Below are 57671 nucleotides of genomic sequence, written 5' to 3'. Positions count from 1 at the left end.
CATACCGATTATTCCGCCAATAAATTCATAAAGTCCTAAAAATTTAAATATCATTCCAAATACTAAAATAGATATACCACCAAATACAATTTCTAACAAAATGAATATATTGCGGTTCATTATAATACCTCTAGTTTTTATAATAATTATGATTCACTATTCATTGGATAACCACCTGGAAATCTACAACTATCGCATGCGTTAGTTTAAGTGTAATTCTTCACAATTTTTATTTTCTTTATTTCACTTTTTTTGTTTAGCACTAAAAATACTAATACCAGATACTACACACAGCAATAACAGTAATAATAATCTTAACCAATCCATTGTAAGCCAAAAGTCACCGCCATTAACAATATTAGGGCTTAAACCGGACTCATCAACAAAAATACCTAAATTCCAAAATAACTTAAGAGAAATAAGTAATGAAAAAAAGCTTAATAAAAATACTGTAATCGATAATTTCCGTTTTCCCATTGTAAAACCCCCTATGTGAAAAAAAATTTTTACTAAAACCCCTCTAATTTTACCATAAAATACCATAATCCTTATGCAACTAAACTGCCATTTAGTGCCATAAAAAAATCGACTAAACAGCCGATCTTGTTATTCAACTAAAGCACTGCGTTAGTGAGATAACAATTCTTCACAAACTCACAAATTGCATTTCTTAATCGTTGAAGCATTTACCAGACTCAATTGTAGTAAATATTTGTGTGTATAGAGCCTTAATGTTATTTTCGTTTACCTTGTCATTATAAAGATAATATCCGCAATATTGATATTTTCCGTTACCCAAAATACCTGTTGCATAACTTTGGTCAACTCTATCAGGCGCATCTTCAAAGGAGAGTTGTCCATTTATAATTGCTTCGAATGATTTTGTTGAATCAATAAAGAAGAAAGGAATACCAGAACTTTTATAAACAGCTTCGTATTTACTATTGGCAGCTTCGGAATGATTTTCCTTCATAATAAAAACGGCATCAAGTTCTGACGAAAGTTTTTTGTTTTCTTCTATTTTATTAAAATTGATTTTTTTGAATTTCACATTCTCTTCTCTTACTTTCGGATAATTACCTATAACACCAATGATTAAATTTTTGCCATTATATAGAGGTGTGTAAACGGTATCGGAATTACAGCCAGTTAACATAATTGATATTAGTAGTAAAACAGGAAAAATCTTCTTCATTAAAATAGACTCCTTTTATGTATATAATTGGTTAGTTTATATTCAGAAACTTCCAGTAACTCCCGCAAACTTATTATACATTGTATATCCACTACTTTGATTTGGGGGAATTTCGCTTTTTTTACAAAAATCAAATTATTCTTTTTCAACTAATCTGCCAGTTTGAACAATAAAAAACGAGCCACTATGTGACTCGTGTTGTTCAACAATCGCATTAGAATATTCATTATTTTTTCTCTAAATTACTAATTATTTAACTTTTTTATTTGAATTGAACGAATTATTTGTTAGAAATAGGATTAATTTTTATTTTTTGAACTAGGAAAAATATCACTAGTAGCAGATGGTAATGAATCTGATATATTAATTAGCTCATTTTTATTTAAATTACCAGTAACTACAAAAATATAATCATTATCAAAAAAATACAAAAATCTTCGTTGTCCATTGGTTACTATAAATAATTTATGTCCACTACTATCTACTATTGATATATTTTTATTTTCATTTGAATTTAACTTAAATGAAAAACGTTTATATCTAGCAATTACAGCAATTTTCTTTTTATTTGCAAACGCCAAAATAACTGGATCGTCATCTGGTTCTGTAGATTTAGCAACGACAAATTGATTTAAAGGAAGTTTTATTCCCCCTTTATCAGTGAAGTATTGGCCATCTTTAACATTTAGATCCATAAAACTTAATAGGTTATACATATTAGTATATTTATAATTCATTACAACAAACCTATTGTCAATTTTCTGTGTATTTAAAATTACAATACTTCTATTACCAATAGAAACATCATTTACAATTGATGACTTAAGTGGTTTTGTCGTAGTTTTATCTTTGAAATGCCATTCATATTCAGAAATTGCAGATTCAGATGCACTTTTTGCATCAGGTGGTGCTTCTAATAATGCAACAAAATCTATTTTTTTAACTTTTGACGCATTTTTATGTTGAAGTGTTTTTTCATTTTGTTTACAACTAGATAAAACTAAACACGCGATTATCAATAATAACAAACATCTATATTTAGGTCCCTGTGGGGTTACTGTTATTTTAGTATTTATTATCAATTTATCCACGTTCCTTAAAAAATCTTTTTTTTATTTACTTTACACAATTCGACATAAATTATTGAATTCCTTGTTCAACTAATCTGCCAGTTAGTTGAATAAGAAATTCAACAATCTTCTTTAACAGAGCCTTCTTTTAAAATCAGAATTTAATGATCGGGTTTTAGCTTTAACTATCGATATAAAGTCATACGGAGCCTATTTTAATCCTTTTGTTCCAATTATAAATTCAAGAAACTCCTTGTGCAGAGATTTTAATCATTATTATACTAGTTATACTATAGCATTTCATGACGCGGTTTAAGGAGATAAATATGAAGGAAATAATAGTGGAAAAACTAAAACAAATAGAAACCGAACATGAGGTAAAAATACTATTTGCAGTTGAGTCTGGTAGTAGAGCGTGGGGATTTCCATCTAAAGACAGTGATTATGATGTACGTTTTGTCTATGTTCACCGCAAAGATTGGTATTTAAGTATTGACCAAAAACGTGATGTAATTGAATATCCAATAAATGATTTACTCGATTTTAGTGGGTGGGACTTAAAAAAGGCACTTAATCTCTTCGCGAAGTCAAACCCAGCCTTTTTAGAATGGTTAAGGTCTCCAATTGTTTATCATGATGATTTAACGATTTCAGAAGAATTAAGAAAAATCGGAAATGAAATTCTTTCTAAAAAGGCGTGTATCTACCATTATCTCCATATGGCCAGGGGGAATTACCGTGATTATTTGCAAGGTGAAGAAGTTAAGATTAAAAAGTATTTTTATATATTAAGACCAATTTTAGCTTGTATATGGATTCAAAAATATAATGAAATTCCTCCAATTTTATTTGATGAACTTTTAGAGATGGAGGGTTTAGAACAGGAATTTTTAGAAGAAGTAGGCAAGTTATTAATCCGAAAAAAACAAGGTGAAGAATTAGATCTTGAGCCTAGAAAAAAAGTATTAAACGATTTTATTGAAAATAACATTCAGTTTTTTGAAGAGTATGTTAAGGGAATTACTGAATCAAACAAGGTGAATACTGAGAACTTGAACGAACTATTTCGAACTACAATTGAACATTCATGGGAAAAATAGAATAGATTACACACTTTTTGGGAAAAATTTCTTTGTATGTTAACAAAGAAATTGGAGTGTGAATGAAGTTGGCAAATTTAGAAAGTCTATTGAATCAACAACTGGCGAATTGGAATGTATTATATGTAAAATTACATAACTATCATTGGTATGTAAAAGGACCAAATTTCTTTACTCTACATGAAAAATTTGAGTTGTATTATGACGATGCAAAAGTAATGGTAGACGATTTAGGAGAACGTATTTTAACAATTGGCGCAAAACCAATTGCAACACTTCGTGAATACTTAGAAACGGCTACGATTAAAGAAGGTAATCATACGTTTTCTGCAGAAGAAATGGTATCTGATCTGATTAAAGACTATGAAAAAGTTGTACAAGAATCGCGTGATGTAATCTCAATTGCAGAAGAAAGTGATGATCAAGAAACAGCTGATTTATTCCTAGGTAAGATTGCTGAAATTGAAAAGATGCTTTGGATGTTAAAATCATTTCTTGGAAAATGAATAAATATTTAAAAAGATGGATTAACCTATCATTACAGATGATTGGTTAGTTCATCTTTTTTTATTTTCCCCCTTTTTTTCATCTTGTTTTCTAGTATAAAACGAGTGTTTATAAGGGTTTTTGTGATGTGTTAAAATTTTTCGTAAAAAATTACCAAAAAAAACTAAAAAACCGATTGTATAATTATTTATATTTGTGTATAATCATTCATTATATAAGAATCTTAACTTCTAAAAAAAGGGGATGGATTTATGAGTAAAGTATTGAAAGAAAATCATGTAAAGAAAAATGGTTATATTCAAAAGACAAAAGGGAATGTTACAAAAGGAAATTTTAGCTCTGTAAAATGGTCGGATTTTAAAGGGAAAAATTTTCTTTCAATAAGTGAGTTTTCATCAAGCGAATTATTATTCTTACTTGAAAAATCTTTAGAGATGAAAAATATGCAAAAGGCGAAAGAGGCACATCCTTATTTAAAAGACAAAGTACTAGGGATGATTTTTGAAAAGAATTCTACTAGAACGAGACTTTCATTTGAAATTGCGATGATGCAATTAGGTGGTCATGCAATCTTTATGAGTAGTAAAGATTTACAGCTTGGTAGAGGCGAAACTGTTCATGATACATCAAAAGTATTTTCTCGTTATGTAGATGGGGTCATGATTCGAGCAAATACTCATGAGATGTTGACCGAGTTCGCTGAACACTCGTCAATTCCAGTTATTAATGGTTTAACAAATCTGCACCATCCAGCTCAAATCATGGCTGATTTCTTAACTATTCTTGAGCATAAAGGTAGATTAAAAGGTTTGAAGATTGCTTATGTAGGAGATGGAAATAATAACATCTGTCATTCTTTAATTGAGGGTGCTGCTAAGCTTGGTGTTTATTTAACAATTGCATGTCCCGTTGGGTATGAACCTAATAAAGTTGTACTTCAATCGATGAAGCATGTTGCAAAAACAACTGGAAGTGTTATTGAAGTTGTTAATAATCCTGTAGATGGTGTAAGTAGAGCTGATGTTGTGATAACGGATGTTTGGACCAGTATGGGGCAAGAGGAAGAGACTGAAATTCGCTTAAAAGATTTTAGCCCGTATCAAGTAAATGATCATTTATTAGAAAACGCAAAAGATGATTATTTATTCATGCACTGCTTACCTGCACATAGAGGGGAAGAAGTAACAGCTTCGGTAATTGATGGTAAGCATTCGGTCGTATTTGATGAAGCTGAAAATCGACTTCACGCTCAAAAAGCGATCTTAGTTGCCTTAATGGGTAATTTATAATTCTAAAAATCTATTAATAATCTAATCGGGGGTAATAACATGGGAAATGAGAAAATTGTTTTAGCATATTCAGGTGGTTTAGATACGTCAGTTTGTATTAAATGGTTACAAGAGAAATATAACTATGATGTGATTGCACTTTGTCTTGATTTAGGTGAAGGAAAAGATGTTGAAGCTGTTCGTCAAAAGGCGTTAAATTTAGGAGCAATTAAGTCATATATGATCAATGTAAAGGACTTATTTGCAAATGAATATATTGTCCCCGCTCTAAAAGCGAATGCATTATATGAAGGAAAGTATCCACTTTCATCTGCTCTATCAAGACCTTTAATCGCAAAATTATTAGTCGATGTAGCAAAGCAAGAAGGTGCAGTTGCAGTAGCGCATGGTTGTACAGGTAAAGGAAACGATCAAGTTCGTTTTGAAGTTTCAGTAATGGCTTTGAATCCGAATCTTAAAGTAGTGGCGCCCGTTCGTGAATGGGGTATGACTCGTGATGAGGAAATACAATACGCACATGAAAATGGTGTACCAATTCCTGTTGATTTAGATAATCCATTTTCAATTGATGCAAATATATGGGGAAGAGCTTGTGAAGCAGGTGTATTAGAGAATCCATGGAATGAAGCACCAGAAGAAGCTTTTGATTGGACGAATGCAATTGAAAATACTCCAGATGTTCCTGAATATATTGAAATTGAATTTTCAAAAGGTGTACCTGTTAGCTTGAACGGTCAGCCTATAGATCTTGTTCAACTTATCGAACAATTAAATGTACTTGGTGGAAAACACGGTGTAGGAAGAATCGACCATATTGAAAATAGATTAGTAGGTATAAAATCACGTGAAGTTTATGAAAATCCAGCAGCGCTAATCTTAATCAATGCTCATAAAGAATTAGAGTTCCTTACATTGCCTCGTGAAGTGACAAATTTTAAAGTAAGCATTGAACAACAATTTTCAAAAATGCTATACGATGGCTTGTGGTATTCACCTTTAATGGGTGCTTTAGATGCGTTTGTAAATACAACACAAGAAACAGTAAGTGGTATTGTTCGTGTGAAATTATTTAAAGGCACTCATACAGTAGTAGGTAGAAAATCAGAAACTAGTCTATACAATGAAGAGCTTGCAACCTATTCAAAGGGTGATTTATTTGATCATAATGCAGCAGTAGGCTTTATTAAACTATGGGGATTACCAACAAAGGTATATAGCGAAGTTACACAGAAAAATACAGTACTAAGTAAATAAAATATAGGGTTGATGAAGGAGGCAGTTATGTCAAAACTTTGGGGCGGACGTTTTACGAAGGAGACAAATCAATTAGTCGAAGAATTTACAGCATCGATTGAATTTGATCAAATAATGGCTAAGGAAGATATAGCTGGTAGTATCGCACATGCAACGATGCTTGGAGAATGTGGCATTATTGAAATCAACGAAGCTGAACTAATAATAGAAGGTTTAAATAAAATATTAAAAAAAGTTGAGAAAAATGAGGTTCAATTTAGTATAGAAAATGAAGATATTCATATGAATATCGAAAGCTTGTTAATTGAAGAAATTGGTCCTGTAGGAGGAAAACTACATACAGGGCGTAGTCGAAATGATCAAGTAGCAACGGATATGCACCTTTTTTTAAAAAATAATACGTCTTCCATTATTGATTTAATTGAAGAAGTTCAAAATAAAATCGTGACGCAAGCAAAAAAGCATGTAAATACAATTATGCCTGGATATACGCACTTACAAAGAGCACAGCCTGTTTCATTTGCACATCATTTACTTGCGTATTTTTGGATGCTAGAGCGTGACAAAAGCCGATTCAAAGATAGTTTAAAACGAGTGGATATTTCACCATTAGGTGCAGGTGCATTAGCTGGAACTACATTTCCAATTAACCGTCAACGTACTGCTGAATTACTTGGTTTTAGTGATATCTATCATAATAGTTTAGATGCAGTAAGCGATCGTGATTTTATCGTAGAGTTCCTTTCTGATTCGTCTTTACTAATGACACATATTTCTAGACTATCAGAGGAATTTGTCATTTGGTCTAGTCAAGAATTTCAGTTTATTGAATTAGACGATGCTTTTTGTACCGGCTCTAGTATTATGCCGCAGAAAAAAAATCCAGATGTTCCAGAATTACTTCGAGGTAAAACAGGGAGAGTTTATGGCAGCTTAATCGGGTTATTAACTGTTTTAAAAGGACTACCTTTAGCTTATAACAAAGACATGCAAGAAGATAAAGAAGGTATGTTTGATACCATCTATACTGTTGTAGGAACACTGCAATTACTTTCGGGAATTATCGATACAATGAAAGTAAATGAAAACCGTATGTATGAAGCTGTTAAAAATGATTATTCAAACGCTACTGACCTTGCTGATTACTTAGTTCGAAAAAATATCCCATTCCGACAAGCTCATGAAATCGTTGGAAAAACGGTTCTATATGCTATAGAGAATCATAAATTTCTTGGGGAATTAAAGCTTGAGGAATTTAAGGTGATTAATGAAGTGTTCGAAGAAGATATTTATCATACTTTAAATCCAAAAACAGTAATGGAAGCAAGAATTAGTGAAGGTGGAACTTCAACGAATGAAGTTTGGAAACAAATTACAAAAGCAGAAGAGTGTTTAAGCTTTTCAATAAATATGGTATAATTTTCTAATTGAAAACGTCCAATTATTTGGACGTTTTTTTGTGCTTCTAATTTATTAATAATTTTCTATTCATTATGCAAATACTAGAAGTAGTTACTAAAAAAAGGTAGGTATCATATGAGCACGCAACAAAAAAGTAGGGTATTTAGAGCATCAGAAGGTATAGCACATGCTGTTTTCGTCATGATCGGTATCGGGTCTTTACTTGAGAGTATTGGAAAGATTTTTCATTTTGAATCTTTAATGACGATTGGATTTTCGACTAAATTATTAATGGCACCTGCTATTGGTGCAGGTATAGCTGTTTTATTAGGTTCAAGTACGTTAATCATTTTTTCTGCAATGGCCGCTGCAATAATTGGATCCGGGGCATTATTGATGGTAGATACGGCGATGACCATTAAAATGGGTGAACCAGTAGGAGCGTTATTATCAGCTTTAGTTGCAATTCTTATTGGAAAAGCTGTTCAAGGTAAAACGAAATTAGATTTAATGGTTGTGCCTTTATTTGCCATCTTAATTTCAGGATTAGTTGGATTATATTTATCAAAATGGATTTCTCCAATCTTAATAGCGGTTGGGAATTTTATTAAAGGTTCAACTGAAGGTTCGCCAATTATTGCTTCGATTGTATTAGCGGTAGTGTGGGGGATATTAATTGTTTCGCCTGCTTCTTCTGCTGCATTAGCCATTGCATTGAATTTAGATGGATTAGCCGGCGGGGCCGCATTGGCGGGATGTGCAGCGCAATTTGTGGGATTAGCAGTTATCTCTGCACGAGAGAATGATCCAGGAAGTATCCTTGGTTTATTAATTATCACTCCTAAGTTACAACTACCCAATGTAACCAGGAATATTAGGATACTTATACCAACCATAGTTGCAAGTGCCGTGGCTGGACCGATTTCTGCATTCTTATTTCATATTGAAGCACCAAAAGAAATTGCCGGTTTAGGATTATGTGCACTTGTTGCACCAATGAATTTATTAGCTACCTATGGAAGTGCAGTTATGATACCGATGATTGTTACATACATATTAGTACCTGGGATTGTTTCATATATTGTGTACATATTCTTAAAACAAGCAAATATGATTAAAACTGGAGAGTTGAAAATATTATAAATAGAAAAATGAGTACTAAATAAAGTACTCATTTTTCATTGTATTGTCATTTTAATAGGTTACACTTTTATCGAACCATAATAGTTTTAGTAAACCTAATCCTATAAAAATAGTGCCTTGTGCTAGATTGATAATTGTAGAAGATTTCTCATTTTGTAACAATTTTTCACCAAAGCTGTCTGCAAAAATCGCTATAATTGAAAATACAATGAGAGTGAATACCATAAAAGTTACACCTAAAATGTTGGTGGAAGAGCGATTATAAATCCAGGAATAAAGATTGGACATAATGTTGTGATCGCTTTTGGTTCTGTTGTAACAAAAGATGTTCCTGACAATGTAGTTGTTGAAGGAGAAGGAAAAGTCCTTTTTAGGAAAGCTCAGCGAGTAGGTATTTCTTTTAAGGCGGGAAATGGAGGGCTATATGATTTATTTTTTCATTTGTATATTACTAGGTTTTCTGCTGTTAGTTTATATGTTCATAGAGGCACATCAAAATATAGTAAGAAAACATGAATTTTCTTTTTCGAATGCTCCTCTTGAAAAGCCAATTAGACTATTTTTTATTTCAGATATTCATAGAAGAAAAATACATTCTTCTATTATAAAGAGAATGTCTAATCAAGTTGATCTTGTCATAATTGGTGGTGATCTTTTAGAAAAAGGAGTACCTCTAAAAAGAATTGAACAAAATATTCAAAAACTAAGTAGTCTTGGGAAAGTCTACTTTGTTTGGGGAAATAATGATATCGAAATCGAAAAGACAGATTTAGAGAATATATTTACTAAATGGAAAGTAGTTGTATTGAAAAATTCATCTGTTACGGTTAATCATTTACAAAAAGAATGGTCACTGATTGGAGTAGATGATTTGAAAACTGGGAAGGTGGATCTTGATCTTGCTTTTCAAGATGTTAAACAAAATGTATTTAAGATTTTAGTTAGTCATAATCCAAGAGTCTTAAAGTTACTAAAGAAAGAACAAGGAGTTTCTCTTGTTTTAAGTGGTCATACACATGGAGGACAAATAAGGATTTTTGGATATGGTCCTTATGAAAAAGGAAAAACGCATGTGTATGAGGGGATAACTCAAATAATAAGTAATGGATATGGTACTACGACTATACCACTTAGATTAAGTGCTAGGCCGGAAACACATTATATTGTTATTAAGAGTATATAAAGTCATTAGGAGGAGATACATTCGTATCTTCTTTTTTTATTAGAACTTTTTTCATATTTTTCTTTGTAAAAAAATATGAACGACAAATAAATAATATGAAAATTTAGTCGAATTAGAGGATTGTAATAATTATTAGTAATTATTTCTAATCTTTCTTTTTTTTTATTAAAAAACTCAAAATTCACCCAAATTAAAATTGTCTGAAAATGACGTTTTATAAAGCTTTTTAATAAATAGTTCTATAAATAGGATCAATTTTCTTCTTTTTTTGATAGTTTATTTGATGAATTACCCCAATTTACGATGTCGATTACTAGCGATAAAATAAAAAAAAGAAAGAGAATTGTCAAAAGTCAAAAAAATAAAAAAATGGGGGAGAACAGGTGAGTAAAAGAAACTTTAAAATGAGTTTAGCTAAAACAACGATCAGTGCGCTGGTTGTGGGCTCGATGATTCCATTTAACGTACTAGCAGCTACACAAAATGCGAGCACAGAAAAAACGGTCATGGGTTCACTAGCTCAAAACACAAGCACACCAGACTTAACAGCTGAGCAAATCGCCGCGTTAAAGAACGTGTCACCAGAAAGTGATGTAAAGATTTCGCCAAAAATTGATACGACAAGCTCAAAACCAGTTAAGGTTATTGTCGAATTTACACAAGCGCCAGCAAAAATAAGTGTACTGCAAAAAGCAGTGGAGGGCGAAAAAACGACATTAAGCGCAGAAACTAGCGCAGTTAACTCGTCACACGCTACATTCAAGTCATTTATAAAAGGGTTAAATAATAGTGCAAGTAAAACGAATGCAGTAAATGCAGTATCTGCATTATCTGTTTCACCAAACGAAGTATCTAACGAAACATCCGACCAAACCGGGGACGCTACCGCTCAAATTACGCGTGAATACACACATGCATTAAACGGGGTGGCAATGACACTACCAGGTAACTTAGTTGAAAAATTATTTGATTCTGGTGTAGTAAATCGTGTATTAAACGATGACTTAGTAAAGCTTGACCCAAGTGAACTGAAAGCTGCTGCTGAAAGTGAACAAGGTGGGAATAATTTAGCAGAAAATTATATTCCATTACCAGGAATTGAAGATTTGCATAAAGAGGGCACTACTGGAAAAGGAATCAATGTAGGAGTTATCGATACAGGAGTTGACTACAATCACCCAGATTTAACAGACGTATATAAAGGCTACCGTGCAAAAAGTGGTGAAGATGCAAGCAAAATCGATCCAACGACAGTTAAAGGTTGGGATTTTGTTGATAATGATGCCGATCCTATGGAAACTACAATCGATGATTGGGTAAAAGCCGGCAAACCTGAAAGTGATGAACCGTATTACACGTACCACGGTACACACGTATCAGGTACGATTGCTGCTCAAGCGAAAAATAATGTAGAATTCCCAGCTCAAGGGGTTGCACCAGGCGTGAACTTGTATGACTATCGTGTACTTGGTCCTTACGGTACAGGGTATACAGATGGGATTGTAGGTGGAATTGATAAAGCAATACAAGATGGTATGAAAGTTATCAACTTATCTCTTGGAGCACCAGTTAATAATCCATTATCAGCTGAAGCTGTGGCAATTAATAACGCAACCCTTGCAGGTGTAACATGTGTTATTTCAGCAGGAAACTCTGGTCCAGGTGAAGGGACACTAGGTACACCAGGTGCATCAGCACTTGCCATTACAGTTGGAGCAAGTGATTTCCCAGTTAGTGTTCCAATTGCGTCAGCAAAAGTTGGAAATGAAACATTTACTGACTTCAAGTTACTTGGAAAAGGATACAATGATCATGTGTCAGATTTAGAGAACAAAACGTATCAAATCGTGGATGTTGGTTTAGCACAAGCAACTGATTTTAAAGATGCGAACGGCAATCCAATCGATTTAACTGGAAAAGTTGCACTTATTACACGTGGTACAATCCCGTTAGCTGATAAAATTACGAACGCAGCGAAAGCAGGCGCGGTTGCAGCAATTATGAGTAATAATATTGATGGGGACATTGATGCTTACTTAGCAAGTAATGATGGCTTTATACCAACATTCCGTATGACAAAAGCTGACGGTGAACGTTTACGTAATGTAGCAAGCACAAATACAATCACCTTTACGAATGTAAGTACAACAAATACAGAAGGGAACCACTTGGCAAGTTTTAGTTCAAGAGGACCAGTCGCTGCAACATATGACATTAAACCAGATGTTGTTGCACCAGGTGTATCGGTGTACTCAACTTATCCATATTTCGTTCATAGCCCAGATAAAGTAGATTATAGTAACGCGTATTCTCGTATTTCAGGTACATCGATGGCGTCGCCACATGTGACAGGCATTGCTGCACTAATCTTACAAGCCCATCCCGATTATACACCAGCCGATGTGAAAGCAGCGTTAACAAACACTGCTGGAAATCTAGACGGCAATTATTCTGTATATGAGCAAGGTGCTGGTTTAGTCAATGTCGTGAAAGCAGTAAAACGTGATGTAAGTTTTAAAGCACAGGACACAACTGCAAACATTGATAGTAGCGGTAATAGTGTGAACTTGAATTACGAAAAAGGTTCATTAACGTTTGGCGCAGTGTATAAAAAAGATGGTGCGGTCAATACGAGTAATCGAACAGTGAAAGTAAAAAATCGAGGAAACTCTGACAAAACATTTGATATTTCTACAACTTTCATTAAACCAAATGCATCGGTTAGTGATGCAACTAAAAACGGCATTACTGTGACAACAAGTTCACCATCATTAACAGTAAAAGCAGGTGAAACAACGAACTTTACAGTAACTTTGAATCTACCAGATACGGCGGAATATGGCCGATACGAAGGTTATTTGAACATTGTTAATCATGACGACCCAAGTGAGACTTATCGCATGCCATTGGCTGTTCGCTCGGTAGAAAAAGGACTTGGCAATTTACTAATGGATGTTCCGGCAGCTCCGACTCGTAAACCGGTAATCTATTCGGACTTCAACGGAAACCCAGGTCGTCAAATAAAGTTCCGATTCAATAGTCCAATGAAGTATTTCTGGATCGTGATTTATGACAAAGACGGAAATCCAGTCGGTGCAACAACGGATTCCCCATTAAATGTGAGCAGTGTTCAAACCGATATTGATTATGTTGTAGGCTTTGACCCAAGCACATATTATCCGTTTATTGGAGATCCAAAACTCGAAAAAACAAATATGTTCACAAAAGCAGCATTACCGGAAGGACAATATACGTTAAAAATGCGTACAACTGATACGACTAACATGTATGCAAAAACGTATGAAAAATCACAACTGTTCGTTGTGGACAACACGCTACCGAAGTTAACCTATAAAGACCATACACCTGGCGTGTACGAGTTAGAAGACAAAGATTTTACCGATGAAAAACAAAATGGCAACATGTACAACGCATTCTGGGTGCACACAAACCTATCGGATGAAGGGACAGCGAAACTTGCTCCACTTGGGTTAACGCAGTCAGCGAATATTTTATGGTACTATCACAATAGTATCGGTTACCCGGAAGGCGATTTCCCAGTTGATGCAAATGGCGATGCAAAATTCGGAATTGAAAAATCCGATATCGAAAATGGACCAGCTACAATTACGTTAATGCCAATGGATGCAGCACATAACGTTGAGCTTATCAATGATTTCCATGAGTACGCGTTTATCAAAAAAGGATCACCATATATGGTGCCGACGTATGACAAACAAAAAGTTACCTTAAATGATACAATCACGATGACGTTAAACTTAAACAACGTGAAAGATATGATGTCAGGTACTTTTAAATCAATGTACTACAATAAGTATCTTGAGCTACAAGGCGTAACAGTCAACCCAGCATTCCAAAAGTGGGCAGACCAAAACGGCGTGAAGGTTAATGTGGATACACCAGTGAAAACACCAGATGCGGTTTACGGACAAAACGCTACAGATATCAATGTTGGGGCACAATTAACAGGTGGATCAGACTTTAAAGGATTCAATGGCGATAGTCCATTTTTAGATGTGACATTCAAAGTGACAGATGACATGTGGGATATTATGGCATCGAAATTGACACCAGATGATGACACAACAAAATTTAGCATGACACAATACGGAACAAATGAAACAAAAGAGATTACAGCATTTAGCCGATTAAATCAATTCCAAATCGTTCCGACGCATTCACAAGTGCAAACGTACGTGAAACTTGAAGGGCTTAAAAATAACTTCACAGCGAAGTTGGATAGCATTGGCGCTAAAGGGTACGCACAACTACCCGACGGAACGAAAATACCAGGTACAATTGATAGTTATGGCTACATCGATATCAAAGGCATTCCACTTTCAAAAGATCCAATCAAGTTCATTGTGGAAGGACCAGGACACTTAAAGAGCATACAATCTATTACACTTGGTAAAAAATCACCATGGGGTGATGATATTGGAGAGTATAAATACATCGGAGGAACTCAAACATACGGTTCAGCTGGAGATGTAACTGGCGATGGCGTAATTGACGTTCTTGATGCGAAGCAAGTATCTGATAAAATGGGTCAACAAAATAGTGAAAACTACCCAATAGAAGATTTAAATAAAGACGGTATTGTTGATAGTAAGGACATGCAGTTTGTCGCGACTAACTTCGGTAAAACAAATCCAGATGCAACGATTTCACCAAAAGAAGTTATGAAAGTTGACGGTAAAGACTTGTATGCAACAGAAATCTTCAATAAGGCTAAGGTTTATAGTAATGTAAATACGTTCAAAGTTGATTCGAAACATGCTAACTCAGTTACACTTAATTGGTTAGCTGTAGATCCTGCCGGCAATTGGGGTGGATTGAAAATTCAACAGCAATCAAGCACGGATGGTATCACGTGGCCAACTACTTGGACAGATGCAAAACTGGATACACCAATCACAGTTAGCTCAACTAGTGCGAAAGTGACAGGATTAAGTGATAGTACGTACTACCGTTTTAGATTGGTTGTAATGGGTGGATTGAATGGAACACTTAACAGTGGATATTCAAACGTTATTCAGATGACAACATTACTATTAACACCAACTATTGACGTAATTGATGATAATGATACAACGATTACTGGTAAAGCAAATACGAATGTCAATATTGTTGTGAAAAATAATAGTACTGTAGTAGGTACAGGAAAAACGGATGCAAGTGGGAACTATAGTATTCAAATTAAACCACAAAAAGCAGACAGTGTATTAACAGTTAGTGCAAGTGATGCATCTGGAAATCAAAGTGAACAAGCATCGATTGTTGTATTAGATCGTACAGCACCAGACGCACCAATTATTAATACAGTTACGAAAAAAGATCAAAAAATTACAGGTAAAACAGAAGCAAATGCGACGGTTGCTATAAAATTCAACAATGTAGTGACAGAAGTACAAGCTGATCAAAATGGGAACTTCAGTTTAGACATACCTCATAAAAACTATGGCGATTACATTGGATTGGTAATCTCTGTAACTGCAAAAGATGCTGCAGGAAATGTGAGTGCTGCAACTGAAACAGTCATTTTAAACAAATAATAAAAACGGGGAGCCTCTGTGAATGAGGCTCTCTTTTTTCGTCCAAATCCCATAAATAGACTACTAGAAAAATAAACTTGATAAAAGAAGATTCGTATATAAAAAAGGTATTTTGCAGTTTTATGGCGAATTATTAATATTGGGTATTTTTTTGTTTGGAGGTTAAAAAATGAAAAAGGTTTTAGTATTAGGTGGTACAAGATTTTTCGGAAAACGACTTGTTCATAAATTAATCGATAAAGGCTATAATGTTTCAATCGCAACGAGAGGACTGACAGAAGATGACTTTGGAGATCGAGTTAATAGATTTATAATCGATCGACGAAATCCTGAAACATTAACTAGTTTAAGTGCTCATAAATGGGACCTTGTTTATGATAATATTTGTTATACTCCAAATGAAGCGAAGGAAATTATTAAACTATTAACTAATCATGTTGGAAGATATATTTTTACTTCATCTTTAGCGGTTTATGATACGGGATTAAATCATGTGGAAACTGACTTTGATCCTTACAACTATCGTATTGAGTATAATAAAGATAACGAATATTCATACGCTGAAGGGAAGCGTCTTTGTGAGGCTGTTTTATATCAAGAAGCAAATTTTCCAGTGTTTGCGGCTAGATTCCCAATCGTATTAGGACCGGATGATTATACGAAGAGATTACTTTTCCATGTTGATAAAGTTTCAAGAAATGAAGAAATCATTATATCTGATTTAAACAAAGAGATGACCTTTATCGATTCTGATGAAACCGCTGAGTTTTTATTTTGGTTAGGGGAAAATGAATCGATTAAAAGTGGTCCTTTTAATGCGTGTTCTAATGGTGAAATTACATTTCAAGAAATTATAAACATTTGTGAAATGGAAACTGGAAAAAAGGCCATTATTAACTCTTTTGGTGCAGTCGAACATCAATCGCCATTTGATGCTTATAGCGATCAATCATTGAGTAATGAGAAAGCTAAAAAAGAAGGTTTTCAATTTTTAGAAGTTCATGAATGGATGGCGAAATTAATTCATCATTATTGTTCACTATAAAAAGTTCATAAAATGTACAAAAATAAAATTCCGAATTTCTGGAATTTCCAGGTTTTCGGAATTTTATTGAAGATAAATTCCGAAATTTCGGAAAAAAATACATTAAAAATATTGAAAATTATAAATTAACTTAATATTATTAGAATTATAAAAAAAGATTTTACCGTGTAGATTCTGTCCTAAATATATTTAATTCAGTCCACATAAAATCCGTTAGTAACTCTTGGCACACTATTTGCTTGTATTAAAAGCAGAAGAACATTCTGTTGAAAGGAGCAAAATACAGTAAATAGTGGAATTTGAACTAGTTAAACAGTTCGAATGAAAGCGTTATCAAAAAAGTGGCCAATACGTAAAGATAACAAGGAGGTTATTATGGAAATCTTAATTATTTTATTAGCATTAGGACTTTTAATGTTTGTTGCTTATCGTGGGTTTTCTGTCATTTTATTTGCACCAATTTGTGCTTTATTTGCAGTACTTTTAACTGAACCAAGTTATATTCTTCCGTTTTTTAGTAATATTTTTATGGAAAAAATGGTTGGTTTCATAAAGCTATATTTTCCTGTATTTTTACTTGGTGCAATTTTTGGTAAAGTCGTTGAAATGTCTGGGATTGCTGAATCAATCGCAAAAACGATTATTCAATTAGTTGGAGCAAAAAGAGCTATTTTAGCGATTGTATTAATGGGAGCCATTTTAACATATAGTGGGGTAAGCTTGTTTGTTGTTGTATTTGCTATTTATCCATTTGCTGCAAACTTATTCCGTGAAGGTAATATTCCAAAACGACTAATTCCTGGAACAATTGCACTTGGTGCGTTTACATTTACGATGGATGCATTGCCAGGTACACCGCAAATTCAAAACGTTATTCCAACTACATTTTTCAAAACAGATATTTATGCTGCACCATTTCTAGGTATTTTAGCAGCTGTTTTTGTACTTGCAGTTGGTCTTTGGTACTTAGAATCAAGACGTAAAAAAGCAGAAAAAGCAGGTGAAGGTTATTTAGGATTTAATGGAGAACTAGCTGCTGCAAATGAAACTCAAACAGAAGTTCCTACATTAACGACCAATACTCCTACACCAGTTTTAAAACAGATTCTAGCATTTGTTCCACTATTATTTGTTGGATTTTCAAATAAATTTTTTGTTGTTTCATTCCCAAAATGGTATCCAAAGGAATTTGACTTTAAATCAATTGGACTAGAAGCTTTTGGGGTTGTTCAAATTCCTGCAGTTGTTGGTATTTGGTCAGTTGAATGTGCTTTAGTTATTGGGATCCTTTCAGCGATGATTTATGGCTATAAAAATATGCGTACAAATCTAAAGACAGGTATGAATGCAAGCATTGGTGGAGCACTTCTTGCTTCTATGAATACTGGTGCTGAATATGGTTTTGGTGGAGTAATCTCTGCTTTACCTGGATTTGGAATGGTCAGTAAAGGAATCTCTCATACATTTACGGATCCATTAGTAAATGGAGCTGTGACGACTACAACTTTAGCAGGTATTACAGGTTCTGCATCAGGTGGTATGGGTATTGCACTCAGTGCCATGTCTGATAAATACATCGAGGCAATTAATAAATACAATATTCCGCCTGAAGTAATGCATCGTGTTATTTCGATGGCATCAGGTGGTATGGATACTTTGCCTCATAATGGTGCAGTCATCACATTATTAGCTGTAACTGGTTTAACACATCGCCAGTCATATAAAGATATTTTTGCAATAACAATCATTAAAACAGTTGCAGTATTCTTAATCATTGCAGTATTTAAACTTACAGGACTTGTTTAAGAATGTTAAACTACTAATCTTACTTTTGAAGGGAGCAAAATAATGGGCAAGAATAAGGTAATTACTTCAGTTGAAGAGGTTGTTTCACAAATTCATGATGGAGCTACGATTATTGTCGGTGGCTTTGGTCTTTGCGGTATTCCTGAAAAAATGATTTTAGCATTACGAGATAAAGGGACAAAGGATTTAACAATCGTAAGTAATAACTGTGGAGTAGACGATTGGGGTCTTGGTCTTTTATTAGCAAATAAACAAATTAAAAAAATGGTTTCTTCATATGTTGGAGAAAATAAAATTTTTGAAAAGCAGTTCTTAAGTGGAGAACTTGAAGTAGAGCTTGTTCCTCAGGGGACTCTAGCTGAACGTATTCGTGCAGGCGGTGCTGGAATCCCAGGATTCTACACAGCAACTGGTGTAGGTACACCAATCGCAGAAGGAAAAGAACATAAAGTATTTAATGGAAGAACTTATTTATTAGAAGAAGGGATCGTAGGGGACTTTGCATTTGTTAAAGCTTGGAAAGCTGATAAGCAAGGGAATCTAATTTTTAGAAAAACTGCTCGTAACTTTAATCCACTTGCAGCAATGGCTGGAAAAATCACAATTGCAGAAGTTGAAGAAGTAGTAGAAGTTGGCCAACTTGATGCTGATGCAATTCATACGTCAAGCATTTATGTACAACACGTGGTCCACGGTGAAACATACGAAAAACGAATTGAACGTAGAATGACTACAGGAGTATAGGAGGCTAATAACATGAAAGATATTCGTCAATTAATTATTCAAACTGCGGTTAAAGAAATTCAAGATGGTATGTATGTAAACCTTGGAATTGGACTACCTACTTTATTAGCAAACTATCTTCCAGAAGGAATTGAAGTAATGCTACAATCCGAAAATGGTTTACTAGGTATTGGACCATACCCTAAAGAAGCTGAACTAGATGCTGACTTAATCAACGCAGGTAAAGAAACAGTAACTGCGGCTAAAGGAGCTTCTTATTTTGATAGCGCTGAGTCTTTTGCGATGATTAGAGGAGGCCATATTGATTTAGCTATTTTAGGTGGTATGGAAGTCTCAGAAACTGGTGATTTAGCTAACTGGATGATCCCTGGAAAAATGGTAAAAGGTATGGGCGGTGCGATGGACTTAGTAAATGGTGCTAAGAAAATCGTTGTAGTGATGGAACATGCAAATAAATACGGAGAAAGTAAAGTTAAAAAAGCATGTACTTTACCATTAACTGGAAAAAGCGTAGTTCATAGACTGATTACTGAATTAGCCGTTTTTGATTTTACAGAAAATGGAATGGTTTTAGTAGAATGCGTTGGTGGAGCAACGATTCAAGAAATTACTGAAAAAACAGAGGCTACATTTACAATTAGTCCGAAGTTATTAAATAACGTGAACTAATCTTTAAAAGGAGGCAAACCAATGCAGCAAATGCTTTCTGAGAAGGTTGCACTGATAACTGGTGCTGGTAGTGGAATTGGTTTTGAAATTGCTAAAACCTTTGCAGAGCAAGGAGCAACAGTTGTCTTAACCGACCTAAATGAGGAAAATGTTCAAAAGTCAGCTACTTCATTACAAGAGCTAGGGTTTAATGCGATTGGTTATGCTTGTGATGTAACAAATGAAGAACAAGTAGTTGACACGTTTCGTAAAGTAATCGATCAATTTGGTGAATTACATATTTTAATAAACAATGCTGGTTTACAATACGTTTCATCAATTGAAGATTTCCCAACTGAAAAATTTGAATTACTTATTAAGGTCATGTTAACTGCACCTTTTATTAGTATTAAACATGTATTTCCAATTATGAAAAAGCAAAAATATGGTCGCATTATTAATATGGCTTCTATCAATGGATTAATAGGATTCGCTGGTAAAGCTGCTTATAATTCTGCGAAGCATGGCGTTATTGGTTTAACAAAGGTTGCTGCATTAGAAGGTGCAAGTGACGGTATTACAGTCAATGCAATCTGCCCAGGCTATGTTGATACACCTTTAGTTCAAAACCAATTGGCTGATTTAGCAAAATCAAGAAATGTACCAATTGAAAGTGTAATTGAAGAAGTAATTTATCCATTAGTACCTCAAAAAAGATTACTTACAGTAAAAGAAATAGCAAATTATACAGTATTTCTTGCTAGCGAATTTACTAGTGGGGTTACAGGTCAAGCGAATGTAATAGATGCAGGATATACAGTTCAGTAGGAAAAGAGGAAATGTTGTTTGAGCAGGGGGAGATTCCTGCTCTTATCCTTTCTAGAACCCTACTACTTTAAGTGAGGTATCGTATGAATGAATAGTATGTTAGAGAGTCTTCCTTTTGATTGGATTTCCGAAATTATTAATCTTGCAACTGAGTGGATTGTTGTCGTTAATCGTGAAGGAAAAGTTTTGTATATGAATGAATCGTATTGTGAGTTTGTTGGGCGTTCTGCTGATGAAGTGATTGGTATGCCTGTAGTAGATGTTATTGAAAACTCTAGAATGCATATAGTCGCTAAAACCGGTCAGGCAGAGGTAGCGGAGATCCATCCAATAAAAAATACAGAAATGGTAGCAAATCGTTATCCACTCTATGTGGGTGATGAATTAGTAGGTGCTGTCGGAACGGTAATGTTCCGAAATGCGCAAGATTGGATTGAGTATTCTAAGAAAGTAGAACCTTTAGTAGAAGAATTAAACTATTATAAAAGAAAATTTGAGAAAGAATTAAATAGTAAATATAGCTTCAATCAAATAATTGGTGATACGCCAGTCTTTAACGCTACAAAAAATTTAGCAGAGCAAGTATCTGCAAGTTCATCTGCAATCTTACTTTTTGGTGAATCTGGTACAGGTAAGGAATTGTTTGCACATGCAATTCACGATGCTAGTCCAAGAAGAAATTTTCCATTTGTACGAGTAAATTGTGCTTCCATTCCAGAGCATTTACTAGAATCAGAGCTTTTTGGTTATGAAGAAGGTGCTTTTACAGGTGCAAAAAGAGGTGGGAAGAAAGGAAAATTTGAGCTTGCGAACCGAGGAACGATATTCCTAGACGAGATTGGTGATATGTCCTTGCATATGCAAAGTAAATTACTAAGAGTACTTCAAGAAAGAGAGATTGAAAGAGTTGGTGGAAGTTCTCCTATTTCCATTGATGTAAGAGTCATTGCAGCTACGCATCGAAATCTTGAGAAGATGGTAGTATTAAAAGAATTCCGTCAGGATCTGTATTACCGCTTAAATGTAATTAAAATAGACATTCCTCCACTTAGATCAAGGATAAATGATTTACCTCTCATAGCAGATTCGTTAATAAAAAAACTCGAAAGGAAATTTCATCGAAACGGAATTCAAATTTCAAATGAAGTTTTACAAATTCTTAAGTCACATCATTGGCCAGGAAATATTCGAGAACTAGAAAACGTACTTGAGAGATGCATAAATGTCCTAAATGGCAAAGTGATTACACCAAAGCAATTACCTCTTTATTTGTATGAAAATCCAACCAGTCAAAAAAATACAGTCGAATTCGAAAAAAATGTATCTCAATTAAACAATCAAAATACCATAAAATCATTAAAAGAAATGGTTGAAGAGACCGAAAAGGAAGCAATTAAGAGAGCTCTAATTGAATCTCAAGGTAATAAAATTGAAGCTGCAAAATTATTAGAAATAAGCAAGTCAACTTTTTATGAAAAATGTAAAGCTTATAACATAAAAAGTTAAAAGATTTCATGTGATTTGGTTATTTAGGATGAAATAAAAAGGGGGAAATAAAATGGGTGAGAACGTTGTAATTGTTAGTGCTGTTAGAACTGCAATCGGAAGTTTCAGTGGTACATTGAAAGATGTAAGTGCAGTAGAATTAGGCGCTAAAGTTATTAAAGAAGCGATTAATAGAGCCGGTATTCAAGAAAACCAGGTTGATGAAGTCATAATGGGGAATGTACTTCAAGCTGGTTTAGGTCAGAATCCAGCAAGACAATCAGCATTAAAAGCAGGACTCCCAAATACTGTCTCAGCAATGACAATAAATAAGGTTTGTGGTTCTGGATTAAAATCAGTCCATTTGGCAACTCAAGCAATTATAGCAGGAGATGCTGAAATTATCGTTGCTGGCGGTATGGAAAATATGAGTCAATCACCTTATTTACTTAAAGGTGCAAGAGATGGTTATAGAATGGGAGATCAAAAGATTGTTGATAGTATGATTGCAGACGGACTATGGTGTGCGTTTAATGATTATCACATGGGAAACACAGCTGAAAACTTGGCTGTTCGTTATGAGGTTTCGAGAGAAAAACAAGATGAGTTTGCGGTAAATAGCCAACAAAAAGCTGAGAATGCAATTAAGGCCGGTAAATTTGAAGATGAAATTGTTGCGATTGAAATTCCACAAAGGAAGAAGGACCCAATCATCTTTAAAGATGATGAATATCCAAAATTTGGTGCTACTGTAGAGAAAATTTCAGCACTAAGACCAGCCTTCGAAAAGAATGGAACGGTTACAGCAGCAAATGCCTCTGGTATAAATGATGGCGCAGCAGCAGTTGTAATTATGAGTGAAAGTAAGGCAAGAGAACTAGGTATTAAACCATTAGTAAAAATAAATGCAAATAGTAGTGCAGGCGTTGATCCGAGCATAATGGGAATTGGAGCAGCATTTGCAGCAAAAAAAGCACTTGAAAAATCATCGATTGAATTAAGTGAAATAGGCTTGATTGAAGCAAACGAAGCATTTGCTGTGCAATCGATTTCTGTCATGAAGGAATGCGGATTTGATGAAAATATTGTCAATGTAAATGGAGGTTCGATTGCACTCGGACATCCAATTGGTGCAAGTGGAACTCGAATACTAGTTACATTGATACATGAAATGAAGAGAAGCGAGACACAGTACGGACTTGCAACCCTATGTATTGGTGGAGGAGAAGGCGTTGCGACAATTATTGAAAATTGTTTTGAATAAAAAATAAGTAAAAGGCGGTAGGACTCTTGTAATGAGACCTACCGCTTCATTGTGTAGACAAAAAACACAAAAACACAAAAAATCTGAGTTTCAGACTGATTGCAAGCGCTTGTCTTTCGAGGCGCGAAGCCTGGTGAGGAGCGGAGTTACCCTAGATGGTAATGAGCACCGCTCAACAGGCAAAGTAACGAAGAAAGCGAGCGTATGTCAACAGTCTGAGGTTAGATGATTCTTACTGAAATAACACCCTCAATATCTTTTAACAGCTGTTCAACTGGACCATTGATCGTTTCATCAAGGTCAATCATTGTATAAGCAAAAGCACCTTTACTTCGGTTAAGCATATCAGCAATATTTACTTGATAGTTTGCTAGTAATCCTGTAATTTGACCGACCATATTTGGAATGTTTTTATGCGCAATCGTAATACGTTTTTTGCCTGTATAAGGTAATTCTACATTTGGAAAATTAACAGAGTTCTTAATATTACCTGTTTCCAAATAATTTTTTAATTGTTTTGCAGCCATTCGAGCACAGTTTTCTTCTGATTCAGCTGTTGATGCTCCTAAATGAGGAATTGGAATGACATTCTTCATGCCAATCACTTTTTCATTTGGAAAATCTGTCACATAAACTCCTACAGTCCCATTATTCAGCGCATATTCAAGCGCAGCATCATCTACTAATTCAGAGCGTGAGAAATTAAGTAATCTTGATCCCTTTTTCATGCCTGATAAAAGTTTTTCATTCACAAATGCTTTTGTTTCAGGTGTTAAAGGCACATGGATTGTTATATAGTCGCATGTTGAAAAAATCTGCTCTAAATTATCGATTCTCTGCACATTCCTAGATAATCGCCATGCAGTTTCGACTGAAATATAAGGATCGTAACCATATACTTCCATATCTAATGCAAGAGCGTCATTTGCTACAAGTGCACCAATTGCACCTAAACCAATAATACCTAATTTCTTTCCTGCAATCTCTGCTCCTGCAAATTCTTTTTTACCAGCTTCTACAATTTTGGAAACATTTTCTTCACCAAATAAAGAACGTGTCCATTCTATTCCTTCAATAATTCGTCGTGAAGAAAGAAATAAACTTGTCAAAACTAGTTCTTTAACTGCATTTGCATTTGCACCAGGCGTATTAAATACAACAATTCCTCGTGAAGTACATTCATCAATTGGAATATTATTTACACCAGCGCCAGCTCTTGCGATTGCTTTAACACTGTTTGGTATGTTCATTTCATGCATACTATGGCTTCTTAAAAGAATTCCATCTGGTTCATTTAATTGATTGTTAATTGAATAGTTTTCCAAAGGAAATTCTTTTATTCCGTGCTCAGAAATATTATTCAATGTTTGAATTTTTATCATCTTACAATCTCCTCTACTATTTTCTTTTCAAATTGACTCATAAAATGAACTAATTTCTCAACGCCTTCTAATGGCATCGCATTATAAATACTAGCTCGCATTCCCCCAACTGATCGATGACCCTCAAGGTTCACCAAGCCAGCTGAATTTGCCTGAGCAAGAAATTGCTTATTTAATTCATCAGAAGTTGATGTAAATGGAATATTCATAAGTGATCTGTTCTCTTTCTTAACTGGTGAAGAGAACAAGTCAGATTGATCGATAAAATCATATAACAATTGAGCTTTTAAAAGATTAGTTTGATAAATAGAATTTAATCCACCTGATTCTTTAATCCATTCTAAAACTAGCTTCGCTACATAAATGCTGAATGTAGGAGGTGTATTATAAAGTGAAGAAGCTTCTACATGTGTTTTGTAGTCAAGCATTGTTGGACAATTTTTATCTGCACTTCCAATGAGATCTTCTCTAATAATGACAATTGTTAATCCTGCTGGACCGATGTTTTTTTGAGCACCAGCATAAATTAAACCAAATTGAGACACATCAATTGGTTCAGAAAGAATATTTGAAGAAAAGTCTGCAACTAATGGAGAATTTGTTTTAGGGTAAGTTGAGTATTTTGTCCCCTCAATCGTGTTATTCGTTGTAATATGTAAATAATCGTATTGTTCAAAAAGGGCTAAATCTTCTAAATTAGGAATATATGAAAAATTTTCATCCTCAGACGAAGCGATCACATCAACATCTCCATATTTTTTTGCCTCAGAGATTGCTTTCTTTGACCAAGTTCCTGTATTAATATAAGCAGCTTTTTTATACTTACTTAATAAGTTCAATGGAATCATTGAAAACTGAGTTGATGCTCCACCTTGTAAAAATAACACTTTATAATTTGATGGAATTTCTAAAAGTTCACGTAATAAGCTTTCACATTTCTTAATAATTCCTTCAAACTCAGCCGAACGATGACTCATTTCCATAACTGACATACCAGAAGTACCATAAGAAACTAGTTCTTTTTGTACTTTTTCCAATACTGGAACAGGCAAGACAGATGGACCAGCGGAGAAATTAAAGACGCGTTCCATAATAATCATCCTCACTTGTTATTTTTATAATATTCTTACTTTAAACCACCGATATACGTTGGTCAATAAAAGATGAAATAAAATAATAAAAATTTCACAAAAAATTTTAATATTCTAATTAGTGAAAAGGCAATGGTATTGATCGAAATGAATAAAAATAAAAAATTAAGTTGGTTAATACTTTGATTGATAAATAAATATGCATAGTTCTAGAAGATAATGGAAAAATTAATAGTTATATTGTATTTAAGGGAGTTTAAATGATTTCTAAATGGTTTAACAATCCAGTTTATTTTCGTTATGCTTTTTACATTTCTTTTGTGGTTAGTGTTTTATTCAATCTAATTTCTTCTGTAAAAAATGATAGTTTTTACTTTCTGTACATGCTTAATACTGTAATATTTGGTCTCGGTTTTTATAACCGTCCTCATTGGTTTATCATTTTAGTTTCTACAATAATAGTGCTTGCTAGATACTATTTAATTCCCCAGGCAGGGCACATTATTAGCTATCTAATTACATACTACTTGATCGCGTACATATCAGTCGGTTTAATGAAACAATATCAGAAAGTCAAAACAGGATCGATTGAGTTAATATTAGCTCTTTCAAAGGCGTTAGATTCCAGAGACAACTACACTGCACATCACTCAGAATGTGTTGCCAATATTGCTTATAAAATTGCAAAGAAAATGAAGTTATCTCAAAGTCTATGTGCAGTCATCCATCAAGGGGGGCTATTACATGATATTGGTAAAATTGGAATTCCGGAGCATATTTTACTGAAGGACCAGAAATTAACTGAGGATGAATATAATACAATTAAAAAACATCCTGTGATTGGATATGACATTATTAAGCATATTGATATTTTTAATGAAAATGGCATTTTTGATATCGTTTTATATCATCATGAACGATACGATGGAAAAGGATATCCGGAAGGGTTAAAAGGTAATCAAATTCCTTTAACTGCTAGAATTGTAGCAATAGCCGATAGCTATGATGCAATGATCTCAAATCGATTATATCGTAAGGGGATGTCTTTAGACGACTGCTTAAAGGGAATTGAAAAGAATAAAGGAATCCAATTTGATCCTGAAATTACGGATGTTTTCCTTAGCTTATTTGATTTAAGAGAATGAAATAATACATAAAAATGGAGGGTGTCCCAAAAGATGGGGACACTCGTTTTTTGGTATATCAATATAGATTTGAAAAAATTTATAGAAGGAATCATACGAATTAAAGGCTGAGTTGAAAATAAGGAGAATATTTGTGCAAATAAAAGATGAAAAGGTACAAAAAAAGAAGGGACTGCAATTAAAATCTGAGAATCGCAATTAAATTTAGGAAAACTGCAATTAAAATTAGAAAACCGCAAATAAAATTAGCAAAACAGCAATTAAATTTCAATGAATCGCAAATAAAATAAAAAATTACCCATACCAGTTAAGGTATTATGTGTTGGGAAATGTTCATTAGTAGATACTTTCAAATGGAATTAGCAAATATACCTCTTATTCGAATAATAATCTGATAAAAATCTGCTTAATATCAATAAAAAAGATTAATCATAACGACTGCAAATGACAAGATACCCCGATAAAAGAGAGTAGTCTAATTAAATTAGACTACTCTTTAATTATTTTTACCACTTGTATTATTAATGTTGTTTTTCATTGGTATTATCAATCAACAAAAAAGGTTAAAAAGATTGGAGTGTAAGGTGCTCGACTCCTATGGGAAAAGCGGGAAGCTTGAGACCCCACAGGCTTGCAGAGGAGGCTCAAGTCTCGCCCTATGGAAAGCGAGCATCCTGAAGCGGAAATCAACGTACAAACTTCTTTAAAACAACAATGATTATTCAAAAATCTATAATAATATGTATTTCAATACCATATTTATGACTTTATTTGTAGAACTGTAACGTTTGACTGTATACTTTCTAAATTATATAATAGAAATATTATTTAAAATGGGGAGGGTTGTCACTTGGGATCGAGTATCGCATTGGTGAGTTAGCTGAAATAGCTCAAGTTTCAAAAAGAACAATTGATTATTATACAAAATTAGGGTTACTAGAAGCAAAACGATCAGAATCAAACTATCGATATTATTCCAAAGAGGCAATTGAGACTCTCAGATTTATTGAACATTGTAAAAAAATGAGAATATCCTTAGAAGAGATAAAAGATTTACTGCAAACTAATTATAATCAAAAAAATTGTGTTTTTGAACAAATTCAACAAATATCAAATCAAATTATTGAGCTTGAAGCTAAATTAGCTCAATTAGTACCAGTGATATCAGATATGAATGATTGTGAAAAAAATGCTTTAGTCGATTCATTATCACATCATACATTTCCGTTATTTGAAACATTGAAACATTTTGTAAAATAATGACTAAATTAATTTTAAAACTTAACAATTTATTAAACCTATAAAATATGTATGTTTTACTAAATTATGGTAATCTATTAAGTAAGTAAAATAATAATTTTATATTTTTGTAGATTGAAATTCTCAGGAGGTGAATACTCGAGTAATATACTCGAGTTCGTCATTGGACATAGTTAACTTGTTTATGATTGCAGTTTTAATCGCACTTACAGCTTTTTTCGTAGCAGCAGAATTTGCGATAGTGAAAGTTAGATCAAGTAGAATTGATCAACTAGTAGCCGAAAAAAAGCGAGGTGCAGTAGCTGCTAAAAAGGTTACGACGAGTTTGGATGAATATTTATCAGCTTGTCAATTAGGTATTACGGTTACAGCTTTAGGATTAGGTTATTTAGGTGAGCCAACGTTTGAGCATCTTATACACCCAGTCGTAGAATTTCTTGGATTAAACGGAACAATCGCTACAACTATTTCGTTTATTTTAGCTTTCTCATTTATGACATTTATTCACGTTGTAATTGGTGAGCTAGCACCTAAAACGGTTGCTATTCAAAAAGCTGAATCGATCACACTAATACTTTCTACCCCACTTATTGTTTTCTATAAAATAGCTTATCCATTTATTTGGGCATTAAATAGTTCTGCAAGATTTTTTACAGGATTATTTGGAGTTAAGCCAGCATCTGAATCAGAAGAAGTTCATACTGAGGAAGAATTGAGAATTATTTTATCAGAAAGCTTTGAAAGCGGAGAAATTAATCAAGCTGAATATAAATATTTAAATAATATTTTTGAATTCGATAACCGTCTTGCAAAAGAAATTATGGTCCCTCGTACTGAAATTATCGGTTTATATGCAGAAGACCCAATTGAAGAACAAATTGAAATAATTAAAAACGAAAAATATACACGTTACCCAGTTTTTGGTGAAGATAAAGATGATATATTAGGTATGGTTAATGTAAAAGACTTTTTTATTCGCTATCTTGATGGAAAAGTTGAAAAAACATACGATTTCGCAAACTATACTCGCCCAGTTATTCAAGTAATTGAAACAATCGCTATCCATGATTTATTATTGCTAATGCAAAAGAAACGTATTCCACTTGCAATACTGTATGATGAATATGGTGGAACAGCTGGATTATTAACAATGGAAGATATTCTTGAAGAGATTGTTGGGGAAATACGTGACGAATATGATGATGATGAAAAACCAGCTGTTCAACATATTTCAGAATCACATAAGATTGTGGACGGAAAAGTATTAATTACTGAAATTAATGATTTATTCGGTCTATATGTTGAGGAAGATGATGTTGATACAATTGGTGGCTGGATTTTAACTCAAAATCACGACATCCAACAAGGTGAATCTGTCATATTTGAGGACTTTGAATTCAAAGTTGTTGAATTAGATTCACACCAAGTGAAATTAGTTGAAATAAAAAAAAATGAGTTAATTCAGGCAGTAAAATCATAATGATCAGATGGGAAGAAGGTATAATTTTTTATACCTTCTTTTCAGAGTGTTGAAATATAAAATGATTAATAGGGAAAACGGACATTAAATGAACATTTAATAATGATGAAATATTTTTCTCGATGATCTTTCCAATAACACTAGAAATGTTTTTTTCAGAAGTTAAAAAATTATGAGCTTATTCTTAGAAAAACAAATTCATTTGATTAATTTAGTTTAATGTTAGATATTAATAGAACTACAAAATGATTAATAAAAACTGCTAGATTACTCTAAGTAAAGGCTATTTGATTAGAATTTATTGCATACTTTTTTTGATGAAAAAGTTGATTGGAATGGAGGGGTGCTCGACTCCTATGGGATTTGCGGGAAGGCTAAAGACCCCGCAGGCTTGCCGAGGAGGCTAAAGAATCTCGCCCCATGGAAAGCGAGCATCCTGTAATGGAAATCAACATCACTCTACTCCTTTTACGAAAATTTGGTAATGTAATTAACAAGGTTGTTTTTCAACAGCGTGAAAAGAAGGTATCATTCTGGATACCTTCTTTTTTTGTTTCTTAAAACAAATTAACGCTAATACATTATAGAGTTATACTTTGTACAATAATTCACAAAACGTTAACAACTTACAACTCCAATTCAATTCATTTTATTATAAAATAAGGTTGTAAGGTTGAATTGAGCAGAAGTTCAAATTCTTCTACTAGTTATGTTATTAACTATTTCATTCAGCTTATTTTTTAATCGTTTCGTACAAAACCTCATTTCCCCCCTCTACTTTCTAAAGTAAGAGGCTTTTTTTTGCATAATTTTACCTTTATTGAATACATATAAATTAAATATTTGTAAAGGATTGTCGATAGTTAATAATTTAAAAATTTGTTATAGGGGTGTGAAGTGCTTGTCAGATGCTCCCTCGGGAAATAGTATAAAAGATTTTTTTAACTTTATTAACCGACTTTTTTTAAAGGAATCAAAGGATCGAAAAAATGTAGATTCAAAAGAAAAACATCTTTTAACTCATAATTATTTGTTTGATGTTGTTGAAGAGGAACAATTTAACTTGTACGAAGATGAATTATTTTTAAGAACAATCACTTTTAAAGAAAAAAAAGTAAATGACATTTTGACACCCCGAACAAATGTGGTAGCGATTGATATAAATGAATCTGTAGACTATATATGTAATTTGTTTTTACAAGAACGGTATTCTAGAATCCCGGTTTATGAGCAGGATATTGATCATATAATTGGTGTAATTTCTGAAAGGGAATTTTTAACTCAACAAATACAAAAGCAAACAGTTAATATTCATGAACTGATTAGAGAGCCGATTTTTGTTATGGAAACAATGAAAATTTCTACAGTGTTAAAAATTCTTCAAAAACAAAATGCACATCTAGCTATTGTTATGGATGAATTTGGAGGAACTTCTGGTATCGTCACGCTTGAAGACATAATAGAAGAACTCGTTGGCGAAATTAGAGATGAATTTGACGAGCAAGAGGATGATTTTTTCCAAATAAATGAGAATGAATACCAATTCCAAGCCTCAATTGACTTATCGAGTTTTTTTAATCGATTTAACATAAAAAAACCTAGTAGTAGATATTTAACATTAGGTGGATGGTTATTTGAAAGTTTTAAACATATACCAAAAAATGGAGAATTACTTCAATATAAGAATTTAACCTTCATCATTAAAGAAGTTCAAAATAGAAGAATACAAAGTGTAATTGTAAAAATAAACCAACAAAATTTGCAAAGTAAACTCGGGTCTTAAGAGCCGAGTTTTTTATGTGTTGAAATACAGTCATTATTGAAAAATAGAACAATAGGTGAAATTGGATCAAGTTTTGAACTTTATTGGTATAAAAATGAGTTTTATATATGTGACGCTAAAAGTATGAGTAAAAAGTTTGAATCGTTCTTTGACCTTAATATTTTGAAGAGATTAATGTATATTAATTTTTTATCTTTCTTTTACTCTATTCCATCAAGATTCGTGAAAACTTATTTGGAGAGTGTAATACACTTCCTCTTAATGGAATTTTTAAACGTTTTAAATTTTACACTTTTTTTGATGAATAAGTTGATTGGAACGAAGGGATGCTCGACTCCTATGGGATATGCGGAAAGGCTAAGACCCCGCAGGCTCGCCGAGGAGGCTAAAGAATCTCGCCCCATGGAAAGCGAGCATCCCGTAGTGGAAATCAACCACATATACTTATTTGTATATGATTAATTTTTTCGAACTAAAAACAAAGTGAAATACTCAGTTTTTAGAAATTGGGCTTTTCAGTTATAAAAATAGAATTAAAATGGCAAAAAGAAAAATAATAAAAATATAAGATTTTTTTGTTGTAATTTTTTAATACATGCAATATATTTAAGACACACAATTCAAAACAAACAATTCCGATAAGGTTAAGGGAGATTAAAGAATGAATATTAAGAAAATTGGTTTAACATTAGGTTCGTTATTTTTAGCAGCAGGTGTTATGGCAGGCTGTAATACAAATAAAAAAGAAGAAACTGCAAAAGGAAAAGATTTATTAACTCAAGTGAAGGATAGCGGAGAGTTAAAAATTGGTACTGAAGGTACATATGCACCTTTCACGTTCCATGATAAATCTGGTAAATTAACAGGCTTTGATGTTGATTTATCAAATGAAGTTGCAAAACGTCTAGGAGTAAAACCAAAATATTTTGAAACTCAATGGGATGCAATGTTTGCAGGTTTAGATGCAAAACGTTTTGACATCATTGCAAATGAAGTTGGTATTAGAGCAGATCGTGAGAAAAAATATTATTTCTCTGATCCATATATCACTTCATCAGGTGCATTAGTTGTAAAATCAGATTCAAAAGTTAAATCATTTAATGATATTAAAGGTTTAAATGCTGCTCAATCTTTAACAAGTAATTATGGCGATTTAGCTAAAAAATATGGAGCTAAATTAGTTGGAGTAGAAGGATTTAGCCAAGCAATTCAATTAATTGAATCTGGCCGTGCTGATGCTACAATTAACGATAAATTATCAATTCAAAACTATTTAAAAGAAACTGGTGACAATAAAGTTAAAATTGCAGCTTTAGAAAATGATGCTTCTAACAGTGGATTTATGTTCCGTAAAGATGATGATTCATTAGTAAAAGCAGTGAACAAAGCACTTGCAGATATGAAAAAAGACGGAAAGTATGATGAAATAGTACAAAAATGGTTCGGTAAAGATGGACTTAAATAGTATATTCAGCCAAGAAAATTTAACCATTGCGAAGGATTCTTTCCTTCCAATGGTTAAAACTGCTTTAATCGGTACTATTCCATTAACAATTATTACTTTTATAGTTGGTATAGTTTTAGCATTTATTACCGCTCTTTTCCGTCTATCAGGTAATAAATTCTTAAATGGTATAGCCAGATTTTATGTTTCAATTATTAGAGGAACACCTCTTTTAGTACAATTATTTATTATTTTTTATGGATTACCTTCAATAAATGTAACAATATCACCTTATATTTCTGCTATTATTGGTTTTTCATTAAGTGTTGGTGCATATGCATCTGAAATTATTAGAGGATCAATCCAGTCGATTGATAAGGGGCAGTGGGAAGCTGCTTCATCAATAGGCATGACATATAATCAAACATTAAAACGAATTATTATTCCTCAAGCGGCGAGAGTTTCATTACCGCCATTATCAAATACCTTTATAAGTTTAGTAAAAGATACTTCTTTGGCTTCCTTAATATTAGTAACTGAGATGTTTAGAACAGCTCAGGAGATAGCTGCAACTAACTATAAATTCTTAGTTGTTTATACAGAAGCTGGAATCATCTATTGGATAATCTGCTTCTTCCTTTCAATCATTCAAGGTCGATTAGAAGCACGAGTTGCACGCTATGTTGCTAAGTAAGGGAGGAAGAACTTATGATAAAACTAGAAAACATTAAAAAAAGTTTTGGTGAATTAGAAGTATTAAAAGATGTAAGCTTAAATGTAGAAAAAGGTACAGTTACAGCTATTATTGGCCCTTCTGGTTCTGGGAAAACTACATTTTTAAGATGTATTAATATTTTAGAGCAACCGACAGATGGAAAAATAACAATTGATGAACAGACAATTGATTTTTCAAATAAGGTGTCAAAAAAAGAAATTATTTCTTTAAGAAGTAAAACAGGTATGGTTTTTCAACAACATCATTTATTTCCTCACTTAACAGCGTTAGAAAACGTTATGGAAGGTTTAGTAACAGTACAAAAAGTAAAAAAAGATGTTGCAAAAAAGAAAGCAATTGACTTACTTACTAAAGTTGGATTAGAAGAGAAAATAAATTTATTACCTCATCAACTTTCAGGTGGTCAGCAACAGCGTGTAGGGATTGCTAGAGCGTTAGCCTTAGAACCAACAGTCATTTTATTTGATGAACCAACTTCAGCATTAGATCCAGAGCTTGTACAAGAAGTTCTAAAGGTAATGAAGGAGTTAGCCGAAGAGGGAATGACAATGATTGTCGTTACACATGAAATGAAATTTGCTCGAGATGTAGCGGATGAAGTCATTTTTATGGACGGTGGTTATATTGTTGAACAAGGTCATCCTAAAGATGTTTTAGAGCATCCTAAACATGCAAGAACAAAACAATTTTTACAATTAATACAGTAATTTTTAGATAAAATATTTTATAAAGTAGTGTAGAAAACTAGTACTAGATGTTGATCTAGTGCTTTTTTTTATGTAAAAAAGTAGAAAAACAAATTAAATTGTTTTTTCCAAAATTTACATTAGCTAAACATACATATGTTAATCGATTAGAGTCATACTATCATTACACTACTTAAGGAGGTGAGACAACATGGCAAACAACAACAGCGGAAACAGCAACAACTTAGTAGTACCTGGTGCTCAATCAGCATTAGATGCAATGAAGTATGAAATCGCTTCTGAGTTTGGAGTAAACTTAGGTCCTGATACTACAGCTCGTGCTAACGGTTCTGTAGGTGGTGAGATCACTAAACGTTTAGTTCAAATGGCTGAACAAAGCTTAGGTGGTTATTCAAAATAATATCTATGGCTAATAAGGGATGGAGATTAATCTCCATCCTTTCTTAATGAAGTAAATGAGATTGGAGTGAGCTTTTTATGGATGGTATTTGTCCACTTTGCAATGGAATTGAACAGTATAAACTAAAATGCCCTATTTGTGAAAATCATTGTGAAGATAAAGGCAGAGCTGTTGATTACGAAGATAAATATAGTCCATATTTAGATTATGATATTTCAGCAAAAGCTGATGGATTAACTGAGCAAAATTCAAATCAGTATTGTACTCATATGTTTAATTGTCCAGATTGTAACGAAGGTTTTCTTAAAATTATTGAGAAAATAAAATAACGCAGTACCAATTAAAATGGTACCGCGTTATTTTAATTCATTTTTAAATTATCGGATACGAGACTCTGTATCTTTATCAAAGAAATGAACTTTGTTCATATCTACTGCTAATTTAATTACTTGACCATGTGTAAATGTTGAACGTGCATCTAATCTTGCTACTAATGTATTTCCTTCAAAATTAGTGTAAAGCATTGATTCTGCTCCTAAAAGCTCAGCTACTTCAATTTTTAAATCAAGAACTGTACCTTGAGATGCTTCGATAAAAACAGGTTCGTCATGTAAATCTTCAGGTCGTACACCTAAAATAACTTCTTTTCCAATATATCCATTATCGCGTAATGTTTTCATTTTTCCTTCAGGTATAGCAACTTTTTTGCTGCCTAAGTTAAAGTGACCATCTTCAACTTTACCAGAAACAAAGTTCATTGCAGGAGAACCAATAAATCCACCAACGAATACATTTTCAGGGCGATCATAAACTTCCTTTGGTGTACCTACTTGTTGAATAATACCATCCTTCATTACTACTAAACGTGTTGCCATTGTCATTGCTTCTGTTTGATCGTGTGTTACATAAATTGTTGTCGTTTGAAGACGTTGATGTAATTTTGAAATCTCAGAACGCATTGCAACACGTAATTTAGCATCTAAGTTTGATAAAGGCTCGTCCATTAAGAATACTTTTGCATCACGTACAATTGCACGACCAAGAGCTACACGTTGACGTTGTCCACCAGATAAAGCTTTTGGTTTACGATTTAAATATTCCTCAAGACCTAAAATACGTGCAGCATCTTTTACACGGCGATCAATTTCTGCTTTGTCAAACTTACGTAATTTTAATCCGAAAGCCATGTTATCATATACTGTCATATGTGGATATAATGCGTAATTTTGGAATACCATTGCAATGTCACGATCTTTTGGTTGAACATCATTTACACGCTTACCGTCAATAAAGAAGTCACCTTTTGAGATATCTTCTAAACCAGCGATCATACGAAGTGTTGTTGATTTACCGCATCCAGAAGGACCAACGAATACGATAAATTCTTTGTCTTCAATGTGTAGATTAAAATCTTTTACAGCTGTTACGTTATTATCATAAATTTTATAAATGTGATCTAATTTTAATTCTGCCATTAGTATTACCTCCAACTATTTGTAATCGGTTTCATTGATTAAATTGTAAACATTTAAACGTTTTTAAACAATGGCAAAGGTTCACAAAAAAATTAGCCTACTTTGTACAAGGTGCACAAAATAGGCGTAAATTAATTTTCATTCACGTTCTCAAGTAGATGAATGGCTAAAAATATAACTAATCCATCCTCAAAATGCTTTAAATCTATACCAGTTTGTTCCGAAAACTTATCAAGTCGATATTGAACAGTATTTCGATGTAAAAAAGCTTTTTTTGAAGTAGCAGTAACATTTAAATTTTGTTGAAGAAAGATTTTTACCGTTGAAAGAATTGGGTCATCAATTTTCATATCATTCAAAAATAAATTAGGTAATTCCTTTTGTAAATCATCTGGTATAAAGGAAAGGATATAATAAAGCATTTCTTTTGAAAACCAAAGTATATTTTTTTGCTTTTTTACGGATAATGCTTTTTTAAAACATTGATGTTCAATATCAAAATAAAGGCTTAGATTCGCTAATGGTGAATAGCGTTTTCCTACAAAAAAGGTAACGTCATGGTACAAGTCAGCTGCAATGATCTCTTGCATATGCTCTAAAAATTCTTTGTTAAATGGTTGATCGATTATTTTTTCAATAATGACGCCTTCCTTAGCAGAATTCCAAACCACTATTACTTCTTTATGAAAGAATGCATTAATTGCTTCCTCAAACTCAGTTTTACTAGAAAATAACTGATTGCTGTAAAAGTGAATAAAACGTATTGAAGTAGGGAGAGAAATATCGGTTTCGAAAGAGAAAGGATTATGTCCTTTACTGAAAAATAAATATTGAAACCATTCGGTTTGTGCTGATGGCATCAGAATTGTATCTGATTCTAATTTTGTAAAAAGACATTCCAGTAGGTTATTCTGTTCTTCTGATATTGAATTTTTTCTAATCCCGAAAATTTCTTGATTCTCAGTAGAAAACCAAGAATAATCCATATATGTACTTTCATCAGGCGTGATTGAAACAGACTCACTCCCAAATAATGTCTTAATTTTATCAATCATTTTCATTCATTACCTTCCGAAGCATTTTTCATTTTAGTTTATCATTGTTGGTAAAAATAAAAAAGAACAGTAGCTCAGACTGCCCGTCAAACGTTTTCTTTCTTCGTTGCTTCGCCTGTTGAGCGGTGCTCATTACCGTCTAGGGTAACTCCGCTCCTCACCAGCCTTCGCGCCTCGAAAGACAAACGCTTGCAATCAGTCTGAGACCTAAGTTTTTTGTACATTGATAGAGTTCCTTATAAACTACTGTTTAAAATTCGAAAGTTCATAAAATAGTCGAATTAAGTTTTCGAGTCCTTGTTCTTTTATCGCAATTTCGTCAAAGACCATTGGTTTAGAGTTAATTTCAAAAATATAGTAATGATTGTTTTGAATTCCGATATCCATTGAAAATTCATAAAAATGCGCATCATCCATATTTAAAGCAGTTCCTGTTTGTGTGACTAATTCTTGTAATAATGAAAAATTTAATTCGATCGGTAGTTCTTCAATCGTAATAATGCTACCACCTCTAGGTACATGAGTTGTAATAGCATTAAATGTTCCTACTCTTACACCGATACCGGAAAGAATATAATTATTTTCATTTTTATGTGCAAGAATTCGTAGATCAAACTTTCTTCCATCTGGTAATTCGCTCAGTATCCCTTGTTGACAAATAAAATCCTCGCTTAATGAACAAAGAAATTTCCAACAATCACTAATTGATTTCACCAGTTCTACATGAAATGCATTTCGGATTATGACTTCTTTATCATTTTTCAAGGAGAGCTTAAACACGCCAAATCCCTTTGAAGAATTATGCTTCTTTATATATAGAAATTTCCATTTTTTTAAATAGAAATATAAATCTTTTTCGCTAGATAAATCGATTGATTTTGGTATATAACTTTTTAAAAAGTCGTTTGAAGATAATATTGACGCTGTTTGTATTTTTGAGAGATATGATTCGTTAAAAAATGGAATGTTTAGTTGTGAGATTTTATCTCGGAAATTTTTATAATCATCGTTAGATTCGTACTGTACAGATGGGATCCGATTATAAATTACGTCTGGTAATGGGGAATATAGCGTAAGCCATTTTTTTGTTTTAAAACAAAACGTATAACATTTAACCGAATGACCAGAAAGGGCGGTAGGGGTTAATATGATAGGTATACCGCCATCAGATAATACCTTCTTACAAATTCTTTTAAAGGTTTTAATGTTTCCACTAAAAGGTAGCCGATCTTCGTTTGTTAAAATACCGATAATAGGACCTAAATGTGTTCCGGTTTTTTTTACCTGAAATTGTATGGAATTTAAACGATCGTCTTGTGATGGTAATATAGTAAGCCGATTATGGCCTATGGAATATCTTGATTCACTATGGTCATGTGACCAAGTATTTTTATCAAGATGATAAAAAACAGAGATCATTTCATTGAAACCTCGAGTTCATTACCCTTCTTGGAAAGATGAGTAGCATATTCCAAAAATAGTTTTTTAATCTGTTTGTCATTTTCTTGGAAACTAGGATTTGAAAAGATTGATCTTCCAGGTTTAGAATTCGCTTCGAACAGCCAAATTTTTTCATCCTTATCAACCCCTAAATCAAATCCAATTTCTCCGATATGACCATCTACTTGACGATCTAAAGATTCACTAATTTTTAATGCTGCTGTAGATAATTTATCATGTATTCTTTTCGCTTTTTCCTGATCAAATAATTCTTCAAGAGTTTTCACTCGACCACCGTTATTTAAGTGAGTAGTTGTGCTACCTTTTCCTGCTACTTTTGCAGCAATAACCGTTACATGCCATTTTCCTAAAGCATCCTTGTTTGTATGAACTCGGAAATCGACAGGCTGATGCTCGTAGCGTGTTAGTGAAATACCTTGTTGTACAATGAAGTCGTGTAACTTGGTGCTACGAAAAACATGATTAATTAAAGATTGGAGTGATGAGAATTTTTGAAGTTTATTTGTTTCAAAATCACGATATCTACAATAATAAATTCCTTCTTCTCGGTGGTAACGAATTAAAATGACTCTTGAACCGAGGCTACCATTTTCAGGTTTAACGTATACAAATTGGTATTTCGATAATAATTCTTCAATCGTGTCAAAATTATGGAACTTTACTGTTTTCGGAAGATAATGTGCAACTGATTTTTCATTTTTTAATTTTACATATAAGTCCCATTTATTGAAGAATCCAGGATTAAACCATGGAATTTTGTATTCTTTTTCAAGTTTTTGACGTACGCGTTTAATTGATTTATGAACCTCAACTTTTCGATTTGGTAATCTATTATAAATAACCGTTGGAAAAGGAACTACTTCTTTAGTCCATCGCTTATTCGTAAAGAAATAACCTTGAATGGTTTCAGATTCCCAATCGATCCCGTGAGTACCAAATACAAATATAAAACTATTTTTGTGATTGTTTTCTGCAATTAAGTTTGCAAACATAAAGCTACGATCTCCGATAGGGCGAAGTAATGACTCAGTAAAGCCAGCAGTGAAAATTCCGACAAGTGGCCCAAGCTGTAAAGTATTTCCGATAATAATGGGCTCAATAGAACCTTCAAAAGGTATACAGAGCATTTCGACTAAATGCTCTGATATCGAAATAATATTGTGAAGTGTATTCATCGTAACTAGTTGACAAGGATATTTTTTTTGACCAAAAGCAATATATTCAATATCTCTAGAAGTAGTAAGCTCTTCAGGTATACATACTAGATTCTTACTCTGTCGATGAGTAACGATTTTATAAACTTCATTCATTATTTAATTTCACTTCTTTCACTTTTAGATTTCGATTGTAAATGTAAACAATACTGAATAGGTGCTGAGTAAAGCTTTTGTTGGATAGAAGGGTCGGTTTGAAGTAAAACTTTTCTACCAGGCTTTGAATTAACATCTAAAATCCAGATGGCTTGATTTGAATCGATGCCTAAATCTAAACCTATTTCAAATAAAGGAAGAAAATTCTTTTCAAGTGTGATAGGTAATTGTTTACAAATTGTCTCAATATCTTGCTGTAATATTAAAGCAGTTCTTTGATTAAATTGAGTAATCCATTCTTCAAATGGAACTGCATTACTTCCCGCACTTAAATTTGCAACAATTGAATTAGGCTGACCAATGCGAATGCCTTTTCCAACAGCTTGCCACTCGCCTTTTTCATTTTTTTGTAAAAGGATCCTTAAATCAAATGCTTCGCGTGATTTTGTTTGGAGGTCTAGATAATTTTGATAAACATATCCTTTTGATTCAACAATTGGTTGAAGCCACTCAAAAAATTCATCTCGTGTTTCGTAAACAGTTTCAATTACTTCCTTTTGTTTTTGTGTTGAAACACTAATTGAGTAGGCACTTAACGTAATAAAATAAATATTAATTCCTCTTGAACCATGAATCGGTTTAATGACGAGCTTGCGCGTTTTTCTAAGTTCTTCAAAAAATACAGCTAAATGTAATAGTTTCTTTGTTTTAGGGATATATGGATTTAAGCTTTCATCAGTTGCTAGAGCCTGGTAAGTTTCCCATTTACCTGGCAGTCCATATCCTAAAAAAGTGATGTCTTTACGCTTTTTTAGCCAGTCAACAATAGGCTTTGCCTGCTTACTTTTAATACTTGGGGAATAGAAACAACGATCATAAATATAATTCGGTATTTCAAATGTTGTTTTCTCCCATTGTTCTGTTTCTGCTATATACTTCCAGCCCATAATTTCTTCAGTAGCTGGTTGAATATTGAAAGGGGTAAATTGAACGAATTCGTAACCAAGTTTACTTGCTTCTTTCGCCATATGCTGAACGTATTCACCTTCTTGTCTTTCTTTAAGAGATAAATAACCTATTCTCATTCTTTTCACTCCTTGTACTTATAAATATGATTGAACAAGAGAAAAAATAGCTTTTGTTGAGGGTCTAATTTTTTGAATTGGGTCTGAAACATGTAAATCCTTAGATGGCTTTGAATTTATTTCGATAACCCAAGGGTTAAATTGATTGTCTATAGCGAGATCTACACCAAACTCTGCGAATAATCCATCAAAGGAGGAGTCTATACATATACAGCATTCGATGGCTAATTCAATCATTAACTTTTTAAAGTGAATTCGCTCTTTCTTTGGTAAATAGTGACTTAAAAATTCATCAATTTTTTGAAGGTCTCCTCCGCGGGCTAAATTGCTTACAAACTGCGTAGGGTGACCAATCCTTGCTACAGTTGAAGTTACTTCCCATTTATTAAATTTATTTTTATGACATAGAAATCTAAAATCAACAAGTCGATCATCCTTACTGATTAAAGGTAAGCCTTCTTGGATGATAAAAGTCCGCTTACTTAATTGCTGTTTAATTGGATTAAATAGTTGAGAAATTGATTTATATTCAACTTCTACTTCGGAGTTTTGGCTATTTTTCAAACGATACAAATCTTTATCTTTTGTAACCTTAAAAATGTTTCTACCTTGGCTACCATGAACTGGTTTAATAAAAACCGTTTCATATTTTTGAATAAAATTCTCTAATTGTACGACTGAGCAGCATTCCTCAGTGTATGGAACGTATGGCTTTATATAGGCTGAATCAATCAGAGCTTTAAATACTTCAAGCTTATTTAAGAAGCGAGCATTAAAAAAAGGTATTTGCTGACTTGTTAGCGAAGAATTAAGTAATTTAAACTCTTTCGTTCGTTCAAGTCTTCTTGAATGAATACGATTATGAATGATTGAAGGGGCAGGTACATTCATTAAAGTCCAGCCATTTTCTGAACGTTTATATCCCTTTAATTCATTCGTTAGTAGCTTTTTAAATGTAGTTACATAGAAATCAATTTCAGAATCTCCGCATAACTCTGATAGTTCCTCACAAAGTGTCGTTATTGAACCGAGCGGATTTAATGACTCCTCATTGATTGAATCAGTTACTACAACAAAAGATTGGGGTTCTTGATTTTTAGGAAAACATTGCAATGATTCTCCTCCTTTCCAAAATAATTGTCGTTGTATACTATGTGATATTCGCCTAGTTGGTGAATGACTTTATGAAATTTTTAGGGAAGAAAGTTTGATTTGTTTTAGAAAGACTGACATATAATAGAATGTTTGCTATAGTGGAGATACAAAAGTTTATAGGAGGTAGTAACATGGCTGTAAATATTTATGATATTGCATACTCACTACAAAACGCTTTTAAGGAGCAACCAGAATTTAAAAACTTACAATCACTTTACTCACAAGTATTAGCTGATCCAAATGCAAAACCATTATTTATGGAGTTTCAAAATTTCCAAAAGGCGATGCAACAAAAAATGTATCAAGGTGAAGCGGTTACACCTGAAGAAAATGCAAAAGGACAAGAAATTGTTGCAAGAGTGTCTCAAAACCCTTTAATTGCAAACTTAATGCAAGTTGAACAAAGACTAAATTTAGTCATTCAAGATGTAAATAAAATTGTCATGAGTCCATTAGAAGAATTTTATAAATCTTTACTTGAACTTTAATACTTAAAAGGCAGGATAAGAAGAGGATCATTCATTCTTTTACTTTTTCCTGCCTTTCTTAAAACCCTTTTATCATAAGAGAGACTTCATTGAAATGGAGTCTTTTTTAGTATAAGAATGGATATAATAACAGCCTATAATGTTCTAATTAAATGAAGCATGTCATATATTATAGTAAGGTATTTCTTCGCGAAATGGGGGAGATTAAGTGATTTATAAGTTACTTGCAATTAATATAGATGGTACTTTATTGCAATCCAATGGAAAACTCTCAAAAGAATCGAAAGAAGCTGTTGAATACGTTCAAGACAAAGGGATTTATGTAACCTTATATACAAGTAGAAATTTCCAAGCTACAAAAAAAATCGCAAAAGCTCTTAAGGTTAATAATCTTTTGGTCTCTCACTCAGGTGCCTTTATCTCTTCAAAGCTTGATGAACCATTATTTGAAAAGAGAATTGAAGAGGAAGAAGCTTATGACATCGTTAAAAAACTAGAAAAATATGATTGTAATATTCGATTGTCACATGAACATTTTTCAATTGGAAATCGAAAAAAATTACAATCTAATTTAGTGGCAAAAGCGGTTTTATCAAATGCTGATCCTGTCTTTTATCCAATCCAATTTGTTGAATCACTTTCAGATAGCATTCTGGAAAATTCAATATCACCGTTAAAAATCGAATGTTATTTCTCTGATGAAGTAGAGAAAAATAAAGTGAAAAAAGAATTGAATGCAAAGTATCCACATCTTGATTATTTATGTGATGAAGATCGTAAAATTGAAATCGTCCGAAAAGGAATTTCAAAATATTCAGGATTAAAACGATTAGGAGAGCATTTAGGAATTTCTTATCACGAAATGGTTGTAATCGGAGATAATTATAGTGATTTACCATTAATCGAGCATGCAGGTTTAGGAGTTGCTATGTCAAATGCTCCTGTAGAGATTAAAAAAGTTGCAGACTGGATTACAAGATCAAATGATCAAAATGGTGTTCCATATATGATCAAGGAGCATTTCAGGAAACAATTTCCACTGCCATTCTTAAAAACACATTTAAAAATCGAAAAATAAATAAAAGCCTGGTTTTCAAGAGAATCCTCTTCGAAAACCAGGCTTTTTCAGTGAATTTTAAATAATTGACCTCGCTACTCTTTAATTTTATACTTAAGTGATAACTTAAAAAGGTGATAAAAAAATGAAAATATATATTAAAGGCTTAGAGGATATTCGTTTTCAAAGACCGTTAGAGCTATTAGCTCAATTATTTTTTGAAGACTGTGATGTATCGTTAGAAAAAATAGATGCTGATATAGAAGTAAGTTTTGTACTAGATGAAGTTAATAAAAAAGTATCAGGTAAGTTAGATCCGAATTTCGAAGCAAATACAAGCTATGTAGATGGTAAAGATGATCGAGAATCATTTAAATTTAAAAAGAAAGCAGTCAACTTTGTCTTTTTATCATTACTACAAGAGCATACTGGAATACAGCAAAAGTGGGGAATCTTAACTGGTATACGACCAACTAAGCTCCTTCATTCAAAACTTAAATCTGGTATGTCAAAGGAAATGGCGCATGAAGAGTTACGGAATGACTATTTAATCCATGACGAAAAAATTGAATTAATGCAATCAATCGTTGATCGTCAATTAAAAGTAATACCAGATTTATATAACTTACAAAATGAAGTTAGTCTTTATATTGGTATCCCTTACTGCCCTACTAAGTGTGCTTATTGTACATTCCCAGCTTATGCTATTCAAGGGAAACAAGGTGCAGTCGATTCATTCTTATATGGATTACATTACGAAATGGAAAAAATCGGCGAATTTCTAAAGGAACGTGGAATTAACATTACAACGATTTATTATGGTGGAGGGACACCTACTAGTATTACAGCAGAAGAAATGGACTTACTGTATGCTAAGATGCACGAATCATTTCCAAATATGAAGCAGGTTCGTGAAATTACGGTAGAGGCTGGTAGACCTGATACAATTACACCCGAAAAATTAGATGTTTTAAATAAATGGAATATTGATCGAATTAGTATTAATCCACAATCCTATATTCAAGAAACTTTAAAAGCGATTGGTAGACATCACACTGTAGATGAAACAATAACAAAGTACCATTTAGCCCGTGAAATGGGTATGAATAATATAAATATGGATTTGATTATTGGTTTACCTGGAGAAGGGTTAAAAGAATTTCAATATACTTTAGATGAAACCGAAAAGTTAATGCCTGAATCATTGACTGTTCATACACTTTCATTTAAAAGAGCCTCAGAAATGACGCAAAACAAACAAAAATATAAAGTTGCAGATCGAGATGAAGTGCAGCAAATGATGAATGAAGCAACGGTATGGACAAAAAATCATAACTATCATCCTTACTATTTATATCGCCAAAAAAATATATTAGGTAATCTTGAGAACATTGGTTACTCTGTTGATGGTCAAGAAAGCTTGTATAATATATTAATTATGGAAGAAGAACAAACAATTATAGGTTTAGGTTGTGGTGCATCTAGTAAGTTTGTAAATCCAGAAACCCGTCAAATAACTCGTTTTGCTAATGCGAAAGATCCTAAATCATATAATGATGGTTATGAGCATTATACAAATGCCAAAATTAAGATTTTAGATGAATTATTTTCGAAAACTAATCAATCAAATTAAAGAAAAATAAAGGAAATTCCCCTTGCGATGTTTAATGTTTAAATTAACCATGAAAACAAGGGGGATTTTTTTATGTCTATTTCGAACACGGCAGAACATGTTTTATTAAGAAAAGAGGGACGAGTTGCGACTGTTGTTTTTAATCGACCTGAAGTATTGAATGCAATGAATGAAGATACATTCAGACAATTTCGAGATGTACTAGATGAAATTGCTAGCTCAGACGTTGATGTAGTCGTTCTATGTGGAAATGGAAAAGGTTTCTCTTCAGGTGGAGATTTAAAATCAATGCTAAGTAACACAGATGAGTCTGCCTTTGGTCCAGTAATGGATTTAATTTCAGATGTAGTAGTTAAATTATATACTTTACCTAAAATCGTTATTAGTGCTATTCATGGGCCAGCTGCAGGTATAGGACTTAGTTTTGCTCTTGCTAGTGATTTCGTTCTTGCTCACGAATCAGGTGTATTGGCAATGAACTTTATCGGAATTGGCTTAATTCCTGATGGTGGTGCACATTATTTCTTAGAAAAAAGACTAGGTGAAACAAAGTCTAAGCAACTAATCTGGGAAGGTAAAAAACTAAATGCAACGCAAGCGCTAGAAATCGGTTTAATTGATGAAGTAATCAGTGGGGACTTTGAACAAAAAATTAATGAACGCGTGAAGTCTATTCTTCAAAAACCAGTAAGTGCGATGATCCAAACAAAACAAATCTACAGTAACGGTAACTTAGAGTCCTTAAAAAATGTACTTTTATTTGAAAAAAAAGGACAAAGTGCAATGAGAAGAACAGCAGATCATCAGGAAGGTGTACAGGCCTTTTTACAAAAGAGACTGCCGGTTTTTACTGGTAAATAAGGATTGTGAAATCGACTGGATTCGGTCGATTTTTTTGATTAGAGGAAAAGAAAAGATGTACAAATAAAATTAACAAAAGTACAATTAAATAACCTGAAATGTAATTAACAATCCATTTGAAAAAATATAGTATTGACTATCACACACTATTTTCTTTCTGTAATCCAATGTTTTAAATATAAAAAAGAATAAATCATTAAAAATTAGATTGTCTATATTCTATTATGCACTAGTCTTTGTTGTTAAATTGTGTCTGACAATGAAAAAAACTTAACAGTTGTTTTACGAAATGGTTAATTTTAAAATACAAGACTATAAGTTTTTCTCCACTCATGGTAGAATGTTGACATTCTCAGTTTTGGGAGAGTGGTTAGATTGAAAAAGATTCAAAGCAATTCACGTACAACGTCAAGAGCGAAAAGAAAAAAAACAAAACTCATTTTATTTGGATCAATTGGAATCGTACTAATACTAATAGCGTTTATTTCGTATTCCATTTTTTCGCCGAATGATAGTAAGGCAGGATCTAAAAAAAGTGACTATGCATCGGCCAAAAACAGTGAAAAGAATGATGATAACGGTGTTAAAGAAACATCAACAACGGTTCAAACAATTGATGATGAAGATTCAGATGGCACTGCACCGGAAACACCAGAACAAACGGGTGCACAAACTGGTGGGAAGCATGTTACAAGTTATGATCGAAATTCTCAAGACTGGCAGGCAATGCTACAAACAATCTCTTCTGCTGCTGGAATAGATTCAGGCAATATGACTGTATGGTTTTTAGGAAGTGACAAAAGCAACCCAGGTGGCTCAGTCGGGACTGTATCAGCAAAGACAAAGGGCTCGCAAAAATATCGAGTATATCTCATGTGGGATGGCTCTGGCTATAAAGCTACAAAAGTTGAACCTGCTTCATAAAATGTAAATAGGATGCACTTAGAGGTAATCCTATGGCTGTCGAGAAATTCCCGACAGCTATTTTCTTAAAAGGATCGTTCCACGCCAAGCAGAAGTTGGAAAATGTTGAAACTTTGATTGGTACTTTAAACATTAATTTAGATCAAAAACAAACAAGCTGCGATCAATTTTCGCAGCTTGTTTTATTATGGATGAAATAAAAGAAGTTTACCAGTTTGGTTAATGCAACGGTGTGTTTTATCAAGTGCACCGAGTGTAGTAAGTTTTTCTGTACCAATTTTTTTTGCTTCTAAGTCAGAATTAGCTTCAAATTGTTCATCGACAATTGATTCGCCACTTTTTTCAAAAGCAGTAATTCGATATGTTGCCATGTCCTAGACCTCCCTAAAGTAGTTGCGATATTACTATTTTGGCATAGATTGAAAAGCTGTGTAAAGTAATAATTTGAATTATAAAAAAATTCAGTGCAGATTTATAATTTTGACATTTGTAGGTTCGAACAGATTTTAAGAAATGTTAGATTATGTCTTAATTTTTTGTATGAACATTGTTGGGCTAAGCATCTATTTTAACGTATAATAGGATAAGTAAAACGACTAATACATAATTTGATTTTCCTTTTTTTATTTTGTGAAATTAATTTTCCAAAATATTTTAAGCTATTTACTTAAGTAGAGCTTAAGGAAGCATATACAAAATGGAGGTACTTATGGATAAAAAAGTATATGATCATGAAGTTGGCGAACGTTTTGTAACATTTTTATTTGTCAAAGCTGTTACTAAAGGTGTAGCAAGTAATCAAAAAACATTCTTATCTTTAACTTTACAAGATCAAAGTGGAGATATTGAGGCGAAGCTTTGGGATATTTCTTCAGAGCAAGAAGAAGCATATGTAGAAGGTACTGTTGTAAAAGTTGAAGGGGAGCTACACGACTATAGAGGAAAACTTCAACTTAAATTACGCCAAATTCGTCCAACTAAAGATACAGACGAAGTTAATCCAGAAGATTTTTTCGCAAGAGCACCAGTTTCTAAAGAAGAATTATATGAGAAAATTACTTCATATATAAATAATATGACCAATGAAAAACTTAAAAAGCTTACTGAGTATCTAGTATTAAAAAATCAAGAGGATTTTCTTGATTATCCAGCGGCAACTAAGAATCACCATGAATTTGTTTCTGGTTTAGCATACCATGTTTTTTGTATGTTGAAATTAGGTGAATCAATTGCGAATTTATATCCTTCGATCAATAAGGATTTACTGTATGCTGGAATCATCCTACATGATTTAGGAAAAGTTAGAGAATTATCTGGTCCAGTTTCAACAAAGTACACTGTAGAAGGTAATTTGTTAGGCCATATCTCGCTTATGGCAATTGAAATTGGAAACGCCTCAATTGAACTAGGTATTGAGGGAGAAGAGGTTACTGTTCTGCAGCATCTTATTTTAAGTCATCATGGTAAGTATGAGTACGGTAGTCCAAAACTACCTTTAATTAAAGAAGCGGAAATTTTACATTATATTGATAATATTGATGCAAAAATGAATATGTTAGACCGCGCACTTGAAAGAGTCGAACCAGGAGAATATACAGAGCGTATTTTCCCATTAGAAAATCGTAGTTTTTACAAACCAAAATTTTAAATTAATCATACTTCCTCTTTATTAGCCATATAATGAAGCAAATGCTTGTCTACTAAGGAGGAAAATCAATGCCAATTTTACCATTTTGGATGTATATTGTGATTTTAGGAATTTTTGTAAGTGGATTTATGGTGCTTTATACCTCGAAACAAGAAAGAGATGCTGATGAAGCATTCATTGAAAAAGAGGGAGAAATTTACTTACAAAGAATTAAAGAAGAAAGAGAACGAAGAGAACAATTGCTTATTAACTCTGAGATTTCATCTAATTAAAAAACCTGCCATTAAGGCAGGTTTTTTTTTATGATTTTTTCTCTTGGCTTTGTAAGTCTTTATCTTTTACTTTAAATTTAGCTTTTTTAAGAAGTTCATCAGAGAATGCTTGGAAGTTTTCTTGACTTAACTTAGACTCAGCAATTTTTTTGCGAGCATCTTTTTCGTTAGCAGTCTTTTTGCCAGTTAATTTAATAACATGGTATCCAAATTGTGATTTAACTGGTTGGCTAATTTCTCCAACTTTTAATTTATAAGCAGCTGCTTCGAATTCAGGTACCATAGCACCTTCTCCAAAATAGCCTAAATCTCCACCTTTATCTTTTGAACCAGTGTCAGTAGAATATTTTTTTGCTTCTGCTGCAAAATCTGCACCTTTAGCTAATTCATCTTCGACTTTTTTAGCTGTAGCTTCATCTTTTACTAGAATATGGCTAGCTCTAATTTCTGGTTTGTATTTTGCAAGGTCAGCTTTTGTTACTGAAGCTTCAGCAGCTTTTTCAGTTAATAAATCGATTTTAACACGATCTTTAAATGCTGCTTCATCTTTAAATCCGTACTGTGCTAAGAAAGCTTTAAATTGGTCACCATTTTGTGTTTTATACTCATTGAACTTAGCATCAACATCTTTATCACTAACTTTGTAGTTTTTCTTTAAATAATCTTCAATAGCCATTTGCTTAAGCATTGCTAATCCTGCTGTATCCTTCATCTTATTATATAAATCTTTAGATGTGATATCTCCAGCATTAGATGTAGCAACAACATCGTTACTAACACCAGCAGATCCACATGCTGCTAGTCCGAATACTGAGGTAGCTAAAACTGCAGATACGATTAACTTTTTCATTTAAACATCTCCTAATAAAAATTTAAAATGATTTCTTATAAAGAAAAATTTTACATATTAAAGTATGGAGCTTAAATCTTAATTTTTCCTGTATTTAGACATACCTTTTACTGGAAATTACTTCACTTAATATAACATATTTTTCTACAATGTGACAAAGTTTATCCAAAAAAAGAATAATTTGGTATGCTTTTTAATAAAAAATTAATTAATTTTAAGGAAACTTGAACTAGTTTTAAATGAAATGTAGGCACTATGAGATGAGGTAATAAATGAATGGAGATTTCTATTTTTTATATTTTAACACCTGACTTTGCCTAAAAACCATGCTTATCCAGCAAATTAAAAACTTGTCAATCGTGACATTCGCCCAATCATTTAAGGCATTCGTCTATATATTATTATGGATTACTGTTAGGAGGGTGGAAAAATGGAGGGGAAAGCATCGCGTGAATTTGTATTAATCGTGATCCTGTTTATTTTGTTAATCATTATTGGGTGTTCATTTATATAAGTAGTATGAATCTTCAAAAATGAAGGTTATTTATACATTTGCCCAGACCATTTTTTACTACACGCATAAGATAAGATATGTAGCAAAAGGAGGTGTGAATGATGGGCGTAGGATTCCATGGTGGAGGATTTGCGTTAATCGTTGTATTGTTCATCTTATTAATTATCGTAGGAGCAGCTTGCATCTAATTTGTAAATAAGACAAATATTCGACCGGAGGTATTGTACCTCCGGTTGAGTTTTTATTCCAGATTGAAATAATTAATGATGTACATATTCTTTGTCTATTGAAATTTAGAAATAAATGAAAAGGAAAATGAACCTGAGGGTTTCAAAGAGGTATTTATGTGAAATTTTGAACAAAAGTGGCCGAAATAAAAAGCGGAAGGATTTAATTAATCTTACCCCGCTTCTATTTATTTGTACAATTTCAAATGACATATAAACTGAAATTGTAGCTTTAAAGAAGATATTAAGGTTTCTTAATTAAACGATTATCTTCTTCGATGAATTCTTTATCTATGTTACCTAACGTTGTTTCAAATATATCCATAAAATCTTTTCCATAAATATTACGTAAAATAGCCATAATTTCCATATTTTCTGGAAATTTACCATAAAATTCTTTTAATGGTAAGGTACCTTGAAAAACTGAATTTGTCTCTGGATCAAATTCACCTAGAATCTCTAATAGCATTTCTTTACCTTTTTCTGTTAATTCAATATACGTATTACGTTTATCTTCTACTTTTTTAGAAAACACTAATAAACCACGTTCTTCTAGCTTTTTAGAGAAGTTAAAAGCAGTTGATACGTGCATTACACCAAATTTAGCAATTTCAGAAATAGACGCACCCTTTAAGTGGAAGGCGATCATTAAAATATGATGTTCATTGATATTTAAATCATAGGGCTTAATCCATTGTTGCCAGTCCTTTTCAACTGACTTCCATAATGCTTTGGAAATTTGGGCAATTCTTTGACTAAAAATCAAAGCTTCTTTCATTGTGTATAATTTTTGTTCAGTTTTCATCAATTCACCTTCTTTTCTATTTAACTATCTATTTATTATTATGCCAATAATATGTGAAGAAATAAAGAACTTTTAGTTAGAATTTTTAAAAATTTTCACAAAGTAGTTGATAAAATTCTACATTTTTATATTATAATTAAGTGTTGCGGGTTGTGAAAATTATGTTTATATAATAATTTTAACGAAACTATAGAGTGATTGTCGATAAAATATTATTGGTAATATAGTAAATATATAATATAAATCTATAAAAATATAGTGTAAAATGCAGGATTTAGATTAAAATTACATAAAAAAAACAAAAACAGGAGATATGCACTCTCCTGTTTTCGTATTTAAAAGGGATGGTTTTATTATTTTTTAATAATGTTATTTTCGATAGATTTTGCAATCTCTTGTAGCGTTTCATTTGTGTATTGATTTTGGTTTGAAAGCCATTTTACATCAAAGCCATCATTATTTCCGTATCGTGGTAAAATATGCATATGATAATGAAATACAGTTTGACCTGAAACTTCACCACTATTATTTAAAATATTTACTCCTTGAACATTAAAAGTTTCTTTCATTGCATTAGCAATGTGAGGTACTTTTCGGAAGTATGTACTAGCTGTCTCTTCACTCATTTCGAATATGTTTTCAACATGATCCTTTGGAATGACTAATGTGTGTCCTTTTGTAACTTGACTTAGATCTAAAAAAGCTAAAATATCATCATCCTCGTATACCTTTGATGCTGGAATGCTACCTTCAACAATTTTACAGAAAATACAATTAGCGTCATGTGCCATTTTTTATACTTCCTTTCACTTTTTTCCTTATTTTAACATAGGCGTATGTTAAAGGGGAAATAGGGCAGGGAAAAATAAACAAGAAGCAACCTATGTTGCTTCTTGATGAAGGGGAAAACTAATGGAGTAATTATAAATTGTCTTTAACAGACACCTCATTTGCTTAAATGTTCAATAAATTGGTACACCTTATAAGAAATTTATATGCTCTGGTCGAGACACCTCATTTACAAATTGGTATACTAAAACCTTTGTTTAAAAGTGATAATGTTCAAGCTAACCATCTCCTTTGATGTTTTCACTGCTGTTTTATACAACGATGTTTTATCTATGGAGAAACTTCACTTCAACAACTACCCTTGCATTGGTTTGAACGCAAATTAAATTACCTTTAACACACACCTCATTTCAAATTTTGAACTGGAAAGTGTGTTGCTTTCCCTTCAAGAATTATGATGCCCTGTATTAAAGAAAGTATGCAAAAACAATAAAAAACTTTGAAAAGCAGAGAGAGAATATTAAAGATCAGGAAATTTCAGAAACAAAACAAAAACACAAGCTTAATAATGAGGATTTAAGTGGAAGTTAAGACTAAATTTATTTTGGATCATCAAGAGTATAGATAATTGAAGTTATATTTTTAAAAAATGTTTTCAGGGGGAACGGGAAGGCCGAGCGCTCGTAGGAACAAACCTAGGTGGAGCAATCATCTTGACATTACTAATTTAAATTACAACTTCTTTTCAACAACATAAAACAAGAAGCAACCTAAGTTGCTTCTTGATGAAGAGGAAAGATTAATGGAGTAATTATAAATCGTCTTTAACAGACACCTCATTTGCTTTAATGTTCAATAAATTGGTACACCTTAAAATAAATATATATGCTCTGCTCGAGACACCTCATTTACAAATTGGTATACTAAAACCTTTGTTTTTAAGTAATAATGTTCAAGCTAACCATCTCCCTTGATATTTTCACTGCTGTTTTATACAACGATGAATTATCTTGTGAGACAATCACTTTAACAGTTACCTTGCACAGGTTTGAACGCAAATTAAATTACCTTTAACACACACCTCATTTCAAATTTTTGAATTAGAAAGTGTGTTGCTTTCCCTTCAAGAATTATGATGCCCTGCGGTAAAGAAAGTATGCAAAAACAATAAAAAAATTTATAAAGTAGTTAAGACAGGGAGAGATAATTAAAACAGGAAAGTAGAAGATGTTTGGAAGAGATCCCAGTTAATGTGGAAATTGGGACCATAAAAAGTATAGATAATAGAAGGAAGTAGTTAAAAAAAAGATTAACTATGGGCGAGATACAAGAAGTTAATGACCACGTGACATCAACAAAATAAAACAAGGAGCAACCAATAGTTGCTCCTTGATGAAGGGGAAAGATTTTAGAAAAGATTTTAGGTTAATAAGTTAAATTGTCTTTAACAGACACCTCATTTGCTTTAATGTTCAATAAATTGGTACACCTATAAATAAATTATATGTTCTGCTCGAGACACCTCATTTACAAATTGGTATACTAATGACCTTTGTTTTTATAGATCCTGTTCAAGCGCACCATCTCCTTAGATTTTTGCATTGCTGTATATGACAACGATGTTAATCTTTGGAGATACCTCATTTCACTTAAACAATTATCCGACTTAGGTTTGAACGCAAATTAAATTTCCTTTAACACACACCTCATTTCAAATTTTGAACTAAGAAAGTGTGTTGCTTTCCCTTCATGAATTATAATACCCTTAACCTAAAATAGTATTCAAAAAAAGAAGGATTTTTTTTTAGTATTCCATAAATAGGATAATAAGGAAGTTAAGAATATTATTTGATACAATAAAATTTATAGGAAAAGTACATTTGAAAGGATTTGTAAAGAATGACTTTATTGCATGTAAAAGATGTCACAGGTGGATACACTAGACAGCCTGTCATTAAAGATGTCTCATTTACGATTAATAGAAATGAGCTTGTTGGGTTAATCGGGTTAAATGGTGCCGGTAAGAGTACGACTATAAAACATATATTAGGACTTTTGAAACCATCTAAAGGCGACATATTAATTAATGGTGAATCATTTGAGAAAGATCCAACTGCATATCGTGCTAGCATATCATATGTTCCTGAAACACCGATGATTTATGATGAATTAACTTTACAGGAACATCTTGAAATAACAGCCTTGGCATATAATATTCCAGAAAAAGATTTTAAAAAACGTAGTGAAGAGCTATTAAAAACATTTAGATTATATGACAAAAGAAAATATTTTCCTTCGACCTTCTCTAAAGGGATGAAACAAAAAGTAATGATCATTTGTGCCCTTATTGTCCAACCACAGTTATACATAATAGATGAACCTTTTTTAGGACTAGATCCAATCGCGATAAATGATTTACTTGAGATTTTGAACAATGAAAAAGAAAAAGGAGCAGGCATTTTAATGTCTACTCATATTTTATCGACTGCTCAAATTTATTGTGATTCATTTATTATTTTGCATGAAGGAGTAATTATTGCAAAAGGTACATTAAACGAATTACAAACTCAATATAATATGCCAAATGCTTCATTAGATGAAATTTATATTTTTGCAACGAAGGAAAAAGAAATATGAGTACGATAAAAGAATTATGGTTAGCACGGTTTAGGAGCTTCATTAAAGAAATGAGTAAATATGGTCGGTATATCTTTAATGATCATATAAAATTTGTAATTGTTTTTGGATTTGGAGGAGGAGCATATTATTATCAACAAATGCTAAAAACAATTTCTCCAGACTTTCCAGCTATTTTACTAATCGCTATTCTTTTTAGTTTTCTTGTTGTAACAGGTCAAGTAACTACTTTTTTTAAAGGACCTGATTTACATTACTTATTACCATTAGAAAAAAAGATGAAAAGTTACTTTGTCCGCTCCTTTTTAATTACGTACATCTTTCAAGTATATTTAATGTTAATGATGTTAGGTGTGATTTATCCAATTTATAAGAAATTTTCACTAGGACAAACAACAAGTTTTATCGTCTTTATGGTAATAATTTTCTTATTAAAAGGATACAATCTCTTTGTTTCATTCTTACACCTTACAAATAGCGGTGTTTTAAACCGAGCATTTGATTATTGTTTTAGGTTGCTAGGTACTTTCTTATTTATTTATGGTTTATTAAGTAAATGGAGCAGTTTTTTCCTTGTAATAATCATCGTAATCTTAGGAGTTTATGCATTATTTATTCAAATTGGTAGTAAAAATAAAAGAGTGCAATGGGAAAGAAATGTTAAACTTGATACTTCAAGATTAGCGACTTTTTATCGATTTGCGAATATGTTTACTGATGTTCCGTCTATTCAACAACAAGTAAAGCGAAGAAAATGGGCGGATCCAATCATTAATAAAATTAAAATGAGGAATGCTGCGAATTATTTACTAGTTCGTACATTCATCAGGAATGGTAACTTTTTAAGTATGTTTTTAAGACAACTGTTCGTAGGAGGATTTGTAGTTTACTTAGTGCCAACTACAATTGGGAAAATATTGATTGGCATTTTATTTCTTTATGTAATTTCCCTACAGAATATGTCAATTTTAAAACAGTATAACTATCATTTGTTGTGGAAAATTTATCCTTATACAAATGAAGAAAATAAAAAATCTATTTCGACACTTTTGTATATACTACTGATAATATGTAGTCTAGTTTTTAGTATTATTGGTTTAGTAAAGGGCTTGTCAATTTTAAACTTTATTATGGCAATTGTTGTGTATACTTTATTTTCAATGTGGTTAATTAAATTTTATGTGCATAAAAGGTTAAGTAAGCCACAAAAATTGTAAAGGGTGGACAAAATGGATTCTTATGAACTTCGTATTCAGTACGAACTATCTAGATGGAAACAAAAAGTAATGTCTGATTCAAATATTTTTCAAACTTCTGCAAAAAAAGTTCAATTAAAGCTTCAATCATTATTACCAGAACAAATCCAAGATCTGCTTACAAAAACCGTTAAAAATATGATGGTCTTATTTATGGGAGGGTCTACTGTTTTTAATGGCAGTGGTGAGGAGTATGAAGCATTAACACTTAGAGAAAGAGATTTAATTTTAGATAAAAAGTTAAACGAGTACAAAAAGATTTCAGCTGTAGAAGGTGCTGGTACAGGAGCGGGTGGAATTTTACTTGGTCTTGCCGATTTTCCGTTATTACTTGGAATAAAAATTAGATTTTTAGTTGAGGCAGCCAAAATATATGGTTACTCACCTAAAGATGAGCTCGAAAGACAGTTTATGCTGTATATTTTTCAACTTGCTTTTTCAAGTGATAGCCATCGGAAAAAAGTATTTCAGGTTATTGAAAAGTGGGAAGATAAAGTAGATGAAAATCCCCAAGTCAATTGGGAGCAATTACAACTAGAATATCGAGATCATATCGATTTAGCAAAACTTCTGCAATTAGTCCCTATTATTGGAGCACCAGTTGGAGCTTATGTAAATTATCAACTTCTTGAACAATTAGGTGAAACGGCTAAAAATGCTTATCGAATGAGGTATATGAAGAAAAAGGAAGATATCATCTAATAAGTTACATACTAAAAGGAGAACTAAAAAGTTCTCCTTTTCAGAGTGTTGAAATATAAAATGGTAGGGAAAACGGACATTAAATGAACATTTAATAATGATGAAATTATCATTTTTCTGGATGTTCTTTTAATGATTTTAAATGTTCATATGTTCGAGCAATTTTATGATTCCAATAACACTAGACATGTTTTTTTCAGAAGTTGAAAATTATGAGCTTATTCTTAGAAAAACAAATTCATTTGATTAATTTAGTTTAATGTTCGATATTAATAGAACTACAAACTGATTAATAAAAACTGCTAGATTACTCTAAGTAAAGGCTGGCTATTTGATTAGGATTTATTGCATACTTTTTTTGATGAAAAAGTTGATTGGAATGGAGGGGTGCTCGACTCCTATGGGATTAGCGGGAAGGCTAAAGACCCCGCAGGCTTGCCGAGGAGGCTAAAGAATCTCGCCCCATGGAAAGCGAGCATCCTGTAATGGAAATCAACATCA

At 32.6% G+C, this 57671-nt stretch carries 54 protein-coding genes and 1 pseudogene (1 of these 55 running past the window's edge); 38 read left to right on the top strand and 17 right to left on the bottom strand.

Annotated elements, in window-relative coordinates:
* The 4 genes from BED47_RS12085 to BED47_RS12070 all read right to left on the bottom strand — a co-directional run.
* A protein-coding gene (locus tag BED47_RS12085) for a hypothetical protein (protein ID WP_069033880.1) crosses the window boundary here: on the bottom strand, positions 1–120 show its 5' portion. 60 nt of this gene lie to the left of the window's left edge; the window shows 120 of its 180 coding nt (coding positions 1–120); its start codon is at positions 118–120; the stop codon falls past the left edge of the window.
* 123 nt (positions 121–243) lie between these two features.
* A complete protein-coding gene (locus tag BED47_RS12080) occupies positions 244–477 on the bottom strand; it encodes a hypothetical protein (protein ID WP_069033879.1) in 234 nt (77 codons plus the stop codon).
* A gap of 193 nt (positions 478–670) precedes the next feature.
* Entirely contained in the window at positions 671–1195 is a 525-nt protein-coding gene (locus BED47_RS12075) for a hypothetical protein (protein ID WP_069033878.1), read from the bottom strand.
* Between the two features lie 299 nt (positions 1196–1494).
* Positions 1495–2214 (bottom strand): DUF4367 domain-containing protein, encoded by a 720-nt coding sequence (locus BED47_RS12070; protein ID WP_069033877.1) that lies wholly within the window; start codon positions 2212–2214, stop codon positions 1495–1497.
* 377 nt (positions 2215–2591) lie between these two features.
* Here BED47_RS12070 and BED47_RS12065 point away from each other — a divergent pair, with 377 nt between their 5' ends.
* From BED47_RS12065 to BED47_RS12040, 6 genes are all read left to right on the top strand, one after another.
* A complete protein-coding gene (locus tag BED47_RS12065; protein ID WP_069033876.1) occupies positions 2592–3365 on the top strand; it encodes a nucleotidyltransferase domain-containing protein in 774 nt (257 codons plus the stop codon).
* A 62-nt stretch (positions 3366–3427) separates the two neighbouring features.
* The gene (locus BED47_RS12060) at positions 3428–3871 is read left to right on the top strand and encodes a Dps family protein (RefSeq protein WP_069033875.1); all 444 of its coding nucleotides are present in this window, start codon (positions 3428–3430) and stop codon (positions 3869–3871) included.
* A 252-nt stretch (positions 3872–4123) separates the two neighbouring features.
* Complete coding sequence (gene argF, locus BED47_RS12055) at positions 4124–5161, top strand: ornithine carbamoyltransferase (protein ID WP_084006894.1); 1038 nt, start codon at positions 4124–4126, stop codon at positions 5159–5161.
* A 39-nt stretch (positions 5162–5200) separates the two neighbouring features.
* Entirely contained in the window at positions 5201–6415 is a 1215-nt protein-coding gene (locus tag BED47_RS12050) for an argininosuccinate synthase (RefSeq protein ID WP_069033874.1), read from the top strand.
* Positions 6416–6442: 27 nt separating this feature from the next.
* On the top strand, positions 6443–7834 hold the full coding sequence (argH, locus tag BED47_RS12045) for an argininosuccinate lyase (protein WP_069033873.1): 1392 nt from the start codon (positions 6443–6445) through the stop codon (positions 7832–7834).
* A 117-nt stretch (positions 7835–7951) separates the two neighbouring features.
* Positions 7952–8959, top strand: coding sequence for a PTS sugar transporter subunit IIC (locus BED47_RS12040; protein ID WP_069033872.1), 1008 nt, complete (start codon positions 7952–7954; stop codon positions 8957–8959).
* A 51-nt stretch (positions 8960–9010) separates the two neighbouring features.
* Here the strand turns inward: BED47_RS12040 and BED47_RS23725 are convergent, their stop codons facing one another.
* Positions 9011–9184 carry a hypothetical protein gene (locus BED47_RS23725; protein WP_175403492.1) on the bottom strand — a complete coding sequence of 58 codons (174 nt, stop codon included), beginning with the start codon at positions 9182–9184 and terminating at the stop codon, positions 9011–9013.
* A gap of 18 nt (positions 9185–9202) precedes the next feature.
* Here BED47_RS23725 and BED47_RS23240 point away from each other — a divergent pair.
* The 10 genes and pseudogenes from BED47_RS23240 to BED47_RS11995 form a co-directional block, all read left to right on the top strand.
* Positions 9203–9337 (top strand): annotated as a pseudogene (locus tag BED47_RS23240) (acetyltransferase); the annotation flags it as partial.
* 46 nt (positions 9338–9383) lie between these two features.
* Positions 9384–10142 carry a metallophosphoesterase gene (locus tag BED47_RS12035; protein ID WP_069033871.1) on the top strand — a complete coding sequence of 253 codons (759 nt, stop codon included), beginning with the start codon at positions 9384–9386 and terminating at the stop codon, positions 10140–10142.
* Positions 10143–10525: 383 nt separating this feature from the next.
* A complete protein-coding gene (locus BED47_RS12030; protein WP_069033870.1) occupies positions 10526–15718 on the top strand; it encodes a S8 family serine peptidase in 5193 nt (1730 codons plus the stop codon).
* A 169-nt stretch (positions 15719–15887) separates the two neighbouring features.
* Positions 15888–16763, top strand: coding sequence for an NAD-dependent epimerase/dehydratase family protein (locus BED47_RS12025; protein WP_069033869.1), 876 nt, complete (start codon positions 15888–15890; stop codon positions 16761–16763).
* Positions 16764–17138: 375 nt separating this feature from the next.
* A complete protein-coding gene (locus tag BED47_RS12020; protein WP_069033868.1) occupies positions 17139–18569 on the top strand; it encodes a GntP family permease in 1431 nt (476 codons plus the stop codon).
* A 42-nt stretch (positions 18570–18611) separates the two neighbouring features.
* On the top strand, positions 18612–19313 hold the full coding sequence (locus tag BED47_RS12015; RefSeq protein ID WP_069033867.1) for a CoA transferase subunit A: 702 nt from the start codon (positions 18612–18614) through the stop codon (positions 19311–19313).
* 12 nt (positions 19314–19325) lie between these two features.
* Positions 19326–19982: a 3-oxoacid CoA-transferase subunit B gene (locus BED47_RS12010; RefSeq protein ID WP_069033866.1), complete on the top strand. Its 657-nt coding sequence runs from the start codon at positions 19326–19328 to the stop codon at positions 19980–19982.
* Between the two features lie 30 nt (positions 19983–20012).
* Positions 20013–20789, top strand: coding sequence for a 3-hydroxybutyrate dehydrogenase (locus tag BED47_RS12005; protein WP_069033888.1), 777 nt, complete (start codon positions 20013–20015; stop codon positions 20787–20789).
* Positions 20790–20876: 87 nt separating this feature from the next.
* Complete coding sequence (locus tag BED47_RS12000) at positions 20877–22295, top strand: sigma-54 interaction domain-containing protein (RefSeq protein WP_069033865.1); 1419 nt, start codon at positions 20877–20879, stop codon at positions 22293–22295.
* A gap of 52 nt (positions 22296–22347) precedes the next feature.
* Complete coding sequence (locus BED47_RS11995; RefSeq protein ID WP_069033864.1) at positions 22348–23538, top strand: acetyl-CoA C-acetyltransferase; 1191 nt, start codon at positions 22348–22350, stop codon at positions 23536–23538.
* Positions 23539–23759: 221 nt separating this feature from the next.
* Here the strand turns inward: BED47_RS11995 and BED47_RS11985 are convergent, their stop codons facing one another.
* Both BED47_RS11985 and serC read right to left on the bottom strand, forming a co-directional pair.
* A complete protein-coding gene (locus BED47_RS11985) occupies positions 23760–24920 on the bottom strand; it encodes a phosphoglycerate dehydrogenase (protein WP_025568524.1) in 1161 nt (386 codons plus the stop codon).
* Positions 24917–26011, bottom strand: coding sequence for a 3-phosphoserine/phosphohydroxythreonine transaminase (serC, locus tag BED47_RS11980; RefSeq protein ID WP_025568525.1), 1095 nt, complete (start codon positions 26009–26011; stop codon positions 24917–24919). Before serC ends, BED47_RS11985 begins: the two co-directional genes overlap by 4 nt.
* Positions 26012–26271: 260 nt before the next feature.
* Between serC and BED47_RS11975 the strand changes: the two genes are divergently transcribed.
* The 9 genes from BED47_RS11975 to BED47_RS11935 all read left to right on the top strand — a co-directional run bounded on the left by BED47_RS11975 (position 26272) and on the right by BED47_RS11935 (position 35295).
* Positions 26272–27156 (top strand): HD-GYP domain-containing protein, encoded by an 885-nt coding sequence (locus BED47_RS11975; RefSeq protein WP_069033862.1) that lies wholly within the window; start codon positions 26272–26274, stop codon positions 27154–27156.
* A gap of 843 nt (positions 27157–27999) precedes the next feature.
* Positions 28000–28416 carry a MerR family transcriptional regulator gene (locus tag BED47_RS11970; protein WP_025568527.1) on the top strand — a complete coding sequence of 139 codons (417 nt, stop codon included), beginning with the start codon at positions 28000–28002 and terminating at the stop codon, positions 28414–28416.
* Between the two features lie 163 nt (positions 28417–28579).
* Positions 28580–29896, top strand: a complete 1317-nt coding sequence (locus BED47_RS11965) for a hemolysin family protein (RefSeq protein ID WP_025568528.1) — start codon at positions 28580–28582, stop codon at positions 29894–29896.
* Positions 29897–30797: 901 nt separating this feature from the next.
* Complete coding sequence (locus BED47_RS11960; RefSeq protein ID WP_069033861.1) at positions 30798–31679, top strand: hemolysin family protein; 882 nt, start codon at positions 30798–30800, stop codon at positions 31677–31679.
* 667 nt (positions 31680–32346) lie between these two features.
* The gene (locus BED47_RS11955; protein WP_069033886.1) at positions 32347–33144 is read left to right on the top strand and encodes an amino acid ABC transporter substrate-binding protein; all 798 of its coding nucleotides are present in this window, start codon (positions 32347–32349) and stop codon (positions 33142–33144) included.
* The gene (locus BED47_RS11950) at positions 33131–33817 is read left to right on the top strand and encodes an amino acid ABC transporter permease (protein WP_069033860.1); all 687 of its coding nucleotides are present in this window, start codon (positions 33131–33133) and stop codon (positions 33815–33817) included. Before BED47_RS11955 ends, BED47_RS11950 begins: the two co-directional genes overlap by 14 nt.
* 14 nt (positions 33818–33831) lie before the next feature.
* Positions 33832–34566, top strand: a complete 735-nt coding sequence (locus tag BED47_RS11945) for an amino acid ABC transporter ATP-binding protein (protein WP_069033859.1) — start codon at positions 33832–33834, stop codon at positions 34564–34566.
* A gap of 190 nt (positions 34567–34756) precedes the next feature.
* Positions 34757–34966, top strand: coding sequence for an alpha/beta-type small acid-soluble spore protein (locus BED47_RS11940; protein WP_025568533.1), 210 nt, complete (start codon positions 34757–34759; stop codon positions 34964–34966).
* A 77-nt stretch (positions 34967–35043) separates the two neighbouring features.
* Entirely contained in the window at positions 35044–35295 is a 252-nt protein-coding gene (locus tag BED47_RS11935) for a hypothetical protein (protein WP_025568534.1), read from the top strand.
* 48 nt (positions 35296–35343) lie between these two features.
* On the opposite strand, the gene BED47_RS11930 is transcribed toward BED47_RS11935, so the two are convergent.
* The 6 genes from BED47_RS11930 to BED47_RS11905 all read right to left on the bottom strand — a co-directional run bounded on the left by BED47_RS11930 (position 35344) and on the right by BED47_RS11905 (position 42465).
* On the bottom strand, positions 35344–36441 hold the full coding sequence (locus BED47_RS11930) for an ABC transporter ATP-binding protein (RefSeq protein WP_025568535.1): 1098 nt from the start codon (positions 36439–36441) through the stop codon (positions 35344–35346).
* 131 nt (positions 36442–36572) lie between these two features.
* Positions 36573–37502 carry a PucR family transcriptional regulator gene (locus BED47_RS11925; protein WP_069033858.1) on the bottom strand — a complete coding sequence of 310 codons (930 nt, stop codon included), beginning with the start codon at positions 37500–37502 and terminating at the stop codon, positions 36573–36575.
* A 237-nt stretch (positions 37503–37739) separates the two neighbouring features.
* Positions 37740–38915: a YheC/YheD family protein gene (locus BED47_RS11920; RefSeq protein WP_069033857.1), complete on the bottom strand. Its 1176-nt coding sequence runs from the start codon at positions 38913–38915 to the stop codon at positions 37740–37742.
* Positions 38912–40267, bottom strand: a complete 1356-nt coding sequence (locus BED47_RS11915; RefSeq protein WP_049813562.1) for a YheC/YheD family endospore coat-associated protein — start codon at positions 40265–40267, stop codon at positions 38912–38914. The genes BED47_RS11920 and BED47_RS11915 overlap by 4 nt, the downstream gene beginning before the upstream one ends.
* On the bottom strand, positions 40267–41352 hold the full coding sequence (locus BED47_RS11910; protein ID WP_069033856.1) for a YheC/YheD family endospore coat-associated protein: 1086 nt from the start codon (positions 41350–41352) through the stop codon (positions 40267–40269). The genes BED47_RS11915 and BED47_RS11910 overlap by 1 nt, the downstream gene beginning before the upstream one ends.
* An 18-nt stretch (positions 41353–41370) precedes the next feature.
* Entirely contained in the window at positions 41371–42465 is a 1095-nt protein-coding gene (locus tag BED47_RS11905) for a YheC/YheD family endospore coat-associated protein (RefSeq protein WP_069033855.1), read from the bottom strand.
* A gap of 173 nt (positions 42466–42638) precedes the next feature.
* On the opposite strand from BED47_RS11905, the gene BED47_RS11900 reads away from it, so the two are divergent.
* The 6 genes from BED47_RS11900 (at position 42639) to BED47_RS23720 (ending at position 47670) form a co-directional block, all read left to right on the top strand.
* Positions 42639–42995 (top strand): YlbF family regulator, encoded by a 357-nt coding sequence (locus tag BED47_RS11900; protein WP_069033854.1) that lies wholly within the window; start codon positions 42639–42641, stop codon positions 42993–42995.
* Positions 42996–43203: 208 nt separating this feature from the next.
* A complete protein-coding gene (locus BED47_RS11895) occupies positions 43204–44073 on the top strand; it encodes a Cof-type HAD-IIB family hydrolase (RefSeq protein WP_069033853.1) in 870 nt (289 codons plus the stop codon).
* A gap of 124 nt (positions 44074–44197) precedes the next feature.
* Entirely contained in the window at positions 44198–45685 is a 1488-nt protein-coding gene (locus tag BED47_RS11890; RefSeq protein WP_069033852.1) for a coproporphyrinogen III oxidase, read from the top strand.
* A 72-nt stretch (positions 45686–45757) separates the two neighbouring features.
* The gene (locus tag BED47_RS11885) at positions 45758–46546 is read left to right on the top strand and encodes an enoyl-CoA hydratase (RefSeq protein ID WP_069033851.1); all 789 of its coding nucleotides are present in this window, start codon (positions 45758–45760) and stop codon (positions 46544–46546) included.
* 375 nt (positions 46547–46921) lie between these two features.
* Complete coding sequence (locus BED47_RS11880) at positions 46922–47470, top strand: YrrS family protein (RefSeq protein WP_254664595.1); 549 nt, start codon at positions 46922–46924, stop codon at positions 47468–47470.
* Between the two features lie 32 nt (positions 47471–47502).
* Complete coding sequence (locus BED47_RS23720) at positions 47503–47670, top strand: hypothetical protein (protein WP_175403491.1); 168 nt, start codon at positions 47503–47505, stop codon at positions 47668–47670.
* Here BED47_RS23720 and BED47_RS11875 read toward each other — a convergent pair.
* Positions 47656–47841, bottom strand: coding sequence for a YhzD family protein (locus tag BED47_RS11875; RefSeq protein ID WP_069033849.1), 186 nt, complete (start codon positions 47839–47841; stop codon positions 47656–47658). The two genes, BED47_RS23720 and BED47_RS11875, sit on opposite strands and share 15 nt — an antisense overlap.
* A gap of 338 nt (positions 47842–48179) precedes the next feature.
* On the opposite strand from BED47_RS11875, the gene yhaM reads away from it, so the two are divergent.
* Positions 48180–49118, top strand: a complete 939-nt coding sequence (yhaM, locus tag BED47_RS11870; RefSeq protein ID WP_069033848.1) for a 3'-5' exoribonuclease YhaM — start codon at positions 48180–48182, stop codon at positions 49116–49118.
* A gap of 68 nt (positions 49119–49186) precedes the next feature.
* Complete coding sequence (locus BED47_RS11865; RefSeq protein WP_056472082.1) at positions 49187–49390, top strand: sporulation YhaL family protein; 204 nt, start codon at positions 49187–49189, stop codon at positions 49388–49390.
* Between the two features lie 28 nt (positions 49391–49418).
* On the opposite strand, the gene BED47_RS11860 is transcribed toward BED47_RS11865, so the two are convergent.
* A complete protein-coding gene (locus BED47_RS11860) occupies positions 49419–50240 on the bottom strand; it encodes a peptidylprolyl isomerase (RefSeq protein WP_069033847.1) in 822 nt (273 codons plus the stop codon).
* Positions 50241–50670: 430 nt separating this feature from the next.
* Between BED47_RS11860 and BED47_RS24520 the strand changes: the two genes are divergently transcribed.
* A complete protein-coding gene (locus BED47_RS24520) occupies positions 50671–50754 on the top strand; it encodes a YjcZ family sporulation protein (RefSeq protein WP_084006891.1) in 84 nt (27 codons plus the stop codon).
* A gap of 98 nt (positions 50755–50852) precedes the next feature.
* Positions 50853–50942 (top strand): YjcZ family sporulation protein, encoded by a 90-nt coding sequence (locus BED47_RS23230; RefSeq protein WP_097973758.1) that lies wholly within the window; start codon positions 50853–50855, stop codon positions 50940–50942.
* A 283-nt stretch (positions 50943–51225) separates the two neighbouring features.
* On the opposite strand, the gene BED47_RS11855 is transcribed toward BED47_RS23230, so the two are convergent.
* Positions 51226–51786, bottom strand: a complete 561-nt coding sequence (locus tag BED47_RS11855; RefSeq protein ID WP_069033846.1) for an HTH-type transcriptional regulator Hpr — start codon at positions 51784–51786, stop codon at positions 51226–51228.
* Between the two features lie 353 nt (positions 51787–52139).
* Positions 52140–52577 (bottom strand): HIT family protein, encoded by a 438-nt coding sequence (locus BED47_RS11850; protein ID WP_069033845.1) that lies wholly within the window; start codon positions 52575–52577, stop codon positions 52140–52142.
* 1897 nt (positions 52578–54474) lie between these two features.
* Between BED47_RS11850 and BED47_RS11845 the strand changes: the two genes are divergently transcribed.
* From BED47_RS11845 to BED47_RS11835, 3 genes are read left to right on the top strand one after another with little or no spacing between them, the layout of a single operon-like run.
* Positions 54475–55212, top strand: coding sequence for an ABC transporter ATP-binding protein (locus BED47_RS11845; protein WP_069033844.1), 738 nt, complete (start codon positions 54475–54477; stop codon positions 55210–55212).
* Entirely contained in the window at positions 55209–56429 is a 1221-nt protein-coding gene (locus BED47_RS11840) for an ABC transporter permease (protein WP_069033843.1), read from the top strand. The genes BED47_RS11845 and BED47_RS11840 overlap by 4 nt, the downstream gene beginning before the upstream one ends.
* A 12-nt stretch (positions 56430–56441) precedes the next feature.
* Entirely contained in the window at positions 56442–57170 is a 729-nt protein-coding gene (locus BED47_RS11835; protein ID WP_069033842.1) for an EcsC family protein, read from the top strand.
* The last annotated feature ends 501 nt before the right edge of the window (positions 57171–57671 follow it).

It is taken from the genome of Gottfriedia luciferensis (assembly GCF_001712755.1).
Taxonomy (GTDB): domain Bacteria; phylum Bacillota; class Bacilli; order Bacillales; family Bacillaceae_G; genus Gottfriedia; species Gottfriedia luciferensis_B.
The sequence above is the reverse complement of the archived record's forward strand: the minus strand, read 5'-3'. Positions and strand labels throughout refer to the sequence as shown.

Bases quoted from the DNA above. Each gene is read 5' to 3' on its own strand.
- serC (WP_025568525.1), bottom strand. From the start codon at position 26,011: ATGGAACGCGTCTTTAATTTCTCCGCTGGTCCATCTGTCTTGCCTGTT.
- argF (WP_084006894.1), top strand. From the start codon at position 4,124: ATGAGTAAAGTATTGAAAGAAAATCATGTAAAGAAAAATGGTTATATT.
- BED47_RS11875 (WP_069033849.1), bottom strand. From the start codon at position 47,841: ATGGCAACATATCGAATTACTGCTTTTGAAAAAAGTGGCGAATCAATT.
- BED47_RS11930 (WP_025568535.1), bottom strand. From the start codon at position 36,441: ATGGCAGAATTAAAATTAGATCACATTTATAAAATTTATGATAATAAC.
- BED47_RS11885 (WP_069033851.1), top strand. From the start codon at position 45,758: ATGTCTATTTCGAACACGGCAGAACATGTTTTATTAAGAAAAGAGGGA.
- BED47_RS11850 (WP_069033845.1), bottom strand. From the start codon at position 52,577: ATGGCACATGACGCTAATTGTATTTTCTGTAAAATTGTTGAAGGTAGC.
- BED47_RS12025 (WP_069033869.1), top strand. From the start codon at position 15,888: ATGAAAAAGGTTTTAGTATTAGGTGGTACAAGATTTTTCGGAAAACGA.
- BED47_RS12080 (WP_069033879.1), bottom strand. From the start codon at position 477: ATGGGAAAACGGAAATTATCGATTACAGTATTTTTATTAAGCTTTTTT.
- BED47_RS11855 (WP_069033846.1), bottom strand. From the start codon at position 51,786: ATGAAAACTGAACAAAAATTATACACAATGAAAGAAGCTTTGATTTTT.
- BED47_RS11840 (WP_069033843.1), top strand. From the start codon at position 55,209: ATGAGTACGATAAAAGAATTATGGTTAGCACGGTTTAGGAGCTTCATT.
- BED47_RS11950 (WP_069033860.1), top strand. From the start codon at position 33,131: ATGGACTTAAATAGTATATTCAGCCAAGAAAATTTAACCATTGCGAAG.
- BED47_RS12075 (WP_069033878.1), bottom strand. From the start codon at position 1,195: ATGAAGAAGATTTTTCCTGTTTTACTACTAATATCAATTATGTTAACT.
- BED47_RS11945 (WP_069033859.1), top strand. From the start codon at position 33,832: ATGATAAAACTAGAAAACATTAAAAAAAGTTTTGGTGAATTAGAAGTA.
- BED47_RS12005 (WP_069033888.1), top strand. From the start codon at position 20,013: ATGCTTTCTGAGAAGGTTGCACTGATAACTGGTGCTGGTAGTGGAATT.
- BED47_RS12000 (WP_069033865.1), top strand. From the start codon at position 20,877: ATGAATAGTATGTTAGAGAGTCTTCCTTTTGATTGGATTTCCGAAATT.
- BED47_RS11910 (WP_069033856.1), bottom strand. From the start codon at position 41,352: ATGAGAATAGGTTATTTATCTCTTAAAGAAAGACAAGAAGGTGAATAC.
- yhaM (WP_069033848.1), top strand. From the start codon at position 48,180: ATGGATAAAAAAGTATATGATCATGAAGTTGGCGAACGTTTTGTAACA.
- BED47_RS12035 (WP_069033871.1), top strand. From the start codon at position 9,384: ATGATTTATTTTTTCATTTGTATATTACTAGGTTTTCTGCTGTTAGTT.
- argH (WP_069033873.1), top strand. From the start codon at position 6,443: ATGTCAAAACTTTGGGGCGGACGTTTTACGAAGGAGACAAATCAATTA.
- BED47_RS11935 (WP_025568534.1), top strand. From the start codon at position 35,044: ATGGATGGTATTTGTCCACTTTGCAATGGAATTGAACAGTATAAACTA.
- BED47_RS11975 (WP_069033862.1), top strand. From the start codon at position 26,272: ATGATTTCTAAATGGTTTAACAATCCAGTTTATTTTCGTTATGCTTTT.
- BED47_RS23230 (WP_097973758.1), top strand. From the start codon at position 50,853: ATGATGGGCGTAGGATTCCATGGTGGAGGATTTGCGTTAATCGTTGTA.
- BED47_RS12020 (WP_069033868.1), top strand. From the start codon at position 17,139: ATGGAAATCTTAATTATTTTATTAGCATTAGGACTTTTAATGTTTGTT.
- BED47_RS23725 (WP_175403492.1), bottom strand. From the start codon at position 9,184: ATGGTATTCACTCTCATTGTATTTTCAATTATAGCGATTTTTGCAGAC.
- BED47_RS12050 (WP_069033874.1), top strand. From the start codon at position 5,201: ATGGGAAATGAGAAAATTGTTTTAGCATATTCAGGTGGTTTAGATACG.
- BED47_RS12015 (WP_069033867.1), top strand. From the start codon at position 18,612: ATGGGCAAGAATAAGGTAATTACTTCAGTTGAAGAGGTTGTTTCACAA.
- BED47_RS12040 (WP_069033872.1), top strand. From the start codon at position 7,952: ATGAGCACGCAACAAAAAAGTAGGGTATTTAGAGCATCAGAAGGTATA.
- BED47_RS12010 (WP_069033866.1), top strand. From the start codon at position 19,326: ATGAAAGATATTCGTCAATTAATTATTCAAACTGCGGTTAAAGAAATT.
- BED47_RS11890 (WP_069033852.1), top strand. From the start codon at position 44,198: ATGAAAATATATATTAAAGGCTTAGAGGATATTCGTTTTCAAAGACCG.
- BED47_RS11940 (WP_025568533.1), top strand. From the start codon at position 34,757: ATGGCAAACAACAACAGCGGAAACAGCAACAACTTAGTAGTACCTGGT.
- BED47_RS11845 (WP_069033844.1), top strand. From the start codon at position 54,475: ATGACTTTATTGCATGTAAAAGATGTCACAGGTGGATACACTAGACAG.
- BED47_RS12065 (WP_069033876.1), top strand. From the start codon at position 2,592: ATGAAGGAAATAATAGTGGAAAAACTAAAACAAATAGAAACCGAACAT.
- BED47_RS11925 (WP_069033858.1), bottom strand. From the start codon at position 37,502: ATGAAAATGATTGATAAAATTAAGACATTATTTGGGAGTGAGTCTGTT.
- BED47_RS23720 (WP_175403491.1), top strand. From the start codon at position 47,503: ATGGCTGTCGAGAAATTCCCGACAGCTATTTTCTTAAAAGGATCGTTC.
- BED47_RS11900 (WP_069033854.1), top strand. From the start codon at position 42,639: ATGGCTGTAAATATTTATGATATTGCATACTCACTACAAAACGCTTTT.
- BED47_RS11920 (WP_069033857.1), bottom strand. From the start codon at position 38,915: ATGATCTCTGTTTTTTATCATCTTGATAAAAATACTTGGTCACATGAC.
- BED47_RS11860 (WP_069033847.1), bottom strand. From the start codon at position 50,240: ATGAAAAAGTTAATCGTATCTGCAGTTTTAGCTACCTCAGTATTCGGA.
- BED47_RS11865 (WP_056472082.1), top strand. From the start codon at position 49,187: ATGCCAATTTTACCATTTTGGATGTATATTGTGATTTTAGGAATTTTT.
- BED47_RS24520 (WP_084006891.1), top strand. From the start codon at position 50,671: ATGGAGGGGAAAGCATCGCGTGAATTTGTATTAATCGTGATCCTGTTT.
- BED47_RS11995 (WP_069033864.1), top strand. From the start codon at position 22,348: ATGGGTGAGAACGTTGTAATTGTTAGTGCTGTTAGAACTGCAATCGGA.
- BED47_RS12060 (WP_069033875.1), top strand. From the start codon at position 3,428: ATGAAGTTGGCAAATTTAGAAAGTCTATTGAATCAACAACTGGCGAAT.
- BED47_RS11915 (WP_049813562.1), bottom strand. From the start codon at position 40,267: ATGAATGAAGTTTATAAAATCGTTACTCATCGACAGAGTAAGAATCTA.
- BED47_RS11835 (WP_069033842.1), top strand. From the start codon at position 56,442: ATGGATTCTTATGAACTTCGTATTCAGTACGAACTATCTAGATGGAAA.
- BED47_RS11985 (WP_025568524.1), bottom strand. From the start codon at position 24,920: ATGATAAAAATTCAAACATTGAATAATATTTCTGAGCACGGAATAAAA.